General features: G+C 34.0%; 53 protein-coding genes, 2 tRNA genes, 1 riboswitch and 1 other annotated feature (2 of these 57 running past the window's edge). Of the genes, 35 read left to right on the top strand and 20 right to left on the bottom strand.

Translation table 11 applies throughout. The features are described from left to right. The 4 genes from CM54_RS09970 to CM54_RS09955 all read left to right on the top strand — a co-directional run. Nucleotides 1-410 carry the 3' portion of a DUF3169 family protein gene (locus CM54_RS09970; RefSeq protein ID WP_037550881.1) on the top strand. The gene continues 310 nt to the left of window position 1, outside the view, so only the last 410 of its 720 coding nucleotides appear in the window; the start codon falls outside the window, past its left edge; the stop codon is at nt 408-410. A gap of 36 nt (nt 411-446) precedes the next feature. Continuing rightward, nucleotides 447-1,289, top strand: coding sequence for an ABC transporter ATP-binding protein (locus CM54_RS09965; protein WP_002454398.1), 843 nt, complete (start codon nt 447-449; stop codon nt 1,287-1,289). Beyond that, the gene (locus tag CM54_RS09960) at nt 1,289-1,924 is read left to right on the top strand and encodes an ABC-2 transporter permease (RefSeq protein WP_037550879.1); all 636 of its coding nucleotides are present in this window, start codon (nt 1,289-1,291) and stop codon (nt 1,922-1,924) included. Before CM54_RS09965 ends, CM54_RS09960 begins: the two co-directional genes overlap by 1 nt. A 410-nt stretch (nt 1,925-2,334) precedes the next feature. Next, entirely contained in the window at nt 2,335-3,693 is a 1,359-nt protein-coding gene (locus tag CM54_RS09955; RefSeq protein WP_037550877.1) for an MFS transporter, read from the top strand. Nucleotides 3,694-3,770: 77 nt separating this feature from the next. Here the strand turns inward: CM54_RS09955 and lepB are convergent, their stop codons facing one another. Genes lepB through CM54_RS09940 form a run of 4 tightly spaced genes read right to left on the bottom strand, consistent with a single transcriptional unit; the run spans nt 3,771 to nt 5,610 of the window. Then, entirely contained in the window at nt 3,771-4,346 is a 576-nt protein-coding gene (gene lepB, locus CM54_RS09950) for a signal peptidase I (protein WP_002434115.1), read from the bottom strand. 25 nt (nt 4,347-4,371) lie between these two features. After that, nucleotides 4,372-4,533, bottom strand: coding sequence for a VraH family peptide resistance protein (locus tag CM54_RS12630; protein ID WP_002434595.1), 162 nt, complete (start codon nt 4,531-4,533; stop codon nt 4,372-4,374). 25 nt (nt 4,534-4,558) lie between these two features. After that, nucleotides 4,559-5,215 carry a hypothetical protein gene (locus CM54_RS09945; RefSeq protein ID WP_037550875.1) on the bottom strand — a complete coding sequence of 219 codons (657 nt, stop codon included), beginning with the start codon at nt 5,213-5,215 and terminating at the stop codon, nt 4,559-4,561. Between the two features lie 14 nt (nt 5,216-5,229). After that, on the bottom strand, nt 5,230-5,610 hold the full coding sequence (locus CM54_RS09940) for a hypothetical protein (protein ID WP_037550873.1): 381 nt from the start codon (nt 5,608-5,610) through the stop codon (nt 5,230-5,232). Between the two features lie 683 nt (nt 5,611-6,293). On the opposite strand from CM54_RS09940, the gene CM54_RS09935 reads away from it, so the two are divergent. From CM54_RS09935 to CM54_RS09915, 5 genes are all read left to right on the top strand, one after another. After that, a complete protein-coding gene (locus tag CM54_RS09935) occupies nt 6,294-6,695 on the top strand; it encodes a YxeA family protein (protein WP_037550871.1) in 402 nt (133 codons plus the stop codon). A gap of 13 nt (nt 6,696-6,708) precedes the next feature. Next, entirely contained in the window at nt 6,709-7,107 is a 399-nt protein-coding gene (locus CM54_RS09930; protein ID WP_037550869.1) for a YxeA family protein, read from the top strand. Nucleotides 7,108-7,269: 162 nt separating this feature from the next. Beyond that, on the top strand, nt 7,270-8,028 hold the full coding sequence (locus tag CM54_RS09925) for an ABC transporter ATP-binding protein (protein WP_037550867.1): 759 nt from the start codon (nt 7,270-7,272) through the stop codon (nt 8,026-8,028). Further along, nucleotides 8,018-9,898, top strand: coding sequence for an ABC transporter permease (locus CM54_RS09920; protein ID WP_037550865.1), 1,881 nt, complete (start codon nt 8,018-8,020; stop codon nt 9,896-9,898). The genes CM54_RS09925 and CM54_RS09920 overlap by 11 nt, the downstream gene beginning before the upstream one ends. Nucleotides 9,899-9,942: 44 nt before the next feature. Further along, nucleotides 9,943-10,137: a VraH family peptide resistance protein gene (locus CM54_RS09915; RefSeq protein ID WP_002434632.1), complete on the top strand. Its 195-nt coding sequence runs from the start codon at nt 9,943-9,945 to the stop codon at nt 10,135-10,137. Nucleotides 10,138-10,224: 87 nt separating this feature from the next. On the opposite strand, the gene lip is transcribed toward CM54_RS09915, so the two are convergent. The 3 genes from lip to CM54_RS09905 all read right to left on the bottom strand — a co-directional run bounded on the left by lip (nt 10,225) and on the right by CM54_RS09905 (nt 14,268). Then, a complete protein-coding gene (gene lip / locus CM54_RS09910) occupies nt 10,225-12,495 on the bottom strand; it encodes a YSIRK-targeted triacylglycerol lipase (RefSeq protein WP_037550863.1) in 2,271 nt (756 codons plus the stop codon). 501 nt (nt 12,496-12,996) lie between these two features. Then, nucleotides 12,997-13,146: a hypothetical protein gene (locus CM54_RS12625; RefSeq protein ID WP_002454386.1), complete on the bottom strand. Its 150-nt coding sequence runs from the start codon at nt 13,144-13,146 to the stop codon at nt 12,997-12,999. Nucleotides 13,147-13,623: 477 nt separating this feature from the next. After that, nucleotides 13,624-14,268: a hypothetical protein gene (locus CM54_RS09905; RefSeq protein WP_231469445.1), complete on the bottom strand. Its 645-nt coding sequence runs from the start codon at nt 14,266-14,268 to the stop codon at nt 13,624-13,626. 222 nt (nt 14,269-14,490) lie between these two features. Between CM54_RS09905 and CM54_RS09900 the strand changes: the two genes are divergently transcribed. Then, a complete protein-coding gene (locus CM54_RS09900) occupies nt 14,491-14,901 on the top strand; it encodes a DUF3139 domain-containing protein (RefSeq protein ID WP_037550860.1) in 411 nt (136 codons plus the stop codon). Nucleotides 14,902-15,040: 139 nt separating this feature from the next. Here the strand turns inward: CM54_RS09900 and CM54_RS09895 are convergent, their stop codons facing one another. Genes CM54_RS09895 through CM54_RS09885 form a run of 3 tightly spaced genes read right to left on the bottom strand, consistent with a single transcriptional unit; the run spans nt 15,041 to nt 18,034 of the window. Next, the gene (locus CM54_RS09895; RefSeq protein ID WP_037550858.1) at nt 15,041-16,243 is read right to left on the bottom strand and encodes an ABC transporter permease; all 1,203 of its coding nucleotides are present in this window, start codon (nt 16,241-16,243) and stop codon (nt 15,041-15,043) included. Further along, nucleotides 16,236-16,922 (bottom strand): ABC transporter ATP-binding protein, encoded by a 687-nt coding sequence (locus CM54_RS09890; protein WP_023349962.1) that lies wholly within the window; start codon nt 16,920-16,922, stop codon nt 16,236-16,238. Before CM54_RS09890 ends, CM54_RS09895 begins: the two co-directional genes overlap by 8 nt. After that, complete coding sequence (locus tag CM54_RS09885; RefSeq protein WP_037550856.1) at nt 16,919-18,034, bottom strand: efflux RND transporter periplasmic adaptor subunit; 1,116 nt, start codon at nt 18,032-18,034, stop codon at nt 16,919-16,921. Before CM54_RS09885 ends, CM54_RS09890 begins: the two co-directional genes overlap by 4 nt. Nucleotides 18,035-18,277: 243 nt before the next feature. On the opposite strand from CM54_RS09885, the gene CM54_RS09880 reads away from it, so the two are divergent. Beyond that, nucleotides 18,278-18,928 carry a YIP1 family protein gene (locus CM54_RS09880; RefSeq protein ID WP_037550854.1) on the top strand — a complete coding sequence of 217 codons (651 nt, stop codon included), beginning with the start codon at nt 18,278-18,280 and terminating at the stop codon, nt 18,926-18,928. 1,094 nt (nt 18,929-20,022) lie between these two features. Here the strand turns inward: CM54_RS09880 and CM54_RS09870 are convergent. From CM54_RS09870 to CM54_RS09860, 3 genes are read right to left on the bottom strand one after another with little or no spacing between them, the layout of a single operon-like run. Beyond that, nucleotides 20,023-20,577 carry a TetR/AcrR family transcriptional regulator gene (locus CM54_RS09870; RefSeq protein ID WP_037550852.1) on the bottom strand — a complete coding sequence of 185 codons (555 nt, stop codon included), beginning with the start codon at nt 20,575-20,577 and terminating at the stop codon, nt 20,023-20,025. After that, complete coding sequence (locus CM54_RS09865; protein ID WP_037550850.1) at nt 20,543-20,938, bottom strand: DUF3147 family protein; 396 nt, start codon at nt 20,936-20,938, stop codon at nt 20,543-20,545. Before CM54_RS09865 ends, CM54_RS09870 begins: the two co-directional genes overlap by 35 nt. 19 nt (nt 20,939-20,957) lie before the next feature. Beyond that, complete coding sequence (locus tag CM54_RS09860; RefSeq protein ID WP_037550848.1) at nt 20,958-21,317, bottom strand: DUF3147 family protein; 360 nt, start codon at nt 21,315-21,317, stop codon at nt 20,958-20,960. A 260-nt stretch (nt 21,318-21,577) separates the two neighbouring features. Between CM54_RS09860 and CM54_RS09855 the strand changes: the two genes are divergently transcribed. Both CM54_RS09855 and CM54_RS09850 read left to right on the top strand, forming a co-directional pair. Continuing rightward, complete coding sequence (locus CM54_RS09855) at nt 21,578-22,213, top strand: HAD family hydrolase (protein ID WP_023349967.1); 636 nt, start codon at nt 21,578-21,580, stop codon at nt 22,211-22,213. Between the two features lie 66 nt (nt 22,214-22,279). Then, on the top strand, nt 22,280-22,990 hold the full coding sequence (locus CM54_RS09850) for an SDR family NAD(P)-dependent oxidoreductase (RefSeq protein WP_023349968.1): 711 nt from the start codon (nt 22,280-22,282) through the stop codon (nt 22,988-22,990). Nucleotides 22,991-23,052: 62 nt separating this feature from the next. On the opposite strand, the gene CM54_RS09845 is transcribed toward CM54_RS09850, so the two are convergent. The 6 genes from CM54_RS09845 to rpmH all read right to left on the bottom strand — a co-directional run bounded on the left by CM54_RS09845 (nt 23,053) and on the right by rpmH (nt 28,749). Then, nucleotides 23,053-23,892 (bottom strand): ParB/RepB/Spo0J family partition protein, encoded by an 840-nt coding sequence (locus CM54_RS09845; RefSeq protein WP_037550846.1) that lies wholly within the window; start codon nt 23,890-23,892, stop codon nt 23,053-23,055. 47 nt (nt 23,893-23,939) lie between these two features. Continuing rightward, nucleotides 23,940-24,659, bottom strand: a complete 720-nt coding sequence (gene rsmG, locus CM54_RS09840; RefSeq protein WP_002454373.1) for a 16S rRNA (guanine(527)-N(7))-methyltransferase RsmG — start codon at nt 24,657-24,659, stop codon at nt 23,940-23,942. Next, on the bottom strand, nt 24,659-26,536 hold the full coding sequence (gene mnmG, locus CM54_RS09835; RefSeq protein WP_023349969.1) for a tRNA uridine-5-carboxymethylaminomethyl(34) synthesis enzyme MnmG: 1,878 nt from the start codon (nt 26,534-26,536) through the stop codon (nt 24,659-24,661). Before mnmG ends, rsmG begins: the two co-directional genes overlap by 1 nt. An 82-nt stretch (nt 26,537-26,618) precedes the next feature. Beyond that, on the bottom strand, nt 26,619-27,998 hold the full coding sequence (gene mnmE / locus CM54_RS09830; protein WP_030061528.1) for a tRNA uridine-5-carboxymethylaminomethyl(34) synthesis GTPase MnmE: 1,380 nt from the start codon (nt 27,996-27,998) through the stop codon (nt 26,619-26,621). Nucleotides 27,999-28,155: 157 nt separating this feature from the next. After that, a complete protein-coding gene (gene rnpA, locus CM54_RS09825; RefSeq protein ID WP_030061530.1) occupies nt 28,156-28,503 on the bottom strand; it encodes a ribonuclease P protein component in 348 nt (115 codons plus the stop codon). 108 nt (nt 28,504-28,611) lie between these two features. Then, entirely contained in the window at nt 28,612-28,749 is a 138-nt protein-coding gene (rpmH, locus tag CM54_RS09820; RefSeq protein ID WP_000240855.1) for a 50S ribosomal protein L34, read from the bottom strand. 735 nt (nt 28,750-29,484) lie between these two features. Between rpmH and dnaA the strand changes: the two genes are divergently transcribed. The 6 genes from dnaA (at nt 29,485) to gyrA (ending at nt 38,666) form a co-directional block, all read left to right on the top strand. Next, on the top strand, nt 29,485-30,840 hold the full coding sequence (dnaA, locus tag CM54_RS09815; RefSeq protein WP_016898446.1) for a chromosomal replication initiator protein DnaA: 1,356 nt from the start codon (nt 29,485-29,487) through the stop codon (nt 30,838-30,840). Between the two features lie 309 nt (nt 30,841-31,149). After that, a complete protein-coding gene (gene dnaN, locus CM54_RS09810; protein WP_002434447.1) occupies nt 31,150-32,283 on the top strand; it encodes a DNA polymerase III subunit beta in 1,134 nt (377 codons plus the stop codon). A gap of 374 nt (nt 32,284-32,657) precedes the next feature. Next, nucleotides 32,658-32,903, top strand: coding sequence for a S4 domain-containing protein YaaA (gene yaaA, locus CM54_RS09805; protein WP_002454368.1), 246 nt, complete (start codon nt 32,658-32,660; stop codon nt 32,901-32,903). Next, the gene (gene recF, locus CM54_RS09800; RefSeq protein WP_002454367.1) at nt 32,900-34,015 is read left to right on the top strand and encodes a DNA replication/repair protein RecF; all 1,116 of its coding nucleotides are present in this window, start codon (nt 32,900-32,902) and stop codon (nt 34,013-34,015) included. Before yaaA ends, recF begins: the two co-directional genes overlap by 4 nt. 10 nt (nt 34,016-34,025) lie before the next feature. Beyond that, nucleotides 34,026-35,957 (top strand): DNA topoisomerase (ATP-hydrolyzing) subunit B, encoded by a 1,932-nt coding sequence (gyrB, locus tag CM54_RS09795; RefSeq protein ID WP_023349973.1) that lies wholly within the window; start codon nt 34,026-34,028, stop codon nt 35,955-35,957. Between the two features lie 36 nt (nt 35,958-35,993). Next, a complete protein-coding gene (gyrA, locus tag CM54_RS09790; protein WP_037550842.1) occupies nt 35,994-38,666 on the top strand; it encodes a DNA gyrase subunit A in 2,673 nt (890 codons plus the stop codon). Between the two features lie 177 nt (nt 38,667-38,843). Here the strand turns inward: gyrA and CM54_RS09785 are convergent, their stop codons facing one another. Beyond that, on the bottom strand, nt 38,844-39,656 hold the full coding sequence (locus tag CM54_RS09785; RefSeq protein WP_016898450.1) for an NAD(P)H-hydrate dehydratase: 813 nt from the start codon (nt 39,654-39,656) through the stop codon (nt 38,844-38,846). A 416-nt stretch (nt 39,657-40,072) separates the two neighbouring features. Here CM54_RS09785 and hutH point away from each other — a divergent pair, with 416 nt between their 5' ends. The 16 genes from hutH to CM54_RS09705 form a co-directional block, all read left to right on the top strand. Then, nucleotides 40,073-41,578: a histidine ammonia-lyase gene (gene hutH / locus CM54_RS09780; RefSeq protein WP_037550840.1), complete on the top strand. Its 1,506-nt coding sequence runs from the start codon at nt 40,073-40,075 to the stop codon at nt 41,576-41,578. 76 nt (nt 41,579-41,654) lie between these two features. Then, nucleotides 41,655-41,868, top strand: a binding site (T-box leader). Between the two features lie 83 nt (nt 41,869-41,951). Then, a complete protein-coding gene (gene serS / locus CM54_RS09775) occupies nt 41,952-43,238 on the top strand; it encodes a serine--tRNA ligase (protein WP_002434130.1) in 1,287 nt (428 codons plus the stop codon). A 335-nt stretch (nt 43,239-43,573) separates the two neighbouring features. After that, nucleotides 43,574-44,266: an AzlC family ABC transporter permease gene (locus CM54_RS09770; protein WP_002434554.1), complete on the top strand. Its 693-nt coding sequence runs from the start codon at nt 43,574-43,576 to the stop codon at nt 44,264-44,266. After that, a complete protein-coding gene (locus tag CM54_RS09765; protein ID WP_030062311.1) occupies nt 44,263-44,592 on the top strand; it encodes an AzlD domain-containing protein in 330 nt (109 codons plus the stop codon). Before CM54_RS09770 ends, CM54_RS09765 begins: the two co-directional genes overlap by 4 nt. A 125-nt stretch (nt 44,593-44,717) precedes the next feature. Then, a riboswitch (SAM riboswitch) is annotated at nt 44,718-44,818 on the top strand. 65 nt (nt 44,819-44,883) lie between these two features. Beyond that, nucleotides 44,884-45,852 carry a homoserine O-acetyltransferase MetX gene (gene metX, locus CM54_RS09760; RefSeq protein WP_037550837.1) on the top strand — a complete coding sequence of 323 codons (969 nt, stop codon included), beginning with the start codon at nt 44,884-44,886 and terminating at the stop codon, nt 45,850-45,852. 220 nt (nt 45,853-46,072) lie between these two features. Next, nucleotides 46,073-46,999, top strand: coding sequence for a YybS family protein (locus tag CM54_RS09755; protein WP_103157034.1), 927 nt, complete (start codon nt 46,073-46,075; stop codon nt 46,997-46,999). 29 nt (nt 47,000-47,028) lie between these two features. Then, nucleotides 47,029-48,996 carry a DHH family phosphoesterase gene (locus tag CM54_RS09750; protein WP_023349981.1) on the top strand — a complete coding sequence of 656 codons (1,968 nt, stop codon included), beginning with the start codon at nt 47,029-47,031 and terminating at the stop codon, nt 48,994-48,996. Then, the gene (rplI, locus tag CM54_RS09745; protein ID WP_002434521.1) at nt 48,993-49,439 is read left to right on the top strand and encodes a 50S ribosomal protein L9; all 447 of its coding nucleotides are present in this window, start codon (nt 48,993-48,995) and stop codon (nt 49,437-49,439) included. The genes CM54_RS09750 and rplI overlap by 4 nt, the downstream gene beginning before the upstream one ends. A 48-nt stretch (nt 49,440-49,487) precedes the next feature. Continuing rightward, a complete protein-coding gene (dnaB, locus tag CM54_RS09740; RefSeq protein ID WP_002434020.1) occupies nt 49,488-50,888 on the top strand; it encodes a replicative DNA helicase in 1,401 nt (466 codons plus the stop codon). Nucleotides 50,889-51,166: 278 nt separating this feature from the next. Next, nucleotides 51,167-52,450 (top strand): adenylosuccinate synthase, encoded by a 1,284-nt coding sequence (locus tag CM54_RS09735; protein ID WP_002434422.1) that lies wholly within the window; start codon nt 51,167-51,169, stop codon nt 52,448-52,450. Nucleotides 52,451-52,721: 271 nt separating this feature from the next. Continuing rightward, nucleotides 52,722-52,796: transfer RNA gene (locus CM54_RS09730), tRNA-Glu, on the top strand. A 5-nt stretch (nt 52,797-52,801) separates the two neighbouring features. After that, nucleotides 52,802-52,874: transfer RNA gene (locus tag CM54_RS09725), tRNA-Asp, on the top strand. A gap of 515 nt (nt 52,875-53,389) precedes the next feature. After that, the gene (gene yycF / locus CM54_RS09720) at nt 53,390-54,091 is read left to right on the top strand and encodes a response regulator YycF (protein ID WP_002434481.1); all 702 of its coding nucleotides are present in this window, start codon (nt 53,390-53,392) and stop codon (nt 54,089-54,091) included. Nucleotides 54,092-54,103: 12 nt separating this feature from the next. Next, the gene (gene walK, locus CM54_RS09715) at nt 54,104-55,936 is read left to right on the top strand and encodes a cell wall metabolism sensor histidine kinase WalK (protein WP_037550832.1); all 1,833 of its coding nucleotides are present in this window, start codon (nt 54,104-54,106) and stop codon (nt 55,934-55,936) included. Beyond that, nucleotides 55,929-57,266, top strand: a complete 1,338-nt coding sequence (gene yycH / locus CM54_RS09710) for a two-component system activity regulator YycH (protein WP_002434631.1) — start codon at nt 55,929-55,931, stop codon at nt 57,264-57,266. Before walK ends, yycH begins: the two co-directional genes overlap by 8 nt. Next, nucleotides 57,267-57,671, top strand: partial view of a two-component system regulatory protein YycI gene (locus CM54_RS09705; RefSeq protein WP_037550830.1) — the 5' portion only. Its footprint extends 384 nt past the window's final position; only the first 405 of its 789 coding nucleotides appear in the window; the start codon lies at nt 57,267-57,269; its stop codon lies beyond the right edge, outside the window. It abuts the gene before it with no gap.

The raw sequence follows: 57,671 nt of genomic DNA, 5'->3' as shown, positions 1-57,671 counted from the left end.
CAATACAAATACTAATCAGTCTACTAACTATTTTAATCGTTGTTTTAGGTAATGCGTCAGCAAAAAATATAATGTTTGTGATAATACCTTACGTTATTACAATTATTCCAGCTTTGATGATAGGATTTTTCATCCGAAAATTTGATCCTAGATATCCTAAACTAGGAGAGAAAAACTATATCGAAAAAACATTAAATTTATTCGATGAGGGTGAACGTCATATCACTTTAATTGCTATGTATAAATTGTATAGAGTTAACATCTCATTGATAATTGGAGGGTGTTTAATCGTTGGTCTATTCTCAATTTCCACAGGCATTAACCAAACATTGAGCTTAATCGTATTAATTATTCTTTTTGTTTATAACACTTTTGGTTATTTAACTAAAATCAATAAATTTTATAAATAATACTAAACATGTTTAATTTTTCAGGAGGATAGTCTTATGGAAAAGCTTTTAGATATTCAAAATCTTAATAAGTCGTATACAAATTCAGAATTTCGACTTTCAAATATTTCTTTTTCAATTGGACAAGGTGAAGTAGTCGGCTTAATCGGTAAGAATGGATCAGGGAAATCTACCCTCATTAATACAATTGTAGGAAATAGACATAAAGATAGTGGTTCAATTCGCTTTTTCGATGAAGAAGTGAGCGAAGAAGACGTTCAATATAAAGAGCATATTGGTGTAGTGTTTGATGATTTAAGAGTACCTAATAAATTGACTTTAACATCTATAGACAAAGTATTTACTAATATTTATAACACTTGGAATAGTGATAAATTCTTTTCATTGGTAAAGGAATTTGAATTACCAACACATAATCAAATCACTACCTTCTCAAGAGGTATGAGAATGAAAACAGCATTATCCATTTCAATGGCACATGACTCAAAATTACTCATTCTTGACGAAGCAACTGCTGGGATGGATGTATCAGGCCGAGAACAAGTGATTGAAATTCTTGAAGATTTTGTGGCACAAGGTAACAGCATTCTAATTTCTTCTCATATTTCAGAAGATATAGAACAACTCGCTAATCAATTAGTATTTATGAGAGACGGCGAAATCATTTTAAAGGAAAGTAAAGAAGAACTACTCAAAAATTATGGCATTGTTGACCAACCTGTTGAATCATTTAATATTTCTAACGACTATTTGGTCGCGTCACGTCAAAGAAATCATAATAGAATTAGTCTTGTGAACAATCATCATGAGGTTCCCGAAGCCAAACAAATTAACAACATTGATGATGCAACTAAAATTATTATGAGAGGTGATAAATAATGAAAGGTTTAGTATTGAGTACTTTATATGCAACTAAAAAACCATTAATTATATATTTCATTGTTGGAATCATAGCAGCTATAATTATGACTTTTTTAAACCCAACTATGAGCGGTTTCATGGTAGTAGTATTATTGGTTTCATCTATTGCAGATAATTTCAAACGTGAAAAAGATTCTAAATGGATGTATTACATCTCTACATTGCCTGTAAAACGTACTGATTATGTAAAGAGTTACTATTTACTTTTTGGCGCTATCACAGTCATCTCTTTTGTGATTAGTTTCCCAATTGTATTGATAATTACACACAGCATAAATATGGCGTTGATTGCCTTTTTAGTTTGTGTTGGTTGTACAGGGTTATATTCCGCACTATTCCCATTAACATTTAAATTCGGCCCTGAAAATTCAAACACAATCATCATGATTACCGTTTTCTTTATGATTATTATATATTTCGTATTCTATATTTTAGCAATTGCTTTAGGTGCACATCATAATAGTTCAATGACCAATATGTTAAGTAGTACAAATAGTTTACTTGTATTTGTTGTTTTTGGAATTTTAGGATTAGTGACTTTTTCCTTAACTTATATTTTATCTATAAAAATCTTTAATAAAAAAGAACTATAATAAGTTTCATATATCCCCTCACTATTACAATAGTGAGGGTTTTTTAGTATGGCTAAGATCATCCATTAATAACCTACTTTTTTATTTAATATGATTAAAAGCAATTATGCTTTAGATAATAGACTTTAATAAGGGATAAGAATATTTTTAAAATTAAATTCTAAATCTAAACAAATAGATTTTTCGCACAATTCTGGATATTATCAACATGTTATTATATGATGTGGATAACTTGAAGTTTATCTCTAAATGTTGCTATACAGGTGTTTGTGATTAGTTATCCATAAAGTTATCCACAATTATTAAATAAATATGTTAGTAATGTTAATAAAATTTTAACCTCAAGTTAATTGTTACTTAATGACACTCAATTACGCTTAAAAAGACAAATAATTTAAGGGAATGATAATATGGAAATCGTAAAAAATAAAAATGATTTATTTAGAATTATCGACCATGCAGACCAGAAACATACATCTAAAATTCTTCTTTTTATGATATTAGGCACGATTTTTTTAGATGCGTATGACATTACCATTTTAGGTACAATGACAGACCAGCTAACGAAAGAATTCCACCTATCTCCAACAATGCTTTCAGTGGTTATGACTTCCTTACCTATTGGAGCACTTTTTGGAGCCATACTAGGGGGTTCACTTGCACATAAATTCGGGCGTAAGCGTATATTATCTGTCTCATTACTTATCCTTGTAATCACTTCTTTAGGCGCAGCACTTGCTCCTCATTTAGCTATTTTACTTATCTGCCGCTTCATTATGGGCTTCGCTATCGGTATGGATAGTCCTGTTGCATTCACTTTCATTGCTGAAATTAGTAATAAATGGCAGAAAGGTCGTAATGTTAACTATTGGCAGGTTGTATGGTATGTAGCAATCGTTGCCTCAGCTTTAGTAGTTATCGCCTTCTTTTTAATGGGTACAGGTGAACACTTATGGAGATTCGCAGTTGGCTTTGGTGCTTTGATTGCTTTAGTACTCTACATTTTACGTATTAATTATTTAAAAGAGAGCCCAACTTGGATGATTAATCACCACTCTCTTAAAGAAGCTACCGAGTATGTACGGAATAATTATGATGTGGATTTAAAACTTGAAGGTACGGGGGAGTCATTTTCCGAGAATAAATCTTCAAAGCCATCTGGTACTGAAATATTTAAACCTAAATATTTGAAAAGGATTGTACTAGCAACAGCCATTTCAACATTACAGGGAATGCAGTACTATGGAGTAGGATTATATATCCCAATAATTGCAACTTACATAATTAGTAAAGATAAATTAGGCGTGCTATTAGGTACAGCTATCGTGAATATAGCAGGTATTATTGGTGCTTATATAGGATCACAACTGACATATAAGGTAGGTACACGCCGACTCACAATGATTGGTTTCAGTCTTGTGTTAATCGCGATGGTTATGACAGGCTTGTTCTATCACAGTTTACCAATGATTATCAATACATTCTTAATCGCATTGTTCTTATTTGGACATTCTGGTGGACCTGGTACACAAGGTAAGACGATTGCGGCTTTATCATTCCCAACATATTTACGCTCACAAGCTACTGGTTTCGTAGAATCAGTAAGTCGTACGGGAAGTATTATCGGTACATTTGTATTTCCGATTATACTTGCAGCTGTGGGATTAACAAATACGATGCTTATCTTAGCCATCGTTCCTTTAATTGGTTTAATTATCACGACTGCATTGAGATGGGAAGCTGTTGGAAAGAATGTAGAGGACGAGTAAATATTATATAAAGAAAGCCTCTTAGCTAGACCTCCCTTAATTGAGGGTAGTCTAAATTGCTAAGAGGCAATTTTTTATTAATTAGGGAAAGTACCTGGATTGAATCCGCCTTTCCATTTATTTAACGGCCAATATCTAAATAATACTTTACCAACAAGTTGATCTTTATCGACTAATCCTACATCATAACGACTATCAACACTATTTTGACGATTATCCCCTAATACTAAGTATTTATTTTTAGGGATTTTCATATGTCCATTAGCGCCTCTAACTGTTTTAGATTTAAAATTCTCAGTTAAATACTTTCCGACTTTATGTTTCTTATTATAATTTAAATATGGTTCCGACACTTTCTTATTATTTAAATATAATTGGTCTTTCTTGTACTCTACAGTATCTCCAGGTTTACCTATTAAACGTTTAATATAGTCATCTTTTTTAGTTGCATGGAAAATAACGACGTCGCCAGAATTAATATGATTCAATGTTTTAGAAATTCGGCTGACCATCACTTTATCCCTGTCTTCAAAAGTAGGATGCATAGACTCACCTGAGACGGTATAGGAAGTAAACAAGAATTTCGTTACTAATCCAACAATGATAAGCGCTACTGCAATTGCAATAATCCATTCTAATATCTCTTTTTTCATGGTTTAGGCTCCTTGATTCTTTAAATTATTCTTCTTCAGTTGTGTGGATAAGGTAACCCACTCCTAACGCTGCAGGTATACCAATAAATGGTGTGAACATTGAACTAAATAATAAACCAAATACTAAGGTACATAAGATACCTAAATATCCACTTTTTTGTTCATTCTCAATAAATTTTTTTATCAAAGATTTAATTCTCCTTTAATGCTCACTATTGTACTATACCATTTTTAATTTTTACATTCTTACCGGTTTTAATTTTATCGTATTGTTTTTTTGGTACAACAATGACGCGTTTACCTTTATTCGTTTGTATAGTAACAGTGTATAATTTTTCATGAGGTTTCATTTGATTTTTTAACATATTCATTTGGTACTTCACACTACTTGTCTTACTCTGATTCTCTTGGGAGGCAATGATATAGAAATATAACCAATTATTATAGTATGACGTCGCCATATATTGTGAAGTATATGGTGCACCTGAGCTGTATCGTCGTCTTGGTGCCATCATTGAACGTGCTTGTTGAGATTTAGTGTGATATACACCTTGTTTATACTTCGAAGCATTACTACTAGAAGCTATACTACTTGTTCTAGTTGCTTGTTGCGCAGCACGTTGGCTTGATTGTTGGGCAGCTCGTGACGCATTAGCTGCACTTGAGCGACTCATTGATGAACTAGATGATGTTGAGCCTCTTGAAGCTGACGAGGAAGCACTTGATGATGAACTACTACTTGAACTACTTGAGCTAGAACTACTAGACCCTCCTGATGTTGCAGCGTCTAATTCCGTTGATAACATACCAAGTGAGGCTGTAGTGAAAATAATCATTAAACTTATAAATTTTAATATTTTACCTTTCATCAACTCACCTTTTCTTATTTAGATACTTCATCTTTAGAAACTGCTTTACCTTCAACATCATCATCGCCGTATGTCATGTAAGGTGGGCGATAGACATGAATTTTGCTACCATCTTTAACTATGTATGGTTTTTTATTTCCATCACTTAAAATATGTTCATAAACATGTTTTAAATCTGTTTTCTCTAAATGTGATTTACCTTTATTGTCTTTATATTTAATCTCTACATTAGGCGTGTCTTCTCCACCATCATTTAGTACTTCATAATATACGTATTCATATTTATCTGATTTTTGACTTTCCTTCGAAGGTTCTTTCTGCTTTCCAGTTCCCCCACAAGCTGTGAGGATAAATGCTAAACTTAACAAACCAATTAATAGTATTAACCTTTTCATAAACATACTCCTTTATAGTCTTTAAAGTTTCATAAAAATTATAACAATTGTTTTTTAAATTCATATTAAGATTTAACCAAACTCAATGATTTACAATGTTATTTAACTGCATCATCTCATAAATTAATTATGTAATACAAATTGTTTTTTAATATCCCAAATAATTAAAAAATGTTGAGAATGAACATTAAAAATTCCCAACACTAGTTGATTACATCTATTTACTTTCTTTAAAACCTTTGCTGACTATAATATTGATAATTAGCCAAATCATAGGCGCAAGAAATATTCCTATAAATAGAAAGGCAAATTTATATCCTTCCATTTCATTGTTTAAGCCATTCATTAAAACTAATACTAGTAAAATAAGTGCCACCACTATCCAAAAAAATTGTCGCCACCCACCATCAAATCTATGAAATTTTCATACTTTTACCTCATTTATAGTTAAGAAATATATTAAGCATGTCTGGTGTTTCAACTTTTAAATTGATGTTATTGATGTAATCATATCAAACAGTTCTAAAGGTTAAAAACGTTCTTAATTACACATAGAAGGATCAAATTTTATAAACCTTTCAACCGTGTAAGTTTCAATCGTTGATTTGTAAGATTAGATAAAGGCAACGTTACAATAAAGCTCCTACAATGAAATTGTAATCAATTCAAAGGAGTGTTTATTCATGAAAGCATTAAAAATTTCATTAACTACTGTAGTAGTTATTATCTTATTACTAGTAGGATTACTTTTCGGATTAAAAGTTTATGGCGATCATCATCCAAATAACAAAGATGTTAAAAGTTTAAATATGGCTAACCCTTTAGAACCAACAAAAGAATATTATGTGAAAACGACTAAACCAATGAAACATAAACCTAAGCAATATGAAGATGTTGATAACGTTTATAAGACTACTGGTTATGATGATAAAGGCAACAGTAAAAAAATCTTATACACAGGAATGAAAAAACTTAAACCAAATCATTATTTAAAAATTAAAGAAAAATTAAACACAGTGAGAAGCTATGAAGAAGTTAAAAAAGATGAAATTCCTAAAAAAGCAATGAGTAAATTAGAGAAATAAATGGTGAAAGATTATGAAAGCTTTGAAGAAACTATCAATTACACTAGGCATTTTTATTCTTCTAATTGGTGCGCTCATGCTAGTGGGTAAAATTTATAGTGAACATCATCCAAACGACCCCACAGTACGAGATTTAAATAAATATAATTTTATGATACCTAAAGAAGATTATTTTGTTAAAACTGATAAACCTGTTAAAAAAGAAAAATTCGGAACAGACTTCTATAATTATACTTATAAAACTGTTGGTTATGATAAAAAAGGTGATGGCAAGAAAATCACCTATACCGCAACTAAGAAATTAAAAACAAATCATTATCTCAAGCTAACAACAAAACAGGATCAAGTTTTAAGTTATTCAGAAGTTAAAAAAAGAGAGATTCCTGAAGACGCCAATAAAAATTTAAATTAATTTATTTCCACGATCTTTTAAAAGGTCGTGGTTTTATTTTTATAAAGATAATTAAATCTTACATACCTGTAAGTTACAACAAGCAATTTGTAAGGTTAGATAAAGGCAACAGCCATAGATTCTCTCTACAATTTAAGTATAAACATATTGAGGAGTGAGAAGATGACGATATTAAAAGTTAACAAATTATCAAAAGTATATGGAGACAAACAAAAGTACCAAGCACTTAAAGATATCAGTTTTTCAGTTGAAAAAGGAGAATTCGTAGCAATCATGGGACCTTCTGGTTCAGGTAAAACTACATTATTAAATGTTCTTAGTTCTATTGATACTATCTCAGGAGGTTCTGTAGAAGTCGATGGTAATGAAATAAACAAACTAAGTAATAAAAAGCTTGCAAATTTCCGTAAAAAACAACTTGGATTCATTTTCCAAGATTATAGTGTACTGCCTACTTTAACCGTTAAAGAAAATATTATGCTTCCACTTTCAGTCCAAAAAATTCAAAAATACGAAATGGAACAGAATTACAAAGAAGTGACAGAAGCTCTTGGTATTAATGACCTGGGAAATAAATATCCTAGTGAAATCTCTGGTGGACAACAACAACGTACGGCAGCGGCTCGAGCTTTCGTTCATAAGCCAAATATTATCTTTGACGATGAACCTACGGGTGCTCTAGATTCGAAAAGTGCTCAAGATTTACTTAATCGATTAGAAGATATGAACAAACAATTTAATTCAACGATTATTATGGTTACTCATGACCCATCAGCAGCAAGTTTTGCTGAGAGAGTAATTATGTTGAAGGATGGTAATATTCATTCTGAAATTTATCAAGGAGACGACTCTAAACAAGACTTCTATCAAGAAATCATCAAATTGCAATCGGCATTAGGTGGTGTCACTCATGACGTTTAATCAAATTACGCTTAAAAATTTAAGACAGAACATCAAACACTATGGCATGTTCTTATTCTCTTTATTATTAAGTATCGTACTTTATTTTAGTTTCTCAACTTTGAAGCATTCACACAGTATTAATAATTCAACTTCTATGGCAATAATTCAAAAAGGATCTAGTTTCGGAGCATCAATTTTATTCATTATTATTATTATATTCTTAATGTACGCGAACCACTTATTCGTTAAAAGACGTACAAAAGAGTTTGCATTATTCCAACTTATCGGACTCACAAGAGGAAATATTCTTAGAATGTTAAGTATTGAGCAATTCGCGATATTTGTAATTACAGGTATCTTAGGCGTGCTCATTGGAATTTTCAGTTCACAACTTTTACTTGCCATTGCTTCTAAATTGATGAAGTTAAAAGTTCATCTTTCAATAGGATTTGAACCCCAAGCACTAATCATTACTATCATAATGTTAGTCATTGCTTTTGTTTTAATACTTGTTCAGAATTACCTTTTCCTAAAAAGAAGAAGCATCTTAACAATGATGAAAGATAGTTCTCAATCTGAAGCAACTAAAGCACGTATTACAGTTCCTGAAATTATTGGTGGTATCCTAGGTATCTTAATGATAGCTTTAGGGTATTATATGGCAACTGAAATGTTTGGTGTATTTAAATCACTTACTATAGCATTAGTTACACCATTCATTATTTTATTCTTAACAATTGTCGGTGCTTACTTATTCTTTAGAAGTTCAGTGTCACTCATTTTTAAAACGATAAAACGTTCAAAGAATGGTCGTGTTTCAATCACAGATGTGGTGTGTACATCTTCTATCATGCATAGAATGAAGAAAAATGCGATGTCATTAACAGTCATCGCCATCATTTCAGCGTTAACTGTTACAATTCTTTGTTTTACAGCTATTACTAAAGCAAATTCGGATTATAATATTGAATCATCAACACCACAAGACTTTGACTTCTCAAAAGGTAAGCAAGCGCATAAATTTGAACAGCAATTAGATAAAAATAATATTAAACACGATAAACATACTTATGAGTCAATTAATCCTAAAACAGTTAAAGATAACGTTATGACATTACAAGATGATTCTGAAGGTTTCTCACAGAATACGTCAATGATTGTTAATAAAGATATTAAAGGTAATAACGCTCGATTAACAAACACTAAAACCGCTATCGGAATGATGAAATTTAATATGAATCAAAGTATCACAGTTAAAGGTAAGTCTAAAACAACTGTAAAAGTAACAGATAAAGACGATTCCAAAGTTTATCCATCTGAATTATCATATGCAGCTCCTATAGTAGAAGTAAGTCCTAAAGTATACAATTCATTAAAAACAGATAAAAATACTGCGCACGTTTATGGATTTAATATTAAACATCATAGCGATATGAAAAAAGCTGAACGTATCGCGTCGAAAGTTGATCCAAATGTAACTTCTAAAGATGAATTGAAAAAAGTGGTGGACGCAACAAATGGTATTTTCATATTTGTAACTTCATTCTTAGGATTAGCGTTCTTAATCGCAGCTGGATGTATTATTTACATTAAACAAATGGATGAAACTGAAGATGAAATCGATAACTTTAAAGTCTTACGACGAATCGGATTTACTAATTCTGATATGTCTAAAGGGTTATTATTAAAGATTTTATTCAACTTTGGATTACCTTTAATTATAGCTCTACTACATGCGTTATTTGCGGCACTAGCCTTTATGCATGTTATGGGCAATGTAACAATGGTACCTGTATTCCTAGTAATGATTGTTTACACAGTCATCTACCTCATCTTTGCTCTTATAGCATTTATACACTCAAATCGTGTCATTAAGCGCTCAATTTAAAAAGGATTTTTCAAATAATTAATTAAAAAAGGATGGTATTTATTATGAAAATTAAAGATTTAATCAAACAATCATATGAGGATTTAAAAAATTTAACTATTAACTGGTTCAATATCTTAATGTTAGTTGTCATTGTATTTGTTTTAAGTAATATTATTACGCCTATCGCAGGTATTCCTGTTGGACTATTAGGAGGCGCATATTTCTTAAAACGTCGTGAAGAAAAAGAAGATCAATAACTTAATCATAAAAAAAATAACACCCTCATTGGAGATGTCAGTACAGTTCGACACATCCTTTGAGGGTGTTTTTACTATGTGAAGTTATTATTTTTTAGTTAGACCATCTAATTCCTCAACTCTCATCATATTATTTATCATACCTAAATAATATTTTCCTAATTCAGCACCAGTACGTTTGAAATCAGGGAGATCAAGGCCGATTAAATCTGCATGATCCCAACCGTTTTGTACAGGTCTGACTTGCCAAACCCCTTTACTTGTAGCTGGGTTCAAGAAGCCTACTTTTTTGAATGCTTGAGCAGTAGGATATATTGACGATGATACAGGTACTAGACCGTCATTCACTCTTACATTTTTATTTTTATCTCTACCAATGATACGACTCGTTATATCCATTGCGAATAACTGTCTTACGTCTGGTATTTGAAATCCTAGAGGGCCAGTATGCGTAGCTGCACCTGTATAAGTTGTGTATACAATATTAGGGTTTAAGTTTGTCATTTTATTTAACTTTTCAGCACCAGCAGTTGTTAAATCATTAATTGCTTGGTCTTCAGTATCCCAAATTCTACTATTTGCAACGCGTTCAGCATATTCTATATAGCTTTCATTTGGTTTTTGTTTAAAGCCCCATTGAGAAAAGCCTAAATTTAAATCTAGCAATCTACTACCACTTAGACGTCCTATACGATTCATTGCATCTTTAACAATTTTACGTGTACCTAATTTATCGGCAGCAGGCGTACCATTATGTGGTGTTCCTACAGTAGTAATAGTTGATATCATATTATCTTTTCCACCTTTGAAGAGATCTGATACCGTACCACCATGTTGACGTTGATAGTCTATTTCTTCTTGATTTCCATTTCTTAAGAAATGCTCCATCAAACGAATCGTTTGACCACCCATACTATGACCAACTAAATGAATTTTTTTACCAGGTGCCCAATCCGGCATAATACCTTCATATGTTCTACCATAACGATGATGACCATATTTAGCCGCATGAGCTGCACCGTAGTCTACGCGACCGCCTTTAATGTAGTAGTACAAGTCAACCGCACGATCATAGTTACTGCTAAATGCACCAATATTTGCTTCATGTACACGGTAACCTTGTTTAGTCAATTCACTTTTAATATTATATTTACCTCCACCCCAATAATTTGGATAAAGTGTAAACGCATCTTCACCGACTAAACCAGCAAAACCATGAACGAACACGACAGGATATTGATTTTTATATTGAGCTTGTAGCGTTTGTTTAGAAAGTTTGTTCGGTTGATGAGATTGTAGTGTTTTTGGTGCTGTGGAAGTCGGTCTTTCTGTTTTATCTGTTTTAACTGATTTTTTTGTAGTATTTTTATTTTCTTGTTTCATGGATGGAGTTTTCTTAGTTGGTTGGTCTACTTCTTTTTCATTATTTTGTTCCCGAGTATCTTGTTCTTTATTTGAAGATTTTAATTGAGTTGAGTCTTTCGGGTCATCATTGTTTTCAGTAGATCGAAGTTGAGTATTTTGTGATGATTGATGGGCACCCTTAGACTGAGGATTATCATTGTCAGTTTCGTCTTTGTTGTTTCGAGACTCTTGCGTTGTTTCTTGAGGTTGTGAAGATGAGGAATTTTGTTTAGATTCTTTTGGGTATGTAGTATCACGAGTTGATAAATTATCCTCAGATTTTTGTGAGTGCTGTGAATCTGGTTTATCTTGAGGGTCTTGTTGATCTTGCGACTTAGTTGATTCTTGAGATTCAGAAGGATTATCGCTTGAGTTACTTTGAGTTACTTTATCATTTTCTGATTTGGTTTCTGTTGATTGCGTTTCTGATTTATATTGCTTGTTATCAGTTGATGCTACTCTATCTTGCGTAGATGTACTATCAGATGTTTTTTCACTACCTTGTGTTTTTTTAGACGGAAGGACGTCTTGATTATCTGATTCTTCCTTCTTAGTATCAATCGCTTCTGATGTGTCTGGAGTATCGTTATGATTAGTTGCTTCTTTCGTGCTTTCTAATGACTGATTTTGAGAGTTTTCTTTATCTTGAGGATGTTGAGTTGGATTCGTTTGTTGTGCTTGAGTAGATTGAGTTGATTCCGATTGCTGTGGTTGAGAAGTTTTTGAAGATGATAACTCAGACTCACTTGGCCGTGATTCATTTTCTTTTAAATTCTTTTGAGCAGTTTGAGTTGTTTCATTTGAATGTGAAGGTTTATTAATTTGTTGGTTTGTCTCTTCTGCGGCATGTGCTTGTTGTCCCCCAATAAAAATCGTTATACCTGTGACAATAGACACGACTCTGACAGCGTACTTTCTAATACTAAATCTTTTCTTTTCATTATAATTTTTCAAAATAATCACCTCTATAAGTTTTTTCCCTTATAAAGATTGAAAATATAACTGCTATCTTTAAATTAACATACAAACGTTTAATTTTTTTAACTTTTTTTATTAAAGTTTTGTTAAAATTTGTATTTTTATATTTTGCTTTCTTCTATATTTTCAATTTAACAAATAATTATTATAATTCGATAGATTACCTGTAATTTGATATATTAAGTACTAAATAATATGTGTGAGGTTATTTTTAATGGAGAGTTACCAACAATTTCTAAACAGCCCTAATACATTTATATGGATAGCTTTTATTTTATATTTAATTAGTAGTTTAGTCTTTTTTAGTGTCACAGTTTTCGTGGGTTTACGTCATGTGTCTCTTAAAGAAAGAATCATTACTACCTTTGTTTTAAGTATCGTTTTAACACTTACGTTGACTACACTTACTTATTGCATCGTCTCTAAATAAAGAACTGGAAAGTCTGAATTAAATAACAACTTTCCAGCTTCACTATGTTAAACTCTATAATCTTCTACATTTATTATTTCATCACATTGTTTTGCTATTAATTGATCATGTGTGGCTATTATAATAACACGGTCTTTAGCTTTTAGACTGAGGAGTGCTTTAATAATTTTCTGACAATAGTCAATTATATATTTCATTATAAAACCCACCTGCAATAAACAAGTGGGACATGTTTCTCATAAAAATTAGTAAGATTCTCTTTTGAAGTTATTTAAAATCTTTTTCACATAAATCTATCTTGTTGATAAGTATTTGTTTTAAGATAAATTGCATAAAAATATTTCTTTATGAAAATAAATAGTCTCTTTGAGTAAAAAAGAAGCTGAGACGTAATTCATTGTCTCAACCTCACTCAATATGTTGGCAGTAGATGTCTGAATTGAAAGTGCGCTTATATCAAGCTTCTTTCAATCCTAGTCATCCTTGTCGCGGGACCCCAACATAGAGAATTTCTTTAGGAAGAAATTCTACAAACAATGAAAGTTGGGGTGGGACGACGAAAATAATTTTGACAAATTATGTTTTCTGTCCCACTCTCTTTTCGATGAGTTAATATAATGATGTATTATGAGTAGTACTTTCGTATATTTTATACATTTAATACCTTAATCATTTTAACCTCTTGTATATATCCGAACCGGTTTTGACTTGATATACCGATGGAGAGCATATGGATAAATAATGAATTGTGGTTGAGAGAAAGGGCGAACTGAGGATGGTCCGGCACCATAATAATAAGATTGCCAAACAAGTTTCGAACAATATGTAGCTCCTTTTGAATATGGATTCGGCGTTATATTATAGGGCACATGATTAAAATGAGATTTCGCATAGTTTCTAGCTTTGCCTCTATATTTTTTTGATGCTCGATATACACTGATATAACGATGTTTGGGGTGTCCTTTTTTCTTTTTTAAAGTACTATATTTCCATTTTCGAAAGCTTTTTGTCCTTGTAGATTTTCCATATCCACGAGCTTCTTTAATGTATCCATTCCCTACGTAAATCGCAGCATGACCTGTGAGCCCTTTGGCGCTTACACCATTTGTGATGAAATAGTCACCTTTTTTCAAATGAAATTTCTTTTTTCTTTTACGATTTTCTCGATCTATTTGGTCTTGTTTTTGTTGTTTCTGCCATTGTTCTTCAGCTGTTCTCTCAAACTTTGCTTCTTCTTCACGATTTTTAGCTTGAATTTGCTTCCATTGTTCTTCAGTAATTGATTTAGACACAACACCTTCATCTTGAAGTTCTTTCAACGAATTAGAGTTAGTTGAGCCTCAACTTGAGCGTCTATACTTCCTGTAGTTAAAACTGTGCCACATATTGTAGTACATAATAAACTAGTTATTAACTTTTTCATTGATTTCCTCCTATGACTTGACTGTGTCTCATTAAAAAACATATCATAAAATTGTATTATTTATTTAAATTTTACAAAATATTAAAAGAATAAAAATACTTAGTTAAGGAGATTAAATATGAAAAAAGAATATACATCAAATTATATTATTCCAATAAGTATTCTTATTGCTTTAATTGTTGTCCCTATATTAATTTTCACTTTAGGTAAACATATTTATTTAAATTATCAAAAACATGAAGAAGATAAACTCGAAGCAAAAGTTCACAGTGTACTTAAGCAAAAAGGTTGGGAAAACAAAATTAAAACAGAGAAACCCAATTTCACGTTGAATACTGAAGAACGGGACGTAGTTGTTACTTTTAAAGATGAGCCCTATAATACATATCAATATGAGGTTAATGATGATGGTAAAGTAACGGGAGATGCAGAGTTAAAAATGAAATATCAAGAGCGTTTTGATAATGATAAAAAATACAGAGAATATAGAAAGCGTCATCATTTTGAGGAAAAGTATGATTTAAAATAAAAAGACCTACTCTAATATCATTAGATAAAGTAACTTCAATTAAATCAATTTTTTAATAACAATTATTAAAATTTAAGCGTGAGTAGTCTGCATAAAAGTAACTACTCACGCTTTTAAGATAATTATATAGAAGCAATCGTTATTTAATAATATCAATTAATTCTTTCTTAGATGCGGCACGTGCTGGTATCCAACCGAACACAATACCAATAAGAGTAGATACACCAACAGCTAAGATTACGGAGCCTAGACTGACGGAACTCTTAACCATTTCTGGCGTCACAGCATCAATTAGTGTCGCTATGATAATACCGAGTATTAATCCAATAATACCACCAATAAGACATAGGACCACACTCTCGACCAAGAATTGTATTTCGATATCTCGACCTTTGGCACCAAATGCACGTCGGATTGCAATTTCTTCTGTACGCTCAGTAACTGAAATGTACATCACATTCATCACACCAATACCAGCAATAAAGAGTGAAATACCTGCAACTGCTGCAACAAAGTAAGTAATGGTATCTAATACTTTTCCGATACCTTTCATCATTTCTTCATTGTCTTGATAACTATATTGCCCTTCAGATGTGCCAGTACCTTTTTTATTTAGTTCTTTTTCAACTTTTTTACCAACATCTTTTTTCGCAGAACTCTTATCCACAGTAACTAATAATTGAGGCATACCCTGAGACAAGTTACCCATATATTTATTGAACGTCTTAGTAGGAAGTTGCACAGTCGATTCTTCAGGCATTCCCATACCGCCAGCGTCCATTCCTGAACCTTCAGATACACCAACAACTTTAAATCCTTCACCATTCACATAGATAGACTTACCTATCGCATTATTGTTAAACACTTTTTTCGCAAGTTTACTATCAATGACAGCGACTTTCTCTTCAGTGTCATTATCATCTTTAGTAAAACCTTTGCCTTTGTCTACATCGGTAAGCTCGTTTTGTTTTTTAAGACTGACATCACCGCCACCATGTGAATTGGTGATTTTAGCTGAATACGTGCTATCATCGTCTTCTTTGATTTTGGCATTCTTAACACCTTTAACTTGTTCTACTACACTTATATCTTCTTGTTTAAACGGATTATTCTTAGGTGCCTCCATATTCTCAGTCATAAATGAAATAGAAGCTTGATCTTTACCCGCACCCGCTTCATCAAATTGTTCATTTGTTGATTTCTTAAATCCATTACCTAAAGACATAATAGTAATGACAGCTGCGATACCGATGATAATCCCAATCATCGTAAAGATGTTTCGACGTTTATTCTTTAAAATTGAGCGAAAGGCGACAGCAATAACATTAGAAAAGTTATTCATGCGTCAACACCTCTTCCTCTCGCACACGACCATCTAAAATATGAATAATACGATCAGCTTTATCCGCTACATCACGGTCATGTGTAACCATAATCATCGTCGTTCTTTTTTCTTTATTTAGTTTAACGAAGAGTTCCATAATATCTTGAGACGTCTTAGAATCAAGCGCACCTGTAGGTTCATCAGCAATAATAAACTTCGGATTATTTATAATCGCTCTAGCGATGGCCACACGTTGTTGTTGACCACCTGATAATTTATTCGGCAATAAATCTTCTTTACCTTTAAGACCGACGTCTTGAAGACCGTCTAAAACTTTATTTTTACGCTCTTTACTCCCTATTCCGTTATAAATAAGAGGGATACTAACATTCTCAAGAATTGTATTATTTTGGATTAATTTAAAGTTTTGAAAGACAAACCCTACAGTATGGTTTCGAATTTCAGCAAGCTTATTGTCTGAACTTTTTTGATAATTTTCTTTATTGAAAAGGTATTCCCCTTCATATCCGCGATCGATAAATCCTAATATGTTGATGAGCGTACTTTTACCTGATCCTGAAGGACCCATGATAGCGATAAACTCTCCTTCATCAATATGAATATCAATATCCTTTAAAATATGATTAGATTCATTACCATTTTTAAAGTGTCGATTGATTTTTTTCAACTCAATCATGATGACACCTCAACTTTTTCTCCATCATTTAAATTACCTTTAGGATTTTTAATGACTTTATCACCAGACTTAAGTCCTTTTTTAACAATGATTTGACCATTGTTTCGTTCAATTTTGATATCACGTTTATGAACTTTATGATTTTCATCAACCACGAACACATCGTTATCTTTAGTTAATACATTATCAGGTAGTTTTTTAGTTTTTAAAGGAATCTTCGCATCCATAGAGAAACCTGATCTAACTGGGATATCTAAATCTCCAATAACTACTCTGTATTTAGATGTGTCGCCTTCTTTACCTCCAGAAGGATTATTCACAGTTGGATTAGAAGCTTGAGCGCCTGAACCTTCACCTTCTTCACCGCCTGCTTGAGCACCACCAGCTGCTTCACCCTCACTACCGGAATCATAACTAGTAGGAAGCTCATCAATTTTGATAATCTTACCTTCACCTTTTTTACCTGTACTATTTACAGTAACGTCGACTTTATCTCCCTCTTTAATTTTATTAATATCAAATTCTGTAACGGTCGCATTAATTTGAGGGTTATCTGAAATTAATTGTAAAATCGGTTGTCCATCACCAACATCTGAATCATTTTTGATATTTACTTTACCATCAAATGAAGCATACATACTGTCATTCACTTGTCTGTCGTGTTGTGCTAATGACTGTTGTGCTTCGTTTAATGAGCTTTGATCTTGAGTAAGTTTAGATTGCAATTGGCTATTATTAGGGCTTTGATTAATCTTTTGATAATCATCATTCACTTGACTTTGTGCTTGGTTCACTTTATTTGCTAATTGTTCACGTTTACTAGCATTCGTGTCATAATTAATTAAACGATCCCCTTGTTTAACCTTCTGTCCATCATCAACAGATGCACTTAAAAATGTCCCAATTGAGCTGTTATTATTATATGTTTTTACAGATTTAGGAGAAGCTTTCCCCTCTAAACTAATAGGTGTCTCCTTCTTAACTGTATATGTATCGTAACCTTCACTGTCTTTCTTACCTGACCCATTTACCTGTTTCACGATAAAAGCAGCGATAATTAATAATAGAATGATTGCAATTCCTATGATGATCCACAATATTTTCTTTTTCATATCTATTTCTCCTTAATAATTGATTGCAATTGAAATGATAACACAAATGTAAAATTAGTAATATTTTATATATATAAAATTTACAAAATCTTAGAAATGTTAATATTGAAAAAACATTCATTCTCTAAAATTATTATGTATAGGCAATGAAATTTAACTAAAATTTTAAATTGCTTATTTTATAAAATAGATTTAAATGTTAACATTTAAGTGATATTAATAAACAAAGGAGATATACATATTATGGAAAATCAAAATATCGAAAATAATCAACTAGAAAACTCAAGCATTCCATTTGTAAATCATTTTAGTAAGTTAAGAGAAAATCCAAAATGGTTAGTGAAGTTGTTAATTCTAATAGTTTTAGCCATAATAACTGCATTCGTAAGTTACTTTGCTACAAAAGATTCTGTATTATCACAAACTAATGGTCAGATGAATTCTGGAGTTTACTTGATAATGACAATAATAACTGGTTTCTTTGGCATGCTTTTTAACGCTGGAATAGTTTTTGTGATTTTCTTAGTTATTTCTAAAATATTTAAATCTGATGCTAAAGGTAGCAGTATCTTTTCTGCTGCACTTTCATACTCAATTATAATTAATGCTTTCTCTCTTATTATCATTATTATCCAACTATTATTTGGATTAAGTATTCTTGAATATAAATTAGACAGTTTAAACATCTTCGCTAAAGGCAACAAATTTTTAATGGCATTAAACTTAACTAACTTATTAAAAGCATTTTTAACAGGCGTAGTTTATTACTCAACGAGTCGCTTATCTAAGAAAACATCTATTATATTAGGTATCGTTGCTCTAGTTTTATTAGTTGGATTTGGTTTAATAAGTGGAGCTTCTGGTCAATCAATGCCAAATATGAACACTAAATAATCACAAGAGGTACAAAAATGAATTCAGGATTAATATTATTGATAATCATTTGTTGTGGTATGTTACCAATTATTATTAGTTTGAATGAGAAAAAGAAAAAATAACTTCGATGTGATGTGCACTCCATTAGTAATGGCTATGAATCTAACTTAATGGGGTGCATATTATATTAGCAAAAATGGGAAGTCGCAAAATAAAGATGGGAAATAAATTCCAAAAAACTACCAAACTAAAGACAACATTTTGAGATGTTTGATTTTTTAATATATATTTAAATCAAGAAAAACATTAATATTCTCTATATATAATTTTCATTCTACATTGAATTTTAAGAAGGTGAAATCAATGGTTTTAACTATATTTTTAAAGATTATATTTTGGTTATGTCTTGTTTGTTCAATAATGATGCCAACTTTCATTTTCGGAATAAAACAACATAAATCAAAAAAGATAAAATAAGCAAAGTAGAAAGAGTCAGATAGCTAATTTAATAATTAAATTAGACGGTTTAAGCTCTTGTTCACATCATTACTACAATCATGGTTGTATTATTGTGTTATTTTCCCAAATGGCTATTTAAGCATAATAATACGAAAATATACGTTATTAGCCAATAACTTAAAAATCCCCTCACTATCTCGAGTAGTGAGGGGTTTGGTAATATTAATGCATGAACTCTTATTAATTTAATTAACACACTAGAAGAAGTAAAAATGCAAAATACATTAGTTATCCTTTATTTGTTGCTCGCTTTCATTAGATGCTATTATTTTTTTGGAGGAGGATTTTGATGATTACTATACTAATAGTTTTTTTACTACTTCATTTGTTACCTGCCATATATCTTGGAATAAAATACTTTAAATTAAAAAACAATAATGCCTCAGATAAAGAATTTAAAAATCTTTCTAAATCAATGATGAGAGCAGAAAGTATCATTATTCCGATTTCAATATTATTAATGTTATTACTATATTTTATTAAATAAAAAGTTGTCTGATCATTAGATATTAATAAACTGCATACAAATAAGAAACTAACACTTCGTTCAGTCTACCCTCTACAAAAAAAAACGTTCCTTATTTAAGGAACGTTTACTCTTTCTTTACTGGTTCATACGCTTCGATAATTCTATTCAACATCTTTTCAATGTAATTTTCATCTAATGAGTCGGGTTTGATTAATATATTGAAGTAAATAGGCGAGAAGATAAGATCTATAAATAAGTCTTGCTCTTCATCTTTAATATGCTTGCTGATAATCTTTTTTAATGTTCTTCGATTACTATTAAAATAATCTGTCATAAACGTTTCTCGTGCTTCGATCTGTTGATGACTGATTAAAATTTCAATCACTGCACTACCTAATTTCGTCTTATAAATATCTTTGATTTTCACTAAAAAATGATACAAATCTTCATATAAATTGTCGCTCTCATGGATAAATATCTTTTGTGATTGTTCAACAAACATATCCATAATAATTGACGATTTATCTTTCCATCTACGATAAATCGTCGCTTTAGAGATACCAGTATTTTCCGAAATCTGATCAATTGTTATGTCTCTAAAATGTATTGTTTCTAATAAACGGTTAATTTCTTCATAAATTTTCTTATTTATTGTTGGATCTTTCGGTCTTCCAGCCATGTTTAACCCTTCTTTTATGCGTAATAAATTCAACAATTTCAAATATAACTACTGCACTTACAAACCATACAATAAATCCACCAATAATACTAACTAACCACATTTGTGTTGATTGTAAAAGTCCCCAAGTAGCTAAAATACTAAATAATACGCCTATCATACCAAAGACTGCGCCTCTACTCACATGCATTGCCATCTTATCACCAAATTGCATGCCTGTGATAAACATTGAAACTAAGAACACTGCTGGAAAAGTTGCAAAGATACCTCCGAACTCTTTCCAAGGTAATACCATTGATACAATGTAACTCACTAATACTGCAAATCCACCAACGAGAAACTTTATTAATACTAATTTCATTATTACAATGCCTCCATCATTAAATATGTCTAACTACAAATATTGCTATAGAAATGACAAGCCAACATATAATTGAAAATATAGTCCCACTCTTATAATTTCTTTTACCTATAAATAGTGAGGTAAAGAATACAGTAACTATACAAGATATAATTCCTACAATCGCACCTGTACTAAGATGTATAGACATTTGAATCAGTTGTTGACCTCGATGATCTATAGCTAAAGCAATCACTGCAGCAAGGTAGACTGCCGGCATAGTGGCTATAATACCACCTAACTTACCACCGACTTTATCTGCCATAACTGATGCGAGCGCAACTGCAAGACCACCTATTACAAAATGGAGAATAGCACTTGAAATCGATATACCAAACACAATAACCCTTCTTATCAATTTTAATTATTAAACGAAACGTTTCGTTTACTTTTAGTGTAAATCGGTTATAGTGCGTTGTAAACATTTCCACTAAAATACCTAATTTTCTAAAAATACCAATAGTATGTGTTTCACGTAAAACAATTATTAAAGTTTTTGCATTATCTAAAATAACTTATTTATAGTTTAGTTTGTTGCTTGATAGATTTATGTTAAAGTTTTTATAAAATCATTTTCTAATTAAGTGAGGTTAGACATTCATGTACAAAAATTTAATCTTTGATTTCGATGGTACAATTGTAGATTCTAAAGAATGTAGTATAGTTGCTACTCAAAAATCTTTTAAAGAAAGAGGGCTAGAAGAACCGACAGTAAATCTGATTGAGTATTATATGGGAATACCAATAGAAAAGTCATTCAGTTTAATGAGTTCCGTTGATTTAGATGACCATCAGTTAGAAGCGCTTATCAAAACCTTTAGGCAAAATTATAAAGAGGTTGAATCATCTTATTTAAAACTTTATAAACATATGACTGAACAACTCCAATCACTCTCAAAAGATAAACAGTTATTTGTAGTATCAAGTAAGAAAACAGATGTGCTCATTCGTAACTTAGAGATCTTAGACATAGATCACTTATTTACAGAAGTAATAGGGTCAGACAAAGTTAATCATTATAAACCTTCACCTGATGGCATCAACTATATCTTGAATAAATACCAATTAGAAAATGAAGAAACTATTTATATCGGGGACGCTATATTTGATATGCAAATGGCAAATAGCGCAAAAGTGGCATCATGTGCAGTCACTTGGGGTACACACAGTATTGAGGAATTAAAATCTGAGAATCCAACATATATCATTCATGAGGTAACTGAATTAAATTTCTAATCTTTTTTAAATTCTCGAAAATTCAATTAACATCCCTTCATCAAACATATAAAGGAGAAAATCACTTTGAGTAAAAAAGTTTTAATTACAGGTGCGAATAAAGGCATAGGCTTTGAAACAGCGAGACAACTTGGAGAGCAAGGTTGGTACATATTACTCGGGGCTAGAAATGAGCAAAGAGGGATGGAAGCAGTTAATACGCTTCAACGAGAAGGAATTAACGTAGAATGGGTTAGAATAGATTTAAATCACGATGAAACAATAGATTCAGCTGCACAATACATTAGAGCACATCACAGTGATATTAACGTCTTAATAAATAATGCAGGTGTTTCAGGAAATATGCAGGCTAAGCCATTAGATGTGGATGTTGATGAGTTAAGATCTTTAACAGAGGTTAATTTCTTCGGTAATTTCCAAATGATTAAAGCTTTCACACCAATCTTAGCCCGTAATAAAGGTAGAATAGTGAATTTAACCATCCCTTTGAAACCATCAAGTTTCTTCGAACCATTTAGTTACATTGCAACGAAAGCACCACTTAACTCAATGATTAAGCTCTTTGCAAGACAATTCAAGAAAAGTAAAATACCAGTCGAAATTTTCGGTATTATGCCAGGTGGAGTGACGACTGATTTAAACAATCATCAAAAAGGTCTACTCATGCGTACCGTCAGTGAAGCTGCCCAATCCATTGTAAAAGTGGTCACAGACAACCGTAATCACAATGGTAAAATCTTACTTAGAGTCACGCCTTTTAAACTATTTAAAAAGTAAATACTTTCAATAAAAAAACGAGTTAGTGCAACAATATACTGCATTAACTCGTTCTTTTCTTACTATTTCTTATATATTCTAATTTTTATTTCATAATAGTCATCATGGTCTTTGTCTTTATGTTCAACACGTAAGCCAGACTGCTCGATGGCTTCAATACTTTTACCCACTTCATCTCTCGCTTGAATCACATCTTGTGAAAATTGGAAAGTCTGAGCTTTAACTTTTTCAGGACCTGTCTTTTGACGTACTTTATCTTCAGTTTGTTTAACGTTTAATTTCTGATTAATGACTTGCTCAATTAATTCTTCTTGCTCATCTTCGGGTAAAACTAAGACAGCACGGGCGTGTCTTTCAGTTATCTTTCCTTCACGAAGACGTTTAATCACGTTAGGAGCAAGTTTTAATAAGCGTAATTTATTAGCGATGAAACTTTGACTTTTACCTAGACTCTTCGCTAATTCACTTTGCGTAGTATCTCCTATTTCAAGCAATTTTTTATAAGCTTCCCCTTCTTCAACCACAGATAAATTCTCACGTTGAATATTCTCAATTAACGCAACTACTGCCGTTTCTTCATCATTCATGTGACGAATAATGACGTCAGCTTGTGGTTTATGCAATGATTGTAATGCTCTGAATCGACGCTCACCAGCAATAATTTCAAACATATCCTCTTCTATCGGACGTACAACGATGGGTTGCAATAACCCATGTTCTTCAATCGATTCAGCTAATTCTCTTATCTTATTTGGCTCAAATACTTGTCTTGGTTGATAACGATTGGGTACGATACGTTCAATATGAATGGATTCAACATTATTATTGCGCTCTTCTTCAGTATAACCAACGATGTCATCTTTATTTTTTAAACCAAATAATTTTGAAAAAGGTTTCTTCATTATCCATTCTCTCCCTCTCAATTATTTGTTATATAGTATGTCTCTTCTTAGCTCTCAAGTAGTGGAGATTTGTTTGGCGTACCTGGTTTCCTTGGGTATTTCTTAGAAGTCTGTCTACGTTTATCAATCACTATCATTTGTCTTTCACCAGCATCCTCAGGCAATTCAAATGAAAATGTTTCTTTCACGTTTCCACCTAAAATATTAATAGCAAAGTTCGCTTCTTGCAATTCCTCTTCGCCTTTAGATGACTTAAGTGCGATAAATTGGCCACCTTTTTTAACTAAAGGTAAGCATAATTCACTCAATACAGTAAGACGTGCAACAGCACGTGCTGTAACGATATCATAAGACTCCCTGTAGGCTCCCTTACCATAAGATTCAGCACGATCATGCACAAAACTGACATCTTGGAGACCTAACTCTGCGGCTAAGTGGTTGAGAAATTGAATTCGTTTATTAAGTGAATCCACAATCGTTACCTTCAATTCAGGAAAAACTATTTTCAAAGGAATACTTGGAAATCCTGCACCAGCTCCAACATCACAAATGCTTAATTCTCCATCGAAGTCATAATAGAAGCTAGGTGTAATTGAATCATAGAAGTGTTTTAAGTATACATCATGTTCTTCCGTAATACTTGTTAAGTTCATCTTTTCATTCCACTCAACAAGTAATTGATAGTACGTTTGGAATTGTTCTTTTTGCGTTTCAGACAATTCAATGCCATGTTCACTTAATTTCTTAGATAGCCATTCTACACTCATTATTGATTCACCCTTTGAAGTTTCCCTTGTTCTAAATAGACAAGTAAAATTGAGATATCTGCTGGATTTACACCAGATATACGTGAAGCTTGTGCAATATTTAATGGTTTTACTTCTGCTAATTTTTCTCTAGCTTCAGAAGCTAAACTATCTACTTTACTATAATCCAAGTCTTCAGGAATTTTCTTCTCTTCCATACGTTTTACTTTTTCAACTTGTTGTAAAGATTTATTGATATAACCTTCATATTTCGTTTGTATTTCAACTTGTTCTTCAACTGCATCAGGTAGTTGGTGGTCTTCTTCTAGAATCTCTAAAATCGTATCATAAGTCATCTCAGGACGACGTAATAAATCAATTGCTAAGATACCATCTTTCAAGCGTGAGCCACCTTTTGACTCGATAACAGATTGAGTGTGATCGTTTGGTTTAATACGAATGTCAGTTAAGCGTTGAATTTCGTTTTGAATTTGTTGACGTTTCTCATTAAAGCGTGCGTAGCGTTCTTCAGAAATCATGCCTAACTCATAACCTACATCAGTTAAACGTAAATCTGCATTATCATGACGTAGCAATAAGCGGTATTCAGCACGAGAAGTTAATAATCTATATGGTTCATTAGTTCCTTTAGTCACTAAGTCATCAATTAATACACCGATATATGCATCAGAACGACTTAAGATTTTCTCTCCAGTACCTAGCACTTTACCTGCTGCGTTAATACCTGCCATGATACCTTGTCCTGCCGCTTCTTCGTACCCTGACGTACCATTAATTTGACCTGCAGTATATAAGTTCTTAATTGATTTTGTTTCAAGGGTTGGCCATAACTGTGTAGGCACAATCGCATCATATTCGATTGCATAACCTGCGCGCATCATGTCTGCCTTTTCAAGACCAGGAATTGTCTCTAACATTTGACGTTGAACATGTTCAGGAAGACTTGTAGATAAACCTTGTACATACACTTCATTCGTATTACGACCTTCAGGCTCTAAGAAAAGTTGGTGTCTAGGTTTATCGTTAAAACGAACAAATTTATCTTCAATTGATGGGCAATATCTAGGACCAGTACCTTTAATCATACCTGAATACATCGCAGATAAATGAAGATTATCATCAATCACTTTGTGTGTTTCACCATTTGTATATGTTAACCAACAAGGTAATTGATCTAAAATATATTCAGTCGTTTCATAACTAAATGCACGACCCACATCATCACCGGGTTGAATTTCAGTTTTAGAATAGTCGATTGTTTTAGCATTCACACGTGGAGGCGTACCTGTCTTGAATCGAACTACATCAAATCCAAGTTGTCTTAAGTTGTCAGCTAGAGTGATAGAAGGTAATTGATGGTTTGGACCACTAGAGTATTTCATATTACCTAAGATGATTTCACCACGTAAGAACGTACCTGTTGTAACAACTACTGCTTTAGAGCGGTATTCTGTTCCAATATTCGTACGTACGCCTTTCACTTCATTATCTTCAATAATTAACTCATCCACCATGCCTTGCATAATATCTAAGTTATCTTCGTCCTCGATTACACGTTTCATTTCTTGTTGATATAACACTTTATCTGCTTGTGCACGCAATGCTCTTACAGCCGGTCCTTTACCAGTGTTCAACATACGCATTTGGATATGTGTTTTATCAATTGTTTTAGCCATTTGTCCACCTAACGCATCGATTTCACGCACTACAATACCTTTTGCAGGGCCACCAACGGATGGATTACATGGCATAAAGGCAATATTATCTAAATTAATTGTTAACATTAACGTTTTCGCACCACGTCTTGCTGAAGCTAAGCCCGCTTCAATTCCTGCATGACCAGCTCCAATGACAATTACATCATACTCTTGAACCACTTTTTTACCTCCTTATATTCTTAAAAACTTTTCCGGAAAATGAAGACACCCTACCGTCTTATTCCTTAAATATTAAATATCATTATTTACCTAAACAGAATTGACTAAACAGTTGATCAATTAACTCATCGCTCGCTGATTCTCCAATGATTTCACCAAGTATTTCCCAAGTACGCGTTAAATCAATTTGAACCATATCCATAGGCACACCAGATTCAGCAGCATCTATCGCATCTTGAATTGAATGTCTAGCTTGTTTTAATAAAGAAATATGACGTGAGTTAGATACATATGTCATATCCTGATTTTGAACTTCTCCACCGAAGAATAAATCTCTAATTTGAATTTCTAATTCATCTATACCTTCTTGTTTTAACATAGAAGTTTGGATTAATGGCATGTCACCAATCATTTCTTTAACTTCATTTATATCTAAACGTGGTTCTAAATCTGTTTTATTAATAATTACAATAACGTCTTCGTTCTTCACAACTTCATACAATGTTTGATCGTCTTCTGTTAGAGGTTCATTATTGTTAAGAACAAATAAGATTAGATCCGCTTCACTTAATGCTTTACGTGAACGTTCGACACCAATCTTTTCTACAATATCTTCTGTATCACGTATACCTGCTGTATCAACTAATCGTAATGGTACCCCTCGTACATTGACATATTCTTCTAAAACGTCTCTAGTCGTACCAGCTACTTCAGTAACGATCGCTTTATTATCTTGAATAAGATTATTTAACATTGAAGATTTACCTACATTAGGACGACCAACGATAACGGTTGATAATCCTTCACGCATTATCTTACCTTGAGTACCTGTTTCAAGCAGTCGATTAATTTCTTCTTTAATATTCTTAGACTGTTCAAGTAAAAACTCAGTTGTGGCATCTTCAACGTCATCATATTCAGGGTAATCAATATTAACTTCTACTTGAGCGAGAATCTCCAATATGGATTGACGTTGTTTTTTAATAAGGTCACTTAAACGACCTTCAATTTGATTCATTGCTACTTTAGAGGCGCGATCAGTTTTAGAGCGTATGAAATCCATAACTGCCTCTGCTTGAGATAAATCAATACGACCATTTAAGAAAGCACGCTTCGTATATTCACCTGGTTCAGCCATACGTGCACCATACGTCATAGTTAATTCCAGTATGCGATTAATTGTTAAAATACCGCCGTGACAATTAATTTCAATGATATCTTCTCTAGTAAATGTTTTTGGTGCACGTAGCACAGATATCATCACTTCTTCGACAGTTTCATTAGTTTCTGGATCAATAATATGACCGTAGTTAATCGTATGTGTATCTACTTCAGATAATTTTTTCTTTCCTTTATAAAGTGTATCTCCTATTTCAATGGCTTGTGGGCCTGATAAACGGACAATACCGATAGCTCCTTCGCCCATAGGTGTTGAAATACTAGTAATCGTATCAAAATCCATAAGAGTCTCGCCTCCTTATTCAAGTAAAATTTCATTATAACATTGTAAATTGTTTCTCTATAAAAAGCTAACATAGTGCTTTTAAAGTATCCGAGTTAGGCTTACGTTTGTCTGAGGTAAGACTTCGGTTAGTCTTATTTAAAGCATATCCCCTACCCTACTTTATCTTTTTATTAAATACCTTAGCTATTTTTAGTACATGTTCTAAACTACCTTGAATTTCTAAAGTTGTCATATCTCTAGATGGATGCCTCGCAATAACAACAATATCTTTAGCTATAATATCTTCTTTGTGAACTTTAAAATTTTCTCTAATAGCTCTTTTAATTCTATTTCTAGTTACAGCATTACCCAATTTCTTAGAAACACTTATACCTAAACGAAAATGTTTATTTTCTTTATTATTATAGGTATAAACCACAAATTGTCTATTCGCTACAGATTTACCTTTTTTATAAATAGTTTGGAAATCTGAATTTTTCTTTATACGATATGCTTTTTCCACATAACATCACTCGCTTATTCAATTATCCATTATATGAATGTTTTTATTTCAAATGAATCCTTTTTCCTAATTAAAACGAAAAAAAAGACCACTGATGAGTCAGTGATCTTATGCTGATAAAACTTTACGGCCTTTACGACGACGACGCGCTAAAACTTTACGGCCATTTTTAGTGCTCATGCGTTTTCTGAAACCATGAACTTTACTATGTTTACGTTTATTTGGTTGATAAGTACGTTTTACCATGCAAAACACCTCCATCTGTATTCAATTATCTAATATTTCCAATTTCATACCTTGAAACTGGCTCATATACATAGATAAATTATCAAAGTATGTTGCAGCCTATAGTACTAACATACTTCATTTGAGCAATTGCTCTCTTATTGTGTCTGCTATTAAGAAATTTCTTATTTAGCTCATTATTATCTAGTCATAATTCAAGCAACTACTACAATATAACAAAATCCCTTTTATAAAGCAAGATGATTTTATGATGTATAGCATATCTTTCAATTAAATTTTCAGTTTTAAATCATTACGATTCTTGCAGCTCAAGAATTTTATATTAGTTATACATTTTTCATACATGTGTTATAAATTATTTCCCAAACGATTATTAAGAAATAATGAAGATTATATAAAGTTATCCACTTATTCACAAAACTATTGCTTATTTCTGTGGATAAAATAGAGTTCATACACATAGTTATGCCAAATTTAAGAACATATTCACAGTCATTTGACATCTGTCTAAGTTAAAAAGTATAATTATGTGGATAAGTCGTTCAATCAATGATTTTATAAGGATTTATTTATTAAACTTTTATACATAATTACTGTGAATAAATCATAGTATTGTGATAGTTATCCACTACATGTGATTAACTTGTGGATAATTATTAACATGCTGTGATTATTTTTATCCACTAATGTTATTTATGTGTATAAGTCAAAAATTTTAAGAAAGATGGAGTTTTTATGTCAGAGAAAGAAATTTGGGACAAAGTTTTAGAACTTGCTCAAGAAAGAATTTCACATACCAGTTATCATACGTTTATTAAAGATACTCAACTCTATTCACTTAAAAATGACGAAGCCATTATTTTAACGAGCCTATCTTTTAATGCGAATTGGCTTAATCAAAAATACTCTGAAATAATGCAAGCTATTATATATGATGTCATTGGTTATGAAGTGAAACCGCTATTTATTACTGAAGATGAACTCGCCGACTATAACAATGGTGCATCTAATGAACCTCAAGAACCACAAACGTCAACATCTACAATTGAAGATAATGATGGTGGTAAAGAACAATTTAATATTCATAACACATTCGATACATTTGTTATTGGTCCAGGGAACCGCTTCCCACATGCTGCAAGTTTAGCTGTAGCTGAAGCACCAGCTGAAGCTTATAACCCATTATTCATTTATGGGGGCGTAGGTTTAGGTAAAACACACTTGATGCATGCGATTGGTCATCATGTTCTTAGTAATCAACCTAGTGCTAAAGTGATTTACACATCTAGTGAGAAATTTACTAACGAATTTATCAAATCTATTCGTGATAATGAGACTGAAGCTTTCCGTGAGAAGTATCGAAACATCGATGTATTACTTATAGATGATATTCAATTCATTCAAAATAAAGAACAGACGCAAGAAGAATTCTTCCATACATTTAATGAATTACATCAAAACAATAAACAAATAGTTATTTCAAGTGATCGTCCACCTAAAGAAATTGCTAAATTAGAAGATCGATTACGTTCACGTTTCGAGTGGGGATTAATCGTTGACATTACACCACCTGATTACGAAACAAGAATGGCGATATTACAAAAGAAAATTGAAGAAGAAAACCTTGATATACCACCAGAAGCGCTTAATTATATTGCCAATCAAATCCAGTCAAATATTCGTGAACTTGAAGGTGCACTCACTAGACTTTTAGCTTATTCCAAACTTCAAGGCAAACCGATAACTACAGAATTAGCTGCTGAAGCTCTAAAAGATATTATTCAAGCACCTAAATCCAAAAAGATTACAATTCAAGATATTCAAAAAGTCGTTGGTCAATATTATAGTGTACGCATTGAGGATTTCAGTGCTAAAAAACGTACTAAATCTATTGCATATCCGCGTCAAATTGCTATGTATCTATCCCGTGAATTGACTGATTTCTCACTACCAAAAATTGGAGAAGAATTTGGTGGACGAGATCATACCACTGTCATTCATGCACATGAAAAGATAGCTAACGACATCAAAGCAGATCCTACTTTTAAACAAGAAATCGAAAACTTAGAAAAAGAAATTAGAAATCAGTAACGGGAAATAACAAGATAAGTCTTATACTCTAAGCAACCAGATTTAAAAAGATAAATTTCGGGAATAATTACAATGAAAATGAAGTAAATAATTTTCTCAAAATATGAGAGTTAAGAAATGGATAAAGCAAAGAATTGTGGATAATGTTTAAAAGTAGTACACAGCATACACAGTTTATCCACATGTGCATAACTTTGCTATTTCGGACATTTATGGACTTATCCACCAATCCACAGTCCCTACTACTATTACTATGAATTTAAAACCTATATAATTATATATAAACGACTGAAAGGAGTTTAGAAATTAATGATGGAATTCACAATTAAAAGAGATTATTTTATTAATCAACTTAATGACACATTAAAAGCAATTTCACCTAGAACAACATTACCAATTTTAACTGGTATCAAAATTGATGCTAAAGATAATGAAGTGATTTTAACTGGTTCAGATTCAGAAATCTCAATTGAAATTACAATTCCTAAACAAGTTGACGGTGAGGACATCGTTGAAATCTCAGAAACAGGATCAGTAGTACTCCCTGGTCGTTTCTTCGTAGATATCATCAAAAAGTTACCTGGTAAAGATGTTAAATTATCTACAAATGAACAGTTCCAAACATTGATTACTTCAGGACATTCAGAATTTAACTTAAGTGGATTAGATCCAGATCAATATCCATTATTACCTGAAGTATCAAGAGATGACGCAATTCAATTATCAGTTAAAGTACTTAAAAACATCATTGCTCAAACAAATTTTGCAGTGTCCACCTCAGAAACACGCCCAGTGTTAACTGGTGTGAACTGGCTTATACAAGATAATGAATTAATATGCACTGCCACTGACTCACACCGCTTGGCTGTAAGAAAGTTACAATTGGAAGATACTTCTGAAAATAAAAATGTCATCATTCCAGGTAAAGCTTTATCAGAATTAAATAAAATTATGAGTGATAGTGACGAAGATATTGATATCTTCTTTGCATCAAACCAAGTTCTATTTAGAGTAGGAAACGTTAACTTTATCTCTCGTTTACTTGAAGGTCATTATCCAGATACAACGCGTTTATTCCCAGAAAACTATGAAATTAAGTTAGGCATCAATAACGGTGATTTCTATCACGCTATCGATCGTGCATCTCTTTTAGCACGTGAAGGTGGAAATAATGTTATTAAATTGAGCACTGGAAATGAGTTAGTAGAATTATCCTCAACATCACCAGAAATTGGTACAGTAAAAGAAGAAGTAACTGCAAATGATGTTGAAGGTGGAAACTTAAAAATTTCATTCAACTCTAAATACATGATGGATGCTTTAAAAGCCATCGATAATGACGAAGTTGAAGTAGAATTCTTTGGAACAATGAAACCATTTATTTTGAAACCGAAAGATGACGATTCAGTAACTCAATTGATTTTACCAATTAGAACTTATTAGTTAGACCATATGGATTAAAACATAAAAATTTAATAATGCTATAATGAGTTTAGAGATTGTCACTTAGACAATCTCTTTTTAGTTACTTTAAATTCATTTTAAAGATACTGAGAGGCATTTTAAGAAACATCAATAAATTTTTTAGGGTAAACCTCCTATTTGTTAAAATTAAATAAAATACCCCTTTAAATTTAAATTAGAGAAGCATACACAATTAAAATATGATGTCTCTTAAAACTAAAAAAATTTACCAAGTAGATTGCAGATTTTGAAAAATAAAAATATATATCAAAGTAAACGATTTCATTCTTTATTTTAAATGAAATCTAAGGCAAAAAAAGGTATAATATATTAATGACACATAAAGAAATGGAGTGATAATTTTGGTTCAAGAAGTTGTTGTAGAAGGAAACATAACTTTAGGTCAATTTCTTAAAACTGAAGGCATTATTGAATCTGGTGGACAAGCTAAATGGTTCCTCCAAGATTTCGAAGTTTTAATAAACGGCCAACGTGAGACACGTCGTGGGAAGAAATTAGAACATAACGACCGAATTGATATCACAGAATTACCTGAAGATACTGGTTCTTTTCTAATCATCCATCAAGGTGAACAATGAAACTTAATACACTCCAATTAGAGAATTATCGTAACTATGAAGAGGTTACATTAGATTGTCATCCTGAAGTGAATATCCTCATAGGAGAAAACGCGCAAGGAAAGACAAATTTACTTGAATCAATTTATACGCTAGCGCTAGCTAAAAGTCATCGTACTTCGAATGACAAGGAACTCATACGTTTTAAAGCTGACTATGCTAAAATAGAAGGTGAGCTGAGTTATAGACATGGCACAATGCCACTTACAATGTTTATAACTAAAAAAGGTAAACAAGTTAAAGTCAATCACCTTGAACAAAGTAAACTGACTCAATATGTGGGACACTTGAATGTCGTTTTATTTGCTCCGGAAGATTTGAATATTGTTAAAGGTTCACCACAGATACGACGACGTTTCATAGACATGGAGTTAGGACAAATTTCAGCCGTTTACTTAAATGATTTAGCTCAATACCAACGTATTCTTAAACAAAAGAATAACTATTTGAAGCAATTACAAATTGGGCAGAAGACAGATACGACAATGTTAGAAGTGTTAAATCAACAATTTGCTCAATATGCTTTAAAGGTAACGTTACGTCGTGAGCATTTTATAAAAGAACTGGAAGAACTTGCGCAACCGATTCATTCAGGGATTACGAATGAGCGTGAGAAGTTAGGACTTAAATATTTACCAAGTTTAAAGTTAAGTGATTATGAGAAGGAAGAGTCAGAATTGCTCGAGGAGGTCATCGAATTATTAAACGATAACCTTCAAAGAGAGAAAGAAAGAGGTGTGTGTCTTTATGGACCACATCGAGATGATTTAGGATTCAATGTTAATGGCATGGATGCACAAACATATGGATCACAAGGACAACAAAGAACTACAGCATTGTCGATCAAATTGGCAGAGATTGAATTAATGAACATTGAAGTTGGAGAGTATCCAATATTATTACTGGACGATGTACTCAGTGAACTTGATGATTCACGTCAAACGCATCTTCTAAGTACAATCCAACATAAAGTACAGACATTTGTGACTACAACCTCTGTTGACGGTATAGACCATGAAATTATGAATAATGCTAAGTTATACCGTATAAGTCAAGGCGAATTACTAAAGTAATAAGAAAGTGATGGTGAATACATTGTCAGATGTAAACAACACAGATAATTATGGTGCTGGACAGATACAAGTATTAGAAGGTCTTGAAGCGGTGCGTAAAAGACCAGGTATGTATATTGGTTCAACTTCTGAAAGAGGCTTGCACCATTTAGTATGGGAAATTGTTGATAATAGTATTGACGAAGCATTAGCAGGTTATGCTAATCAAATAGAAGTCGTAATTGAGAAAGACAATTGGATAAAAGTTACTGACAATGGCCGTGGAATTCCAGTTGATATTCAGGAGAAAATGGGACGTCCTGCTGTCGAAGTTATCTTAACGGTATTACATGCTGGAGGTAAATTCGGCGGTGGCGGATATAAAGTATCAGGTGGGCTTCATGGTGTTGGTTCATCAGTAGTTAACGCGCTTTCCCAAGACTTAGAAGTATATGTGTACAGAAATGATACTATTTACCACCAAGCGTATAAAAAAGGTGTACCTCAATTTGACTTAAAAGAAATCGGTGAAACAGATCAAACAGGTACGGCAATTCGTTTTAAAGCTGATGGCGAAATTTTTACAGAGACAACTGTGTATAATTATGAAACATTACAACAACGTATACGCGAACTTGCTTTCTTAAACAAAGGTATCCAAATTACGTTAAGAGATGAGCGTGAAGAGGAAGGCCGTGAGGATTCTTATCACTATGAAGGCGGTATTAAATCTTACGTAGAATTATTAAATGAAAATAAAGAGCCACTTCATGAAGAACCTATCTACATACATCAAACAAAAGATGATATTGAGGTTGAAATCGCTCTTCAATATAACAGTGGATATGCGACTAACTTATTAACATATGCCAATAACATTCATACGTACGAAGGTGGTACGCACGAAGATGGCTTCAAACGTGCGTTAACACGTATTCTTAATAGTTACGGTATTCAAAGTAAGATTATTAAAGAAGACAAAGATAAACTTTCAGGTGAGGATACACGTGAAGGTCTAACAGCTATTATTTCAATCAAACACGGCGATCCTCAATTCGAAGGACAAACTAAAACGAAATTAGGTAACTCTGAAGTACGTCAAGTAGTGGATAAATTATTCGCTGAATACTTCGAGCGTTTCTTATTCGAGCATCCTGCCGTAGGTCGAATTATCGTTGAAAAAGGTATCATGGCGTCTAGAGCACGAGTAGCAGCTAAAAAAGCACGTGAGGTTACACGTCGTAAATCAGCATTAGATGTATCAAGTTTACCTGGTAAATTAGCAGATTGTTCTAGTAAAAATCCTGAAGAGAGTGAGATTTTCTTAGTAGAGGGTGACTCTGCCGGGGGGTCTACAAAATCAGGTCGTGATTCAAGAACTCAAGCGATTTTACCGTTAAGAGGTAAAATTCTGAATGTGGAAAAAGCACGTTTAGACCGTATCCTAAATAACAATGAAATTCGCCAAATGATCACTGCTTTTGGTACAGGTATTGGTGGAGAATTTGATATTTCAAAAGCACGCTATCATAAAATCGTAATCATGACTGATGCGGACGTTGATGGTGCGCATATCAGAACGCTATTACTCACATTCTTCTATCGCTTTATGAGACCGTTAATTGAAGCGGGCTATGTTTATATTGCACAGCCACCTTTATACAAATTAACGCAAGGTAAACAAAAGTATTATGTATTTAACGATAGAGAGTTAGACAAGCTTAAAGCTGAATTAAACCCTACTCCTAAATGGTCAATCTCTCGTTACAAAGGTCTTGGTGAGATGAATGCAGACCAATTATGGGAAACGACTATGAATCCAGAACATCGTTCAATGTTGCAAGTAAGACTTGAAGATGCAATTGATGCAGACCAAACATTTGAAATGTTAATGGGTGATGTTGTTGAAAATCGTAGACAATTTATAGAAGATAATGCAGTTTACGCCAACTTAGATTTCTAAGCATTATGAATTGAACTTTTGAAGGAGGATATCTTGATGGCTGAATTACCTCAATCAAGAATTAATGAACGAAATATAACCAGTGAAATGCGTGAATCATTCTTAGACTATGCCATGAGTGTTATCGTGTCACGTGCATTACCTGATGTTAGAGATGGTTTAAAGCCAGTGCACCGTCGTATATTATATGGTCTGAATGAACAAGGTATGACACCAGATAAACCATATAAGAAATCTGCACGTATTGTTGGGGACGTTATGGGTAAATATCACCCACATGGTGACTCTTCAATTTACGAAGCCATGGTAAGAATGGCACAAGACTTCAGTTACCGTTATCCTCTTGTAGATGGTCAAGGTAACTTTGGTTCAATGGATGGTGATGGCGCAGCAGCAATGCGTTATACCGAAGCACGTATGACTAAGATTACATTAGAACTTTTACGTGATATCAACAAAGATACAATTGATTTTATCGACAACTATGATGGTAATGAAAGAGAGCCGTCAGTCTTACCTGCACGTTTCCCAAACCTTTTAGTTAACGGTGCTGCAGGGATTGCCGTAGGTATGGCTACTAATATTCCTCCTCACAATTTAACAGAAGTCATTGATGGTGTATTAAGTTTAAGTAAGAATCCTGATATCACGATCAATGAATTGATGGAAGATATTCAAGGTCCTGACTTTCCAACTGCAGGTCTTATTTTAGGAAAAAGTGGTATCCGTCGTGCATATGAAACAGGTCGTGGTTCTATCCAAATGCGTTCACGTGCAGAGATTGAAGAACGCGGTGGTGGACGTCAACGTATCGTAGTGACTGAAATACCATTCCAAGTTAATAAAGCACGTATGATTGAGAAAATTGCTGAACTTGTCAGAGATAAAAAAATCGATGGTATTACCGACTTACGAGATGAAACAAGTTTACGTACAGGTGTTAGAATCGTTATTGACGTACGTAAAGATGCGAATGCAAGCGTTATTCTTAACAACTTATACAAACAAACACCGTTACAAACATCATTCGGTGTAAATATGATTGCTTTAGTTAATGGCAGACCTAAGTTAATTAACTTAAAAGAAGCATTAATTCACTACTTAGAGCATCAAAAAACAGTTGTAAGACGACGCACTGAGTACAATTTAAGAAAAGCTAAAGACCGTGCGCATATTCTAGAAGGTTTAAGAATAGCTCTAGATCATATTGATGAAATTATCACGACAATTCGTGAATCAGAAACAGATAAAATCGCGATGGAAAGCTTACAAGAACGCTTTAAGCTATCCGAACGTCAAGCACAAGCTATCTTGGATATGCGTTTAAGACGTTTAACAGGTTTAGAACGCGATAAGATTGAATCTGAATATAATGAATTACTTGAATACATTAAAGAATTAGAAGAAATTCTAGCTGATGAAGAAGTATTATTACAATTGGTTCGTGATGAACTCTCTGAAATCAAAGAACGATTTGGAGATGAACGTCGTACTGAAATTCAATTAGGTGGATTAGACGATATTGAAGATGAAGATTTAATCCCAGAAGAACAAATTGTAATTACTTTAAGTCATAATAATTACATTAAACGATTACCTGTTTCTACATATCGTTCACAAAACCGTGGCGGACGTGGTGTACAAGGTATGAACACACTTGAAGAAGATTTCGTGAGTCAGTTAGTTACTTTAAGTACACACGATAACGTGCTCTTCTTCACGAATAAAGGTCGTGTATATAAACTTAAAGGTTATGAAGTTCCTGAGCTGTCTCGTCAATCTAAAGGGATCCCAGTCGTTAACGCGATAGAACTTGAGAATGACGAAACGATAAGTACGATGATTGCGGTTAAAGATCTTGAAAGTGAAGAACATTACCTTGTATTTGCTACGAAACGAGGTATTGTTAAACGTTCAGCGTTAAGCAATTTCTCACGTATTAATAAGAACGGTAAAATCGCAATAGGCTTCAAAGAAGACGATGAACTGATAGCCGTACGCTTAACAACTGGTAATGAAGATATACTTATCGGTACATCGCACGCATCACTTATTCGCTTCCCTGAATCTGCCTTACGTCCTTTAGGTCGTACAGCAGCAGGTGTGAAAGGTATCACACTACGTGAGGGCGACGTGGTTGTAGGTTTAGACGTGGCTCACGCAGAAAGTGAAGATGAAGTTCTAGTTGTTACTGAAAATGGCTACGGTAAACGTACGCCAGTAGATGAATACCGATTATCTAATCGTGGTGGTAAAGGTATTAAAACAGCAACAATTACTGAACGTAACGGTAATATCGTTTGTATCACAACAGTTACTGGTGAAGAAGACTTAATGGTTGTTACCAATGCAGGTGTGATTATTCGCTTAGATGTGGAAGATATCTCTCAAAATGGTCGTGCTGCACAAGGTGTACGTCTAATGAGATTAGGCGAAGGCCAATTTGTTTCAACAGTAGCTAAAGTTAAAGAGGAAGAAGATAATCAAGCAGACTCAGATGATACTGATGCGAGCGAGACAGCAACTGAAGAAGTTATTGATGACCAAACACCTGGTAATGCTATTCATACAGAAGAAGCCGAAGATGTAACTAATGAAGAAACAGATGATAACGCTAATGATGATAGAATCGATGTTCGACAAGACTTTATGGATCGTGTAAATGAAGATATTGAAAGTGCTTCAGACGACGATGATGACAACGAATAATAGATATTAAAGCAGGTTCTCGCTATATAGTGAGAACCTGTTAATTTTTAGACTACCCTCAAGCAGGGTGGTCTTTTTTATTATAAAAAAAGCACACCAGCAATAGGTATTCACAATAAGTGAACGCCATTGAGGTGTGCATCGTAAATAAAATTTAATATATAACGTTTCTATAACTTAACCTTCTAATTGTTTCATAACATAAGGAATTTCACTGATTAAACGAGAAGGTGGTACGACATACATAGACTCAGATAATTTCTCTCCAATGTAACTATGTGTGTAAGTCGCACTTGTAACAGCATCTTTAAGACTATCAAATTGACCAACGAAGCTTGTAATCATACCAGCAAGTGTATCTCCCATACCACCAGTAGCCATTGCAGGTGTACCGATAGATAATTTGTAAGCATCATCTTTAAAGTAAATTTCAGTACCATGTTGTTTTAATACAACTGTAGCACCTAAGTTATTAACAGCTTCACGATTACGTTCATATGTTTGTTCTTCGATAGGAATGCCACTTAAACGTTCCCATTCTTTTTGATGAGGAGTGAAAATCACACGACATGTAGGAATTTGAGGTTTCAATTTACTAAATATAGTAATTGCATCTCCATCTACAATAAGATTTTGGTGTGGTTGAATATTTTGTAGTAAAAACGTAATCGCATTATTACCTTTAAAGTCCACACCTAATCCAGGCCCGATTAAGATACTATCGGTAGCTTCGATCATTTTAGTTAGCATCTTCGTATCATTGATATCAATTACCATTGCTTCTGGGCAACGTGAATGTAATGCTGCATGATTATTAGGATGTGTTGCGACTGTAATTAATCCACTACCACTATAGACGCATGCGCGCGCAGCAAGCATAATTGCGCCACCCATATTGGCAGAACCACCAATTAATAAAATCTTACCATAATCGCCTTTATGCGTTTCATCTTTTCTTATAGGAATGTTAACTGTATCTAACGTTTCCATAATGACATAACCTCCGTTAAAAAACTCACTTCTCGCATCTCGTACACAAGACATCCGACTGTCTTAAATTTCACTTTATAAATTGTTGTGTACATCCATTTTTTTAGAAATTAAAGTCCTTTAAAATTGCCCAATCTCTTTTAAATACAATAGAAAATACTATACCTGTAATACTCTTTAGTCAATAGCTATTTTAGAAATTTAATAATGAATACCTCTATACTCACAAAATATCAAAAATACCATTTCCATCTACCTTATTAAAATAATAAATAATAATATTCCTATTTCTTTAACCTGTTAAATTATTACATTGATAATGCATTATAAAAAGTGCAAAAAGTGTTGTTAATATAAAAATGAAAACGTATACTTTCCTGTAATGGGGTTAAAATTTAAACAAAGGGGTTGTTTATATGACATTAATTTTAGATGGAGAGGCTTTGACTATTAAGGAAATTAAGACGTTTTTAAGCCAAGACTTACAAATTGATATTTCAGAGGATGCCATTGAACGAGTGACGAAAAGTCGCCAAGTCGTTGAACGTATCATACAGAATAAAGAAACAATCTATGGTATCACAACTGGCTTCGGTCTATTTAGTGATGTTTTAATCGATCCAGGTCAATATAACGAATTACAAGTCAATCTCATTCGTTCACATGCATGTGGTATCGGGAAACCATTTTCAGAAGAAGTGGCATTAGTCATGATGGTGTTGCGCTTAAATACATTATTGAAGGGGCACTCAGGTGCAACACTTGAGTTAGTTGAACAATTAAAATTCTTCATTAACGAACGTATTATTCCAGTGATTCCGCAACAAGGTTCATTAGGGGCATCAGGGGATTTAGCGCCTCTATCACATCTTGCACTTGCACTCATTGGTGAGGGTGACGTTTATTATAACAATGAACAAGTCGACAGTCGCTACGTCCTTAATGAGTTAGGTCGTGAACCGTTAAAACTACAAGCTAAAGAAGGCTTGGCACTTATCAATGGGACACAAGCAATGACAGCTCAAGGTGTGATTAATTTCATTGAAGCGGAGGATTTAGGTTATCAAGTGGAATGGATTGCTTCACTCACGCATCAAGCTTTAAATGGTATTACAGATGCGTATAATCATAACGTGCACAAAGTCCGGAATATTAAAGAACAAGTAGATGTGGCAGCACGCATGCTTAACTGGCTTGAAGATTCACAGCTTACGACACGCCAAGCTGAATTACGAGTGCAGGACGCTTATAGTTTACGTTGTATTCCTCAAATCCATGGTGCAAGTTTCCAAGTGTTCAATTATGTAAGAGAAAAATTAGAATTTGAGATGAATGCAGCTAATGATAATCCTCTTATCTTCGATGAGGATGATGAAACATTAGTGATTTCAGGTGGTAACTTCCACGGTCAACCAGTCGCACTTGCATTAGACCATCTAAAATTAGGCGTGAGTGAATTAGCCAACGTTGCAGAGCGACGTCTAGAACGTTTGATTAATCCTCAATTAAATGGAGATTTACCTGCATTTTTAAGTCCTGAGCCAGGGTTACAAAGTGGCGCTATGATTATGCAATATGCTGCTGCAAGCCTTGTCTCTGAAAATAAAACCCTCGCACATCCAGCGAGTGTAGATTCAATTCCATCTTCAGCAAACCAAGAAGATCATGTATCAATGGGCACAATCGCTTCAAGACATGGTTACCAAATGATTGAGAATACACGTCGTGTGATTTCGATTGAATGTGTCATTGCATTGCAAGCTGTGGAATTAAAAGGTGTAGATAAATTATCTCCTAAAACACGTGAGAAATATGAAGAATATCGTAAAATCGTGCCTTCAATCAATCAAGATCGACAATTCCACAAAGATATCGAAGCGGTAGCACAGTATCTAAAAGATGATGCTTATCACAGAGCATAAATACGAGGTAGTTTACACACATTTACATTTACTTGAAAAGTTAAAAAGACTTTGCTATATTAAAAATAACTTAATAAAACATTGTTCGTAGGCTAAGTAGCATTAACCGGACGATTTCAGAGAACTTGTGGTTAGTGAGAACAAGTAATCGACTTTGATGTGAATCTACCTACTTTATGAGAGCAATCGGTAATAACCGTTATTTTAGTTAAGTGCAGTTTAAAATAAGTGATTCAACGTTTATTTTAAATTGTTAAATAGGGTGGCAACGCGTAGACCACGTCCCTTGTCTGGGATGTGGTCTTTTTTTATGATTTTATACATACGTGCCCCCAATAAATCTATATTTTATTTGGGAAAGGATGAAGGTTACATGTTAGATATTCGTTTATTTAGAAATGAACCAGAAAAAGTTAAGAGCAAAATTGAATTAAGAGGAGACGATCCTAAGGTCGTTGACGAAGTTTTAGAATTAGATGAACAACGACGTCAATTAATCAGTAAAACTGAAGAAATGAAAGCAAGACGTAATAAAGTCAGTGAAGAAATCGCTCAGAAGAAACGTAATAAAGAAGATGCTGATGACGTTATTGCAGAAATGCGTAACTTAGGTGATGAAATTAAAGAAAACGATGCTAAATTAAATGAAGTTGATAATAAAGTAAGAGACATTTTAATCCGTATTCCAAATTTAATTAACGACGATGTACCTCAAGGGGATTCAGATGAAGAAAACGTTGAATTGAAAAAATGGGGTACACCACGTGAATTCGATTTCGAACCAAAAGCACACTGGGATTTAGTTGAAGAATTAAAAATGGCAGACTTCGAACGTGCTGCTAAAGTATCTGGTGCGCGTTTCGTTTACTTAACTAAAGATGGAGCATTATTAGAACGTGCATTAATGAACTACATGATTACGAAACATACAACTCAACATGGTTACACAGAAATGATGACACCTCAATTAGTGAATGCAGATACTATGTTTGGTACAGGTCAACTTCCTAAATTCGAAGAAGATTTATTTAAAGTTGAAAAAGAAGGCCTATACACAATTCCAACAGCAGAAGTGCCTTTAACAAACTTCTACAGAGACGAAATCATTCAACCAGGAGTGTTACCTGAAAAATTCACTGGGCAAACGGCATGTTTCCGTAGTGAAGCGGGTTCAGCTGGTAGAGATACAAGAGGATTAATTCGTTTACACCAATTCGATAAAGTTGAAATGGTTCGTATCGAAAAACCTGAAGATTCTTGGGATGCTTTAGAAGATATGACTAAAAATGCTGAATCAATTTTAGAAGAATTAGGATTACCATATCGTCGAGTTATCTTATGTACAGGCGACATTGGCTTCAGCGCTAGTAAAACATATGACCTAGAGGTATGGTTACCAAGCTACAATGATTATAAAGAAATTAGTTCTTGCTCAAACTGTACTGATTTCCAAGCACGTCGTGCTAACATTCGCTTTAAACGTGATAACTCAGCTAAACCAGAATTAGCTCATACATTAAATGGTAGTGGTTTAGCCGTAGGTCGTACATTTGCAGCTATCGTTGAAAATTATCAAAATGAAGACGGTACAATCACAATTCCTGAAGCATTAGTTCCATTCATGGGTGGAAAAACTAAAATTTCTAAACCTACAAAATAATAACTTAGAATAGGCTAAATAATTACTACAATACAACGATGAATGACTCAATTAATTATTTGAACTGTCGATAAGATCTTAACGATTTTGTCGACAGTTTTTTTGTTGAACAGGGTAGGGGAAGAGAAATAATTCAACTTCAAATCTTCAAAAATAAGAGGGATGTCTAAAAGAAGAAACAAAATTCTGAAATTTTATAATCGTTGTAGTTACAACGATTTGACTATTAGGTTTGTCTTACGTCACACAAACCGAAGTCTAAAAATATTGAACAACTTTCCCAAATATAATAGACTTATTTTACTATTTTAGAAAGTGGAATGGAGGCTGATCAAATGACCCATCTTTCATTTAAGCAAGGGGTAAAAGAATGTATTCCTACTTTATTTGGATATGCAGGAGTGGGTTTATCATTTGGTATCGTAGCAGCCTCTCAAAACTTTAGTATCTTAGAAATTATTTTATTATGTCTCATTATTTACGCCGGTGCCGCACAATTTATTGTATGTGCTTTAGCGATTACAGGTACTCCAATATCTGCTATCGTTCTTACCACACTTATCGTTAACTCTCGTATGTTTCTATTAAGTATGACTTTGGCGCCGAATTATAAACAATATGGTTTATGGAATAGGGTAGGTCTCGGTACATTATTAACCGATGAGACCTTTGGAGTTGCCATTACGCCATATATTAAAGGTGAAAAGATTAATGATCGTTGGCTTCATGGTCTTAATATCACTGCGTATTTATTTTGGACTATTTCGTGTGTGGCCGGCGCCCTTTTCGGTAAATATATTTCTAATCCTAATGCACTTGGATTAGACTATGCGATTACTGCAATGTTCATATTCTTAGGTATATCTCAATTTGAGTCAGTGAAGAAATCAAGATTTCGTATATATATCATATTAATTATCTGTGTAATCACAATGATGCTTCTTTTAAGTTTAGTGATGCCTTCATATGTAGCAATATTAATAGCCGCAACATTCGCTGCAGCCTTAGGGGTGGTGATGGATAAATGACAACAGATTTACACACACTGATACTTATTATTTTATGTGGAATTGTAACGTTACTCGTTCGAATTATTCCCTTTATGATGATATCTAGAGTTCATTTACCTGAAATTGTCGTTAAATGGCTTTCATTTATTCCTATCACATTATTTACCGCACTTGTCATTGATGGCGTCATACAACAACACGATAACACCTTTGGATATACGCTCAATTTGTCATATATTATTGCGATTATACCAACAGTACTCCTTGCCATTTTCACACGTAGCCTTACTATCACAATAATTGGAGGTATTATTACTATCGCTTGTTTACGTTTAATTTTTTAACTCCTGAAAATGACAGCAAAGTGTTGAAGTCATAAACCATTTTAGTTAATATTATATTAATTAGAAAATTCAGACTATTTAAGATTGAAATTTAATCAACATCAATATACAAATCAATTCAACAAATCTTATTTCGAGAAGCTGAGGGAATTGGCCCGACGATGCTTCAGCAACCGACTAATGATAGCACGGTGCTACAACCAACGAGAATCTCGAATGATAAGTACTGACCAGCTTCCTACTTTTTCATTTGAGTAGGAAGCTTTTTTGTAAGAGGAGGTAGCGTTAACGATGACGAATTACAGAGTAGATACGTTAGAATTGGGGACATTTACAACTGAATCAGGAGAAACCATTAATAATTTAAAATTACGCTATGAACACGTTGGATACAAAGGTCAACCATTAGTTGTTGTTTGTCACGCATTAACAGGTAATCACTTAACTTATGGAACAGACGAGAAACATGGATGGTGGCGTGAAATTATAGATGGTGGTTATATTCCACGTCATGATTATCAATTTCTAACTTTCAACGTCATTGGTAGTCCCTTTGGTTCAAGTTCCAAACTTAATGACCCTAATTTTCCACAGCATCTTACATTACGAGATATTGTTAAGGCGATTGAAAAAAGAATAAAAGCACTAGACTTCGATAAGATAAACATCCTAATTGGAGCAAGTCTAGGTGGTATGCAAGCAATGGAATTGCTGTATAATAATCAATTTCAAATCGACAAAGCCATTATTCTCGCAGCAACTGGTAAAACGTCATCGTACAGTCGTGCTTTCAACGAGATCGCCCGACAAGCAATTCATCTTGGTGGGAAGGAAGGCTTAAGTATTGCTCGACAACTTGGCTTCTTAACATACCGCTCCTCTAAAAGTTATGACCAACGATTTACACCAGATGAAGTTGTAACGTATCAACAATATCAAGGAAATAAATTCAAGAAAAACTTTGATTTACAATGTTATTTAACACTGCTCGACGTCTTAGATAGTCACAATATTGATAGAGGACGAGATGATGTTGATGAAGTCTATCAATCATTAGATACAAAAGTTCTAACGATGGGGTTTATAGATGATTTACTTTATCCAGATGATCAAGTAAGAGCAGTCGGAGAGAGATTTAAATATCATCGCCATTTCTTTGTGCCAGATAATGTAGGACATGACGGCTTCCTTCTAAACTTTAACGATTGGGCTCCAAACCTCTACCATTTCTTGAACTTAAAACAATTTAAAAGGAAATAAACACAGCTATATTTAGACATACTAAACTTTGGCTAAGCAAAGTAAGTATGTCTTTAGCATAAGTGCTACTAATTAATGACGAAGTCACTAGTGTTTTAAAGGATTACAATCGCTAATGCGATTGCATAATAGGTGCTAACATTTGATACTCCTCAAATGAAGCACCTATAATTGTTAATTTTGGGCAAAGAGGTTAAAATAGAAGTTATAGTCAAAAAGTATGGGAGTGGCGTGTGTGTTTTCAAAAATACAACCTAAAGCAACTATTATTGCAACTATTTCATTACTGATAGTCGCTTTAGTAACACATGTATTACCTATTCTCGGCTTAATTTTATGTTTATTTGCAACGATTCCTGGCATCGTGCTATGGAACCGCTCTGTACAATCATTTGGAATTAGCGCTTTAGTAACAGTGATTCTAACAACGTTATTAGGTAATACATTTGTCTTAAGTATGATGGTACTTATCTTAATTTTAAGTTTTATCATTGGTCAATTACTTAAGGAAAGAACTTCAAAAGAAAGAATTCTTTATGTTTCGACGGCTTCATTAAGTTTAATAACATTGATTGGATTCATGTTATTACAAACATTCGAAAAAATTCCAAAAGCAGCCGTATTAATTAAGCCATTTAAAGATGCGATGCATGATGCCATCTTAACAAGTGGATTAGATTCTAACTATAGACAGATTCTTGAGGAAGGTTTCCGACAATCAACGGTCCAACTCCCTAGTTATCTTATTATAGTCATTTTCCTTTTAATCTTAATTAATCTGATTATTACATTTCCTATCTTACGTAAGTTTAAGGTCGCAACTCCGATCTTTAAGCCATTATTCGCATGGCAAATGAATCGTGTACTATTATGGATTTATCTTATAGTTCTTATTTGTGTAATGTTTGCGAACCAACCAAGTATATTCCAAAGTATCGTCTTGAACTTTGAGGTTGTGTTATCATTAGTGATGTATATCCAAGGTTTAAGCGTTATACATTTCTTCGGTAAAGCTAAGAGATGGCCGAATGCTGTAACGATTTTATTAATGGTAGTGGGGACACTACTTACACCGATGACACATATCGTTGGTTTACTTGGAGTTATTGATTTATGTATTAATTTAAAACGAATTATTAAAAAATGATTATTAACTAAGTGATTAGAGGTGGAAGAATGAACCGTCAATCCACTAAAAAAGCATTGCTCATACCATTTATACTAATGGTACTCACAGCCATTGCATTAGTCATCGTATGGTTTATTTTCAACCAAATCGTCGCTGGCATTGCAGCAGCAATCCTCGTCGTGATGATTATCATTAGTGGCGTGTTATTGAGACAAGCTTTTCTTAAAATGGATAATTATGTGGATGATTTAAGTGGTCACATCTCGGCAAGTAGCAATAAAGCAATCAAACATTTGCCGATTGGGATGATTGTGTTAGATGAAGATAACCACATTGAATGGATGAACCAATTCATGACAGAACACGTTGAAACTAATGTGATTTCTGAAAATGTAAACGAAGTCTTTCCTAACATATTGAAACAATTAGAAAAAGTACAAGAAGTAGAAATTGAACATAACAATTATCATTACCATGTGCGATATTCAGAGAATGAACATTGTTTATATTTCTTTGATATCACAGAAAGCGTACATACCAACGAGTTGTATGAAGATTCAAAGCCAATTATCGCAACGTTGTTCTTAGACAACTATGACGAGATTACGCAGAATATGAACGATACACAACGTTCAGAAATCAACTCAATGGTTACACGTGTCATTAGCAGATGGGCACAAGAATACAATATTTATTTCAAACGTTATAATTCTGATCAATTCGTTGCATATCTTAACCAAAAGATATTAGCAGAACTTGAAGATTCAAACTTTGAAATTTTAAGTCAGTTGAGAGAGAAAAGTGTTGGTTACCGTGCACAACTCACTTTAAGTATCGGTGTCGGTGAAGGTACAGAGAACCTTATTGACCTAGGGGATTTATCTCAATCTGGTTTAGACTTAGCACTCGGTCGAGGAGGCGACCAAGTTGCCATTAAAAATATGAATGGTAACGTTCGCTTCTACGGTGGTAAGACTGACCCTATGGAGAAACGTACGCGTGTACGTGCCCGAGTAATTTCTCACGCACTTAAAGACATCTTAACTGAAGGCGACAAGGTAATTATTATGGGACATAAACGCCCTGATTTAGATGCAATTGGTGCAGCGATTGGTGTCTCACGTTTTGCATTAATGAATAATTTAGAAGCCTTTGTCGTTCTCAATGATTCAGATATTGATCCGACTTTACGTCGTGTCATGGACGAAATTGATAAGAAACCAGAATTAAAAGAACGCTTTGTCACTTCAGATGAAGCTTGGGATATGATGACGTCTAAGACGACAGTCGTTGTCGTGGATACGCACAAGCCTGAAATGGTCTTAGATGAAAATGTCTTAAATAAAGCAAACCGTAAAGTCGTTATTGACCACCACAGACGTGGCGAAAGCTTTATTTCAAACCCACTATTGGTATATATGGAGCCATATGCAAGTTCAACTGCAGAGCTTGTTACTGAATTATTAGAATATCAACCAACTGAACAAAGATTGACACGTTTAGAATCAACAGTCATGTATGCAGGTATTATAGTAGATACTAGAAACTTCACATTAAGAACAGGTTCAAGAACATTTGATGCTGCAAGTTATTTACGTGCGCATGGTGCAGATACAATCTTAACGCAACACTTCTTAAAAGATGATGTAGATACTTATATTAATCGTTCAGAACTTATTAGAACGGTTCAATTACAAGATCATGGCGTAGCAATCGCTCATGGTTCAAATGATAAAATCTACCATCCTGTTACGGTTGCACAAGCAGCCGACGAGTTGTTAAGTTTAGAGGGTATCGAGGCATCTTATGTTGTGGCTAAACGTGAAGATAACCTCATCGGTATCTCTGCACGTTCACTAGGTTCTATCAACGTTCAATTAACGATGGAAGCATTAGGTGGTGGTGGACACCTTACAAATGCTGCCACACAAATTAAAGGTGTCACTATAGAAGATGCTATAGAACAATTACAGCAAGCAATTACAGAACAAATGAGTAGGAGTGAAGATGCATGAAAGTAATTTTCAAACAAGATGTTAAAGGTAAAGGTAAAAAAGGCGAAGTAAAAGACGTACCAGTAGGTTACGCAAACAACTTCTTACTTAAAAACAACTATGCTGTAGAAGCAACTCCTGGTAACTTAAAACAATTAGAACAACAAAATAAACGTGCTGAAGCAGACAGACAACAAGAAATCGATGATGCGAAAGCACTTAAAGAAAAATTAGAAAACATCGAAGTTGAAGTATCAGCTAAAACAGGTGAAGGCGGTAAATTGTTTGGTTCAATCAGTACTAAACAAATTGCCGAAGCATTAAATAAACAACATGATATTAAAATTGATAAACGCAAAATGGACTTACCACATGGTATCCACGCGTTAGGTTATACAAATGTGCCAGTTAAATTAGATAAAGAAGTTGAAGGTACAATTAGAGTACACACAGTAGAACAGTAATTTCGAAAATAACAAAGATGGATTGAAATAAGAGGTGTAAAGCAAACAATGGATGGAATGTATGAGCAAAATCAAATGCCGCATAGCAATGAAGCTGAACAATCTGTCTTAGGTGCCATTATTATAGATCCAGAATTGATTAATACAACTCAGGAAGTCCTCCTTCCTGAGTCGTTTTATAGAGGCGCCCATCAACATATCTTCCGAGCAATGATGCATCTTAATGAAGATAACAAAGAAATCGACGTTGTCACACTTATGGATCAACTATCTAGTGATGGAAGCTTAAGTGAAGCGGGTGGCCCTCAATATCTCGCAGAGCTATCGACTAACGTTCCAACAACGCGAAACGTTCAATATTATACAGATATCGTCTTTAAACACGCGTTAAAACGTAAGTTAATTCAAACGGCAGATAGTATTGCAAATGATGGCTATAATGATGAATTAGAACTAGATACAATCCTAAGTGATGCCGAAAGACGTATCCTTGAACTTTCTTCTACAAGAGAAAGTGACGGGTTTAAAGATATTAGAGATGTCTTAGGACAAGTGTATGAGACTGCCGAAGAACTCGACCAAAATAGTGGTCAAACGCCTGGTATTCCAACAGGTTATCGAGATCTCGACCAAATGACTGCTGGGTTTAACCGTAATGATTTAATCATCTTAGCGGCTCGTCCTTCCGTGGGTAAGACTGCCTTCGCTCTTAATATTGCCCAAAAAGTTGCGACACATGAAGATATGTTTACAGTAGGCATATTCTCGCTTGAGATGGGTGCAGACCAGTTAGCAACGCGTATGATTTGTAGTTCAGGTAACGTAGATTCAAACCGCTTAAGAACTGGTACGATGACAGAAGAAGACTGGAGTCGTTTTACGATTGCAGTTGGTAAATTATCAAAAACTAAGATTTTTATCGATGATACACCAGGTATTCGTATTAATGACTTACGATCTAAATGTCGCCGTCTTAAACAAGAACACGGCTTAGATATGATAGTGATTGACTATCTACAATTAATTCAAGGTAGCGGTTCTCGATTCTCAGACAACCGTCAACAAGAAGTATCAGAAATCTCACGTACACTTAAAGCCATTGCCCGTGAACTAGAATGCCCAGTTATCGCACTGAGTCAGCTTTCACGTGGTGTTGAACAACGTCAGGATAAACGTCCAATGATGAGTGATATTCGTGAATCTGGGTCTATCGAGCAAGACGCTGATATCGTTGCTTTCTTATACCGTGATGATTACTACAATCGTGGCGAGGATGAAGATGATGACGATGATGCAGGCTTTGAGCCACAAACGAATGATGATAACGGTGAAATTGAAATCATAATTGCTAAACAACGTAACGGCCCAACAGGAACTGTGAAACTTCATTTTATGAAACAATATAATAAATTTACAGACATTGATTATGCTCATGCAGAAATGACATAAAATTTATTTTTCCGTACAATAAACTTATTTTTAGTTTTATTGTACGGTTTTTATTTTGTTTTCATTCTTTGCAATCACTTGAAGTATGTATATCATTTTCCGGAAAATGAACTCAAAAGCACTGATAACACAACGATGAAACTGTATAAAAAGTAAAAACAAGATGAATCAATTGCAAACAACTTAAACAAATTTAATGTTCGATTTTTATTTGCAATCTCATAGGCATATTGGTAGAATATCTAATGGTTAAACGAGAAAAACTTGGAGGTGCTCTTATGTCATCAATCGTAGTAGTTGGGACACAATGGGGAGACGAAGGTAAAGGTAAAATCACAGATTTCTTAGCAGAACAAGCAGATGTTATCGCTAGATTCTCAGGTGGTAATAATGCAGGACACACAATTCAATTTGGTGGAGAAACTTACAAATTACATTTGGTACCATCAGGTATCTTTTATAAAGATAAATTAGCTGTTATCGGTAACGGTGTAGTTGTAGATCCAGTAGCATTATTGAAAGAATTAGACGGTTTAAATGAACGTGGTATTTCAACTAACAACTTACGTATCTCTAACCGTGCACAAGTCATCTTACCTTATCACCTAGCTCAAGACGAATATGAAGAACGTCGTCGTGGAGATAATAAAATCGGTACAACTAAAAAAGGTATCGGCCCAGCATACGTAGATAAAGCACAACGTATCGGTATTCGAGTAGCAGACTTATTAGAGAAAGAAACATTCGAACGTCGTCTTAAAGAAAACATTGAATATAAAAATGCTTATTTCAAAGGAATGTTCAACGAAACATGCCCTACGTTTGATGAAATCTTTGACGAGTACTATGCAGCAGGTCAACGCTTAAAAGAATATGTCACTGACACAGCTAAAATCTTAGATGATGCTAACGTTGCAGACGACAAAGTATTATTCGAAGGTGCCCAAGGTGTCATGTTAGACATCGATCACGGTACTTACCCATTCGTTACGTCAAGTAACCCAGTTGCTGGTAATGTCACAGTAGGTACAGGTGTAGGTCCTACATCAGTTTCTAAAGTCATCGGTGTATGTAAATCTTATACGTCACGTGTAGGTGACGGTCCATTCCCTACAGAATTATTCGATGAAGATGGCCATCACATTAGAGAAGTAGGTCGTGAATATGGTACAACAACAGGACGTCCACGCCGTGTAGGTTGGTTCGACTCAGTAGTACTACGTCATTCACGTCGCGTAAGTGGTATTACAGACCTTTCAATCAACTCTATCGACGTTTTAACAGGTTTAGATACAGTTAAGATTTGTACAGCATATGAGTTAGATGGCGAAGAAATCACTGAATACCCAGCTAACTTAGATCAATTAAGACGCTGCAAACCAATCTTCGAAGAACTTCCAGGTTGGACAGAAGATATCACAGGTTGTCGCAGTTTAGAAGAACTCCCTGAAAATGCACGCAAATACCTAGAGCGTATTTCAGAATTATGTGGCGTACACATTTCAATCTTCTCTGTAGGCCCAGACCGTGAACAAACAAACCTATTAGAACAATTATGGTAAAACAAAGTATAAAAGAAAGCTGAGATCATTAATAATGTTTCAGCTTTAAAAAGACCGACTCGTTACATCACAACGAGTCGGTCTTACTTTATTTATATAGAAGAAAGTAGTTTAATACGCAATATGTACCCCCGTTTCAAACGGCGCCATCAACACTTTTATAGCAATATTTCTCATTTATTAACCCTTAAAAAATATTGTTAAATTTATGTAAAAAATAGCTTGTCACGAAAAGATGAGCTATGCTATAATCTATTTTGTGCTTAAGAACGGCTCCTTGGTCAAGCGGTTAAGACACCGCCCTTTCACGGCGGTAACACGGGTTCGAGTCCCGTAGGAGTCACCATGATAGGTCCCGTAGTGTAGCGGTTAACACGCCTGCCTGTCACGCAGGAGATCGCGGGTTCGATTCCCGTCGGGACCGTATTGCCTACCCAATAGGGTAGGCATTTTTTTATACCTACATATCCGTTTTATTCCTATTACAATCCATATACTCATATCAAGTAGTAACTTCATCCTCACCCACACATAACGCTCACTTTACAATCTCTATGACGTTGCAATAAAAACTTAACATTTACGCTATTTGTTTACATTTTCAAAAGGGAGAATCGCATAAGCATACGTTTTACACCAAATATTTATATTACAAAATAATGAAAACACTGATATAAAGATAATTTGAGCTATTTGCAACTGTTCAACATATTTTGTAATACAGTATTTCAATGGTAAAATTATAAATAATATTATTCTATAATTTTTAATACAAAAATAGAATTACCCGTTCATAAATGGTAAATTATATATTAGGTAACTATGCGCTATATATATTACATACATCACCTTTCACAAGGTATAATAGAGAAAAAAATATAGCCTTCACATAATTAAACGAACGGAAGAATTACACTTTGAGAAAAGAGGTTAAAATATATGGCTAGAAAAGTTGTTGTTGTCGACGATGAAAAACCAATTGCTGATATTTTAGAATTTAATTTGAAGAAAGAGGGATACGAAGTATTTTGCGCTTACGATGGTAACGATGCAGTAGATTTAATCTATGAAGAAGAACCAGATATCGTACTCTTAGACATCATGTTACCAGGCAGAGATGGCATGGAAGTATGTCGCGAAGTACGTAAAAAATTCGAAATGCCAATCATCATGTTAACAGCGAAAGACTCAGAAATTGATAAAGTATTAGGACTTGAACTTGGTGCAGACGACTATGTAACAAAACCTTTCAGCACGCGTGAACTTATCGCCCGTGTGAAAGCAAACTTACGTCGCCATTATTCACAACCAGCTCAAGAAGTGAGTGGCGCTACAAATGAAATAACAATCAAAGATATCGTCATTTACCCAGACGCTTACTCAATTAAAAAACGTGGTGAAGATATCGAATTAACACATCGTGAATTTGAATTATTCCACTACCTTTCTAAACATATGGGTCAGGTAATGACACGTGAACATTTATTACAAACAGTGTGGGGTTATGATTATTTCGGTGACGTACGTACAGTTGACGTAACGATTCGTCGTTTACGCGAAAAAATTGAAGACGATCCATCGCACCCAGAATACATTGTGACACGTAGAGGCGTTGGATACTTCCTCCAACAACATGATTAGAGGCAACATCCTATGAAGTGGCTTAAACAATTACAATCCCTTCACACTAAACTCGTTATTGTTTATGTATTACTGATTATTATTGGTATGCAAATCATCGGTTTGTATTTTACTAATAGTTTAGAAAAAGAATTACTCGATAATTTTAAAAAGAACATAACGCAATATGCGAAGCAGTTAGATGTTAATATAGAAAAAGTTTATAACGATAATGACAAAGGTACGGTAAACGCTCAAAAGGATATCCAAAACCTTTTGAGTGAATATGCCAACCGTCAAGAAATCGGAGAAATTCGCTTCGTTGATAAAGACCAAATTATCATGGCTACGACAAAGCAGTCTAACCGTAGTCTAATTAATCAAAAAGCGAATGACGGTTCCGTCCAAAAGGCACTTTCTCTCGGTGAAACCAACAACCACATGGTCCTTAAAGACTATGGTAGTGGTAAAGAACGTGTCTGGGTTTATAACATACCAGTTAAAGTCGACAAACAAACCATCGGTGATATTTACATAGAATCGAAAATCAACGACGTATATAACCAACTCAATAACATTAACCAAATCTTTATCGTCGGTACAGCTATATCATTATTCATCACAGTAATCCTCGGTTTCTTTATCGCCCGAACGATTACCAAACCAATTACCGATATGCGTAACCAGACTGTTGAGATGTCTAAAGGTAACTATACTCAACGCGTGAAGATTTATGGTAACGACGAAATCGGTGAGCTCGCACTTGCTTTCAACAACCTATCTAAACGTGTGCAAGAGGCGCAGGCCAACACCGAAAGTGAGAAACGCCGTCTAGATTCAGTTATCACACATATGAGCGACGGTATCCTCGCGACAGATCGCCGTGGACGCGTGCGTATTGCGAATGATATGGCGCTTAAGATGCTCGGTCTCGCGAAAGAAGACGTCATCGGCTATTACATGCTCGGTCTTCTTAACCTTGAAAATGAATTCTCACTAGACGAAATCCAAGAAAACAATGATTCCTTCCTATTAGATATTAACGATGAAGAGGGTATTATTGCGCGTGTCAACTTTAGTACCATCGTGCAAGAAACAGGATTCGTCACAGGTTACATTGCCGTGTTACATGATGTAACAGAACAACAACAAGTTGAACGTGAACGTCGCGAATTCGTAGCAAACGTTTCACACGAACTACGTACGCCACTCACATCAATGAACAGCTATATCGAAGCACTCGAAGAAGGCGCTTGGCAAGATGAAAGCCTTGCACCACAATTCTTATCCGTTACACGTGAAGAAACAGAACGTATGATACGACTCGTTAACGACTTACTCCAATTATCGAAAATGGACAACGAGTCAGACCAAATTACTAAAGAAATCGTTGACTTCAACATGTACATTAATAAAATTATTAATCGACATGAAATGGCAGCGAAAGATACAACATTCGTAAGAGAAATCCCACAACAAACAATATTCACAGAAATCGATCCAGATAAGATGACACAAGTATTCGACAACGTTATCACTAACGCAATGAAATATTCACGTGGTGATAAACGAGTTGAGTTTCATGTGAAACAAAATGCACTTTACAATAGAATGACCATTCGTATAAAAGATAATGGTATTGGAATTCCAATCAATAAAGTAGATAAAATATTTGATAGATTCTACCGTGTTGATAAAGCACGTACACGTAAGATGGGTGGTACAGGACTCGGTCTCGCAATTTCCAAAGAAATTGTTGAAGCGCACAATGGACGCATCTGGGCAAACAGCGTAGAAGGTCAAGGTACGTCTATCTTCATCACACTTCCTTGTGAAATCATTGAAGACGGTGATTGGGATGAATAGTAAAGAACATATTAAATCAATTATTTTAGGTCTTCTCGTACTCATCAGTATCGTTTTGACATACTTGGTCTGGAACTATACACCAGACCTCAATAATGTTACTAACTCAGATAGCAGTAAAAAGAACGAGCCGAAACCACTAAGTAAACCTATGACAGCAAGCATGGAAGGCACGGTTACACCATTTCAGATCATTCATTCAAAGGATGATAAACCACAAGGAACGGTCTCAACAGGTGATGCACTTGATAGCATTACGAAGCCATTGAAGAACCAAGAAGTTAAATCTGTGTCACATATGCGCAGAGATCATAATCTTGTTATACCAGAACTAAGTAATGACTTTACCGTGCTAGATTTCACATACGATTTACCTTTAACGACATACTTAAGTCAGGTGTTAAACATCGATGCGAACGTACCCAACCACTTTAACTTCAATCGATTACTTATAGACCAAGACAATGACAATCACGTGGTGCTTTATGCGATAAGTAAAGACCGTCACGAAGTCGTGAAATTAAAAACATCAGCACAAGGTAAAAATATAGATAGCGCCTTAGACAGTATTAAGTCAGATATGCAACCATATACTGAAATCATCACTAATAAAGACACTATCGATAAAGCAACACACGTCTTCGCGCCAAGTAAACCTAAAGACTTAAAATCATATCGTATGGTCTTCTCAACAATGAACGTCGAACGAATGAATTCCATTCTCTTTGAAGATTCAACTATCGTACGAAGCTCTCAAAGTGGTGCGACAACATATAACAACAACACAGGCGTCGCGAACTATGACGATAACAGTGAAATGTATCATTATAAAAACCTATCTGAAGACGCGAAAAGCTCAAGCAATATGGAAGAAACAATTCCAGGTACCTTTGAATTTATCAACGGCCATGGTGGATTCCTTAACGAAGATTATCGTTTATTCAGTACAGATAATAAGACAGGTAAACTGACTTACCAACGCTTCTTGAATGGTTACCCTACATTCAACAACCAGAATTTAAATGAAATTCAAGTCACATGGGGTAAAAAAGGCGTCTTCGATTACCAACGCTCATTACTTAAGAGCAGCGTTCAACTGAACAGTGAAGAACCTAAGACATTACCTACAGCCGAATCCGTTCGTTCAGCACTTGCCAATAATAATAATATTGACTTTGAAAAGGTAACCAACATTGCAGTCGGCTATGATATGGATGACAAACCAGATAAAGATGATATAGAAGTTCAACGCAACAGTGAATTCACACCACAATGGTACGTAGAATACGATGGCAATTGGTACGCCTATAAAGATGGGAGGCTTGAATAAATGAATTGGAAACGCACAAAGACGCTATTCATTTTCGTATTTATTCTCGTCAACATCTTACTCGTCATGATATACATCGATAAAGTCAATAAAGCACAGATTAATGACGCAGAAAGTGGGAACAACGTTAATTTTCAACAAGAAGAAATTAAAGTCCCTACAGACGTACTTAATAAGAAAGTTAAAGATACGAAACTCGCACAAATCACAGCACGCTCTAAAGACTTCTCAAGCTATGCTAAAGAACATTCAAGTCTAGATACATCAGACAAAGACAAGACATTAGAGGGCGATATAGACAAAACTGTGAAAGTAAGCGATAAGAACCTAAAAGACATTAAAGATTTTATTGCAGATAGTATTTATAACGGTAAACAATATCAATTGAGTGATCTAAGTTCAGAT

The organism is Staphylococcus sp. TE8, from assembly GCF_000692055.1.
In the GTDB taxonomy this organism is placed as follows: domain Bacteria; phylum Bacillota; class Bacilli; order Staphylococcales; family Staphylococcaceae; genus Staphylococcus; species Staphylococcus capitis.
This window is presented reverse-complemented; position numbering and strand designations above follow the sequence as displayed.

Bases quoted from the DNA above. Each gene is read 5' to 3' on its own strand.
- lepB (WP_002434115.1), bottom strand. From the start codon at position 4,346: ATGAAAAAAGAGATATTAGAATGGATTATTGCAATTGCAGTAGCGCTT.
- dnaA (WP_016898446.1), top strand. From the start codon at position 29,485: ATGTCAGAGAAAGAAATTTGGGACAAAGTTTTAGAACTTGCTCAAGAA.
- CM54_RS09770 (WP_002434554.1), top strand. From the start codon at position 43,574: ATGACCCATCTTTCATTTAAGCAAGGGGTAAAAGAATGTATTCCTACT.
- hutH (WP_037550840.1), top strand. From the start codon at position 40,073: ATGACATTAATTTTAGATGGAGAGGCTTTGACTATTAAGGAAATTAAG.
- CM54_RS09855 (WP_023349967.1), top strand. From the start codon at position 21,578: ATGTACAAAAATTTAATCTTTGATTTCGATGGTACAATTGTAGATTCT.
- CM54_RS09870 (WP_037550852.1), bottom strand. From the start codon at position 20,577: ATGGCTGGAAGACCGAAAGATCCAACAATAAATAAGAAAATTTATGAA.
- dnaN (WP_002434447.1), top strand. From the start codon at position 31,150: ATGATGGAATTCACAATTAAAAGAGATTATTTTATTAATCAACTTAAT.
- CM54_RS09955 (WP_037550877.1), top strand. From the start codon at position 2,335: ATGGAAATCGTAAAAAATAAAAATGATTTATTTAGAATTATCGACCAT.
- CM54_RS09960 (WP_037550879.1), top strand. From the start codon at position 1,289: ATGAAAGGTTTAGTATTGAGTACTTTATATGCAACTAAAAAACCATTA.
- CM54_RS09925 (WP_037550867.1), top strand. From the start codon at position 7,270: ATGACGATATTAAAAGTTAACAAATTATCAAAAGTATATGGAGACAAA.
- CM54_RS09915 (WP_002434632.1), top strand. From the start codon at position 9,943: ATGAAAATTAAAGATTTAATCAAACAATCATATGAGGATTTAAAAAAT.
- CM54_RS09785 (WP_016898450.1), bottom strand. From the start codon at position 39,656: ATGGAAACGTTAGATACAGTTAACATTCCTATAAGAAAAGATGAAACG.
- yycH (WP_002434631.1), top strand. From the start codon at position 55,929: ATGAATAGTAAAGAACATATTAAATCAATTATTTTAGGTCTTCTCGTA.
- metX (WP_037550837.1), top strand. From the start codon at position 44,884: ATGACGAATTACAGAGTAGATACGTTAGAATTGGGGACATTTACAACT.
- CM54_RS09920 (WP_037550865.1), top strand. From the start codon at position 8,018: ATGACGTTTAATCAAATTACGCTTAAAAATTTAAGACAGAACATCAAA.
- CM54_RS09885 (WP_037550856.1), bottom strand. From the start codon at position 18,034: ATGAAAAAGAAAATATTGTGGATCATCATAGGAATTGCAATCATTCTA.
- CM54_RS09900 (WP_037550860.1), top strand. From the start codon at position 14,491: ATGAAAAAAGAATATACATCAAATTATATTATTCCAATAAGTATTCTT.
- CM54_RS09965 (WP_002454398.1), top strand. From the start codon at position 447: ATGGAAAAGCTTTTAGATATTCAAAATCTTAATAAGTCGTATACAAAT.
- rsmG (WP_002454373.1), bottom strand. From the start codon at position 24,659: ATGAGTGTAGAATGGCTATCTAAGAAATTAAGTGAACATGGCATTGAA.
- CM54_RS09935 (WP_037550871.1), top strand. From the start codon at position 6,294: ATGAAAGCATTAAAAATTTCATTAACTACTGTAGTAGTTATTATCTTA.
- CM54_RS09895 (WP_037550858.1), bottom strand. From the start codon at position 16,243: ATGAATAACTTTTCTAATGTTATTGCTGTCGCCTTTCGCTCAATTTTA.
- mnmE (WP_030061528.1), bottom strand. From the start codon at position 27,998: ATGGATTTTGATACGATTACTAGTATTTCAACACCTATGGGCGAAGGA.
- gyrA (WP_037550842.1), top strand. From the start codon at position 35,994: ATGGCTGAATTACCTCAATCAAGAATTAATGAACGAAATATAACCAGT.
- CM54_RS09940 (WP_037550873.1), bottom strand. From the start codon at position 5,610: ATGAAAAGGTTAATACTATTAATTGGTTTGTTAAGTTTAGCATTTATC.
- serS (WP_002434130.1), top strand. From the start codon at position 41,952: ATGTTAGATATTCGTTTATTTAGAAATGAACCAGAAAAAGTTAAGAGC.
- CM54_RS09865 (WP_037550850.1), bottom strand. From the start codon at position 20,938: ATGAAATTAGTATTAATAAAGTTTCTCGTTGGTGGATTTGCAGTATTA.
- yycF (WP_002434481.1), top strand. From the start codon at position 53,390: ATGGCTAGAAAAGTTGTTGTTGTCGACGATGAAAAACCAATTGCTGAT.
- gyrB (WP_023349973.1), top strand. From the start codon at position 34,026: ATGGTGAATACATTGTCAGATGTAAACAACACAGATAATTATGGTGCT.
- CM54_RS09880 (WP_037550854.1), top strand. From the start codon at position 18,278: ATGGAAAATCAAAATATCGAAAATAATCAACTAGAAAACTCAAGCATT.
- rpmH (WP_000240855.1), bottom strand. From the start codon at position 28,749: ATGGTAAAACGTACTTATCAACCAAATAAACGTAAACATAGTAAAGTT.
- dnaB (WP_002434020.1), top strand. From the start codon at position 49,488: ATGGATGGAATGTATGAGCAAAATCAAATGCCGCATAGCAATGAAGCT.
- CM54_RS09755 (WP_103157034.1), top strand. From the start codon at position 46,073: ATGGGAGTGGCGTGTGTGTTTTCAAAAATACAACCTAAAGCAACTATT.
- recF (WP_002454367.1), top strand. From the start codon at position 32,900: ATGAAACTTAATACACTCCAATTAGAGAATTATCGTAACTATGAAGAG.
- rplI (WP_002434521.1), top strand. From the start codon at position 48,993: ATGAAAGTAATTTTCAAACAAGATGTTAAAGGTAAAGGTAAAAAAGGC.
- CM54_RS09945 (WP_037550875.1), bottom strand. From the start codon at position 5,215: ATGAAAGGTAAAATATTAAAATTTATAAGTTTAATGATTATTTTCACT.
- CM54_RS09735 (WP_002434422.1), top strand. From the start codon at position 51,167: ATGTCATCAATCGTAGTAGTTGGGACACAATGGGGAGACGAAGGTAAA.
- CM54_RS09890 (WP_023349962.1), bottom strand. From the start codon at position 16,922: ATGATTGAGTTGAAAAAAATCAATCGACACTTTAAAAATGGTAATGAA.
- CM54_RS09750 (WP_023349981.1), top strand. From the start codon at position 47,029: ATGAACCGTCAATCCACTAAAAAAGCATTGCTCATACCATTTATACTA.
- walK (WP_037550832.1), top strand. From the start codon at position 54,104: ATGAAGTGGCTTAAACAATTACAATCCCTTCACACTAAACTCGTTATT.
- CM54_RS09930 (WP_037550869.1), top strand. From the start codon at position 6,709: ATGAAAGCTTTGAAGAAACTATCAATTACACTAGGCATTTTTATTCTT.
- CM54_RS12625 (WP_002454386.1), bottom strand. From the start codon at position 13,146: ATGAAATATATAATTGACTATTGTCAGAAAATTATTAAAGCACTCCTC.
- CM54_RS09845 (WP_037550846.1), bottom strand. From the start codon at position 23,892: ATGAAGAAACCTTTTTCAAAATTATTTGGTTTAAAAAATAAAGATGAC.
- CM54_RS09765 (WP_030062311.1), top strand. From the start codon at position 44,263: ATGACAACAGATTTACACACACTGATACTTATTATTTTATGTGGAATT.